This is a genomic window from Streptomyces sp. NPDC019396 (assembly GCF_040632375.1).
GTDB lineage: Bacteria > Actinomycetota > Actinomycetes > Streptomycetales > Streptomycetaceae > Streptomyces.
In genome coordinates, this window is the sequence record NZ_JBEYBS010000005.1 from 225,048 (window position 1) to 281,375 (window position 56,328).

Annotated in this window: 51 protein-coding genes (1 of these 51 cut by a window edge); 22 read left to right on the plus strand and 29 right to left on the minus strand. The window is 71.2% G+C overall.

Going from position 1 to position 56,328, the window contains the following annotated elements; translation table 11 throughout:
• Positions 1-138: 138 nt before the first annotated feature.
• Positions 139-1,002, minus strand: coding sequence for a helix-turn-helix transcriptional regulator (locus tag ABZ532_RS08030; RefSeq protein WP_361280349.1), 864 nt, complete (start codon positions 1,000-1,002; stop codon positions 139-141).
• Positions 1,003-1,131: 129 nt separating this feature from the next.
• Here ABZ532_RS08030 and ABZ532_RS08035 point away from each other — a divergent pair, with 129 nt between their 5' ends.
• Both ABZ532_RS08035 and ABZ532_RS08040 read left to right on the plus strand, forming a co-directional pair.
• Positions 1,132-2,184: an NAD(P)-dependent alcohol dehydrogenase gene (locus tag ABZ532_RS08035; RefSeq protein WP_361280350.1), complete on the plus strand. Its 1,053-nt coding sequence runs from the start codon at positions 1,132-1,134 to the stop codon at positions 2,182-2,184.
• A 147-nt stretch (positions 2,185-2,331) separates the two neighbouring features.
• Positions 2,332-2,706 carry a DUF1330 domain-containing protein gene (locus ABZ532_RS08040; protein ID WP_361280352.1) on the plus strand — a complete coding sequence of 125 codons (375 nt, stop codon included), beginning with the start codon at positions 2,332-2,334 and terminating at the stop codon, positions 2,704-2,706.
• 6 nt (positions 2,707-2,712) lie between these two features.
• Here the strand turns inward: ABZ532_RS08040 and ABZ532_RS08045 are convergent, their stop codons facing one another.
• The 3 genes from ABZ532_RS08045 to ABZ532_RS08055 form a co-directional block, all read right to left on the minus strand.
• Positions 2,713-3,510, minus strand: a complete 798-nt coding sequence (locus ABZ532_RS08045; RefSeq protein WP_361280353.1) for an MBL fold metallo-hydrolase — start codon at positions 3,508-3,510, stop codon at positions 2,713-2,715.
• 231 nt (positions 3,511-3,741) lie between these two features.
• Positions 3,742-4,419, minus strand: a complete 678-nt coding sequence (msrA, locus tag ABZ532_RS08050; protein WP_361280354.1) for a peptide-methionine (S)-S-oxide reductase MsrA — start codon at positions 4,417-4,419, stop codon at positions 3,742-3,744.
• Between the two features lie 100 nt (positions 4,420-4,519).
• Complete coding sequence (locus tag ABZ532_RS08055) at positions 4,520-5,626, minus strand: hypothetical protein (RefSeq protein WP_361280355.1); 1,107 nt, start codon at positions 5,624-5,626, stop codon at positions 4,520-4,522.
• Positions 5,627-5,686: 60 nt separating this feature from the next.
• Here ABZ532_RS08055 and ABZ532_RS08060 point away from each other — a divergent pair, with 60 nt between their 5' ends.
• Positions 5,687-6,862: a cystathionine gamma-synthase gene (locus tag ABZ532_RS08060; protein ID WP_361280357.1), complete on the plus strand. Its 1,176-nt coding sequence runs from the start codon at positions 5,687-5,689 to the stop codon at positions 6,860-6,862.
• Positions 6,863-6,967: 105 nt separating this feature from the next.
• Here ABZ532_RS08060 and ABZ532_RS08065 read toward each other — a convergent pair whose 3' ends face one another.
• From ABZ532_RS08065 to ABZ532_RS08080, 4 genes are all read right to left on the minus strand, one after another.
• The gene (locus ABZ532_RS08065; RefSeq protein ID WP_361280358.1) at positions 6,968-7,159 is read right to left on the minus strand and encodes a DUF1059 domain-containing protein; all 192 of its coding nucleotides are present in this window, start codon (positions 7,157-7,159) and stop codon (positions 6,968-6,970) included.
• Between the two features lie 47 nt (positions 7,160-7,206).
• Positions 7,207-7,515: a hypothetical protein gene (locus ABZ532_RS08070; protein ID WP_361280359.1), complete on the minus strand. Its 309-nt coding sequence runs from the start codon at positions 7,513-7,515 to the stop codon at positions 7,207-7,209.
• Positions 7,512-8,060 (minus strand): sigma factor-like helix-turn-helix DNA-binding protein, encoded by a 549-nt coding sequence (locus tag ABZ532_RS08075; RefSeq protein ID WP_361280360.1) that lies wholly within the window; start codon positions 8,058-8,060, stop codon positions 7,512-7,514. Before ABZ532_RS08075 ends, ABZ532_RS08070 begins: the two co-directional genes overlap by 4 nt.
• A 65-nt stretch (positions 8,061-8,125) precedes the next feature.
• A complete protein-coding gene (locus ABZ532_RS08080; RefSeq protein ID WP_361280361.1) occupies positions 8,126-8,638 on the minus strand; it encodes a MarR family transcriptional regulator in 513 nt (170 codons plus the stop codon).
• Positions 8,639-8,839: 201 nt separating this feature from the next.
• Here ABZ532_RS08080 and ilvA point away from each other — a divergent pair, with 201 nt between their 5' ends.
• From ilvA to ABZ532_RS08095, 3 genes are all read left to right on the plus strand, one after another.
• Positions 8,840-10,069 carry a threonine ammonia-lyase gene (ilvA, locus tag ABZ532_RS08085; RefSeq protein ID WP_361280363.1) on the plus strand — a complete coding sequence of 410 codons (1,230 nt, stop codon included), beginning with the start codon at positions 8,840-8,842 and terminating at the stop codon, positions 10,067-10,069.
• Between the two features lie 138 nt (positions 10,070-10,207).
• Positions 10,208-11,224: an ATP-binding cassette domain-containing protein gene (locus ABZ532_RS08090; RefSeq protein WP_361280365.1), complete on the plus strand. Its 1,017-nt coding sequence runs from the start codon at positions 10,208-10,210 to the stop codon at positions 11,222-11,224.
• Between the two features lie 76 nt (positions 11,225-11,300).
• The gene (locus tag ABZ532_RS08095) at positions 11,301-12,107 is read left to right on the plus strand and encodes an ABC transporter permease (protein WP_361280366.1); all 807 of its coding nucleotides are present in this window, start codon (positions 11,301-11,303) and stop codon (positions 12,105-12,107) included.
• Positions 12,108-12,176: 69 nt separating this feature from the next.
• On the opposite strand, the gene greA is transcribed toward ABZ532_RS08095, so the two are convergent.
• Positions 12,177-12,674, minus strand: a complete 498-nt coding sequence (gene greA, locus ABZ532_RS08100) for a transcription elongation factor GreA (protein WP_361280367.1) — start codon at positions 12,672-12,674, stop codon at positions 12,177-12,179.
• 168 nt (positions 12,675-12,842) lie between these two features.
• On the minus strand, positions 12,843-13,259 hold the full coding sequence (locus ABZ532_RS08105) for a DUF4307 domain-containing protein (protein WP_361280368.1): 417 nt from the start codon (positions 13,257-13,259) through the stop codon (positions 12,843-12,845).
• Positions 13,260-13,456: 197 nt separating this feature from the next.
• On the opposite strand from ABZ532_RS08105, the gene mca reads away from it, so the two are divergent.
• Together mca and ABZ532_RS08115 are read left to right on the plus strand one after the other, a co-directional pair.
• On the plus strand, positions 13,457-14,338 hold the full coding sequence (mca, locus tag ABZ532_RS08110; RefSeq protein ID WP_361280369.1) for a mycothiol conjugate amidase Mca: 882 nt from the start codon (positions 13,457-13,459) through the stop codon (positions 14,336-14,338).
• Positions 14,331-14,582: a hypothetical protein gene (locus ABZ532_RS08115; protein ID WP_361280370.1), complete on the plus strand. Its 252-nt coding sequence runs from the start codon at positions 14,331-14,333 to the stop codon at positions 14,580-14,582. Before mca ends, ABZ532_RS08115 begins: the two co-directional genes overlap by 8 nt.
• A 236-nt stretch (positions 14,583-14,818) precedes the next feature.
• On the opposite strand, the gene ABZ532_RS08120 is transcribed toward ABZ532_RS08115, so the two are convergent.
• Positions 14,819-18,118, minus strand: coding sequence for a tetratricopeptide repeat protein (locus tag ABZ532_RS08120; RefSeq protein WP_361280371.1), 3,300 nt, complete (start codon positions 18,116-18,118; stop codon positions 14,819-14,821).
• Between the two features lie 503 nt (positions 18,119-18,621).
• Between ABZ532_RS08120 and lanKC the strand changes: the two genes are divergently transcribed.
• From lanKC to ABZ532_RS08140, 4 genes are all read left to right on the plus strand, one after another.
• Positions 18,622-21,264 (plus strand): class III lanthionine synthetase LanKC, encoded by a 2,643-nt coding sequence (gene lanKC / locus ABZ532_RS08125; protein ID WP_361280372.1) that lies wholly within the window; start codon positions 18,622-18,624, stop codon positions 21,262-21,264.
• Positions 21,265-21,355: 91 nt separating this feature from the next.
• On the plus strand, positions 21,356-21,493 hold the full coding sequence (locus ABZ532_RS08130) for a SapB/AmfS family lanthipeptide (RefSeq protein ID WP_361280374.1): 138 nt from the start codon (positions 21,356-21,358) through the stop codon (positions 21,491-21,493).
• 164 nt (positions 21,494-21,657) lie between these two features.
• Positions 21,658-23,478, plus strand: coding sequence for an ABC transporter ATP-binding protein (locus tag ABZ532_RS08135; protein WP_361280375.1), 1,821 nt, complete (start codon positions 21,658-21,660; stop codon positions 23,476-23,478).
• Between the two features lie 8 nt (positions 23,479-23,486).
• On the plus strand, positions 23,487-25,355 hold the full coding sequence (locus ABZ532_RS08140) for an ABC transporter ATP-binding protein (RefSeq protein WP_361280376.1): 1,869 nt from the start codon (positions 23,487-23,489) through the stop codon (positions 25,353-25,355).
• Positions 25,356-25,362: 7 nt separating this feature from the next.
• Here the strand turns inward: ABZ532_RS08140 and ABZ532_RS08145 are convergent, their stop codons facing one another.
• The gene (locus ABZ532_RS08145; RefSeq protein ID WP_361280378.1) at positions 25,363-25,968 is read right to left on the minus strand and encodes a response regulator transcription factor; all 606 of its coding nucleotides are present in this window, start codon (positions 25,966-25,968) and stop codon (positions 25,363-25,365) included.
• Positions 25,969-26,273: 305 nt separating this feature from the next.
• On the opposite strand from ABZ532_RS08145, the gene ABZ532_RS08150 reads away from it, so the two are divergent.
• Positions 26,274-26,390, plus strand: coding sequence for a hypothetical protein (locus ABZ532_RS08150; protein WP_361280481.1), 117 nt, complete (start codon positions 26,274-26,276; stop codon positions 26,388-26,390).
• A 90-nt stretch (positions 26,391-26,480) separates the two neighbouring features.
• Here the strand turns inward: ABZ532_RS08150 and ABZ532_RS08155 are convergent, their stop codons facing one another.
• Positions 26,481-27,047, minus strand: a complete 567-nt coding sequence (locus ABZ532_RS08155; RefSeq protein WP_361280379.1) for a Uma2 family endonuclease — start codon at positions 27,045-27,047, stop codon at positions 26,481-26,483.
• Between the two features lie 330 nt (positions 27,048-27,377).
• Between ABZ532_RS08155 and ABZ532_RS08160 the strand changes: the two genes are divergently transcribed.
• A complete protein-coding gene (locus ABZ532_RS08160) occupies positions 27,378-29,411 on the plus strand; it encodes a thioredoxin domain-containing protein (RefSeq protein ID WP_361280381.1) in 2,034 nt (677 codons plus the stop codon).
• A gap of 63 nt (positions 29,412-29,474) precedes the next feature.
• Here ABZ532_RS08160 and ABZ532_RS08165 read toward each other — a convergent pair whose 3' ends face one another.
• Positions 29,475-30,116, minus strand: coding sequence for a TetR family transcriptional regulator (locus ABZ532_RS08165; protein ID WP_361280382.1), 642 nt, complete (start codon positions 30,114-30,116; stop codon positions 29,475-29,477).
• 78 nt (positions 30,117-30,194) lie between these two features.
• Positions 30,195-30,893, minus strand: coding sequence for a hemolysin III family protein (locus ABZ532_RS08170; protein WP_361280383.1), 699 nt, complete (start codon positions 30,891-30,893; stop codon positions 30,195-30,197).
• Positions 30,894-31,111: 218 nt separating this feature from the next.
• On the opposite strand from ABZ532_RS08170, the gene ABZ532_RS08175 reads away from it, so the two are divergent.
• The gene (locus tag ABZ532_RS08175; protein ID WP_361280385.1) at positions 31,112-32,935 is read left to right on the plus strand and encodes a phosphoenolpyruvate carboxykinase (GTP); all 1,824 of its coding nucleotides are present in this window, start codon (positions 31,112-31,114) and stop codon (positions 32,933-32,935) included.
• 82 nt (positions 32,936-33,017) lie between these two features.
• On the opposite strand, the gene ABZ532_RS08180 is transcribed toward ABZ532_RS08175, so the two are convergent.
• The 4 genes from ABZ532_RS08180 to ABZ532_RS08195 form a co-directional block, all read right to left on the minus strand.
• Positions 33,018-33,329 carry a hypothetical protein gene (locus ABZ532_RS08180; protein WP_361280386.1) on the minus strand — a complete coding sequence of 104 codons (312 nt, stop codon included), beginning with the start codon at positions 33,327-33,329 and terminating at the stop codon, positions 33,018-33,020.
• A 212-nt stretch (positions 33,330-33,541) separates the two neighbouring features.
• On the minus strand, positions 33,542-33,937 hold the full coding sequence (locus ABZ532_RS08185; protein ID WP_361280387.1) for a hypothetical protein: 396 nt from the start codon (positions 33,935-33,937) through the stop codon (positions 33,542-33,544).
• Between the two features lie 84 nt (positions 33,938-34,021).
• Entirely contained in the window at positions 34,022-35,233 is a 1,212-nt protein-coding gene (locus ABZ532_RS08190) for a pyridoxal phosphate-dependent aminotransferase (protein ID WP_361280388.1), read from the minus strand.
• A 149-nt stretch (positions 35,234-35,382) separates the two neighbouring features.
• Positions 35,383-35,979 carry a TetR family transcriptional regulator gene (locus ABZ532_RS08195; protein WP_361280389.1) on the minus strand — a complete coding sequence of 199 codons (597 nt, stop codon included), beginning with the start codon at positions 35,977-35,979 and terminating at the stop codon, positions 35,383-35,385.
• A 98-nt stretch (positions 35,980-36,077) separates the two neighbouring features.
• Between ABZ532_RS08195 and ABZ532_RS08200 the strand changes: the two genes are divergently transcribed.
• From ABZ532_RS08200 to ABZ532_RS08210, 3 genes are all read left to right on the plus strand, one after another.
• Positions 36,078-37,061, plus strand: a complete 984-nt coding sequence (locus tag ABZ532_RS08200; protein WP_361280391.1) for an aldo/keto reductase — start codon at positions 36,078-36,080, stop codon at positions 37,059-37,061.
• Positions 37,062-37,167: 106 nt separating this feature from the next.
• Positions 37,168-37,806 carry an alpha-ketoglutarate-dependent dioxygenase AlkB gene (locus ABZ532_RS08205; protein WP_361280393.1) on the plus strand — a complete coding sequence of 213 codons (639 nt, stop codon included), beginning with the start codon at positions 37,168-37,170 and terminating at the stop codon, positions 37,804-37,806.
• Between the two features lie 225 nt (positions 37,807-38,031).
• Positions 38,032-39,111, plus strand: a complete 1,080-nt coding sequence (locus tag ABZ532_RS08210) for a trypsin-like serine protease (RefSeq protein WP_361280394.1) — start codon at positions 38,032-38,034, stop codon at positions 39,109-39,111.
• 15 nt (positions 39,112-39,126) lie between these two features.
• Here ABZ532_RS08210 and ABZ532_RS08215 read toward each other — a convergent pair whose 3' ends face one another.
• Positions 39,127-40,488 (minus strand): HAMP domain-containing sensor histidine kinase, encoded by a 1,362-nt coding sequence (locus ABZ532_RS08215; RefSeq protein WP_361280396.1) that lies wholly within the window; start codon positions 40,486-40,488, stop codon positions 39,127-39,129.
• The gene (locus ABZ532_RS08220) at positions 40,485-41,174 is read right to left on the minus strand and encodes a response regulator transcription factor (protein WP_361280398.1); all 690 of its coding nucleotides are present in this window, start codon (positions 41,172-41,174) and stop codon (positions 40,485-40,487) included. The genes ABZ532_RS08215 and ABZ532_RS08220 overlap by 4 nt, the downstream gene beginning before the upstream one ends.
• 519 nt (positions 41,175-41,693) lie before the next feature.
• On the opposite strand from ABZ532_RS08220, the gene ABZ532_RS08225 reads away from it, so the two are divergent.
• A complete protein-coding gene (locus ABZ532_RS08225; protein ID WP_361280399.1) occupies positions 41,694-43,589 on the plus strand; it encodes a LamG domain-containing protein in 1,896 nt (631 codons plus the stop codon).
• A gap of 43 nt (positions 43,590-43,632) precedes the next feature.
• On the opposite strand, the gene ABZ532_RS08230 is transcribed toward ABZ532_RS08225, so the two are convergent.
• The 5 genes from ABZ532_RS08230 to ABZ532_RS08250 form a co-directional block, all read right to left on the minus strand.
• Positions 43,633-45,006, minus strand: a complete 1,374-nt coding sequence (locus ABZ532_RS08230) for a cytochrome P450 (protein ID WP_361280401.1) — start codon at positions 45,004-45,006, stop codon at positions 43,633-43,635.
• 115 nt (positions 45,007-45,121) lie between these two features.
• A complete protein-coding gene (locus tag ABZ532_RS08235; protein WP_361280402.1) occupies positions 45,122-45,808 on the minus strand; it encodes a response regulator transcription factor in 687 nt (228 codons plus the stop codon).
• Positions 45,805-47,130 (minus strand): sensor histidine kinase, encoded by a 1,326-nt coding sequence (locus tag ABZ532_RS08240; protein ID WP_361280403.1) that lies wholly within the window; start codon positions 47,128-47,130, stop codon positions 45,805-45,807. The genes ABZ532_RS08235 and ABZ532_RS08240 overlap by 4 nt, the downstream gene beginning before the upstream one ends.
• A gap of 10 nt (positions 47,131-47,140) precedes the next feature.
• On the minus strand, positions 47,141-48,313 hold the full coding sequence (locus tag ABZ532_RS08245) for an acyltransferase (RefSeq protein ID WP_361280404.1): 1,173 nt from the start codon (positions 48,311-48,313) through the stop codon (positions 47,141-47,143).
• Entirely contained in the window at positions 48,306-49,313 is a 1,008-nt protein-coding gene (locus ABZ532_RS08250; protein WP_361280405.1) for an alpha/beta hydrolase, read from the minus strand. The genes ABZ532_RS08245 and ABZ532_RS08250 overlap by 8 nt, the downstream gene beginning before the upstream one ends.
• Before the next feature lie 224 nt (positions 49,314-49,537).
• On the opposite strand from ABZ532_RS08250, the gene mptB reads away from it, so the two are divergent.
• The gene (gene mptB, locus ABZ532_RS08255) at positions 49,538-51,082 is read left to right on the plus strand and encodes a polyprenol phosphomannose-dependent alpha 1,6 mannosyltransferase MptB (RefSeq protein ID WP_361280406.1); all 1,545 of its coding nucleotides are present in this window, start codon (positions 49,538-49,540) and stop codon (positions 51,080-51,082) included.
• 129 nt (positions 51,083-51,211) lie between these two features.
• Here the strand turns inward: mptB and ABZ532_RS08260 are convergent, their stop codons facing one another.
• Entirely contained in the window at positions 51,212-51,721 is a 510-nt protein-coding gene (locus ABZ532_RS08260) for a DinB family protein (protein ID WP_361280407.1), read from the minus strand.
• 180 nt (positions 51,722-51,901) lie between these two features.
• Here ABZ532_RS08260 and ABZ532_RS08265 point away from each other — a divergent pair, with 180 nt between their 5' ends.
• On the plus strand, positions 51,902-52,756 hold the full coding sequence (locus tag ABZ532_RS08265) for a serine protease (RefSeq protein ID WP_361280408.1): 855 nt from the start codon (positions 51,902-51,904) through the stop codon (positions 52,754-52,756).
• A 77-nt stretch (positions 52,757-52,833) separates the two neighbouring features.
• The gene (locus ABZ532_RS08270; protein ID WP_361280409.1) at positions 52,834-53,730 is read left to right on the plus strand and encodes an ROK family protein; all 897 of its coding nucleotides are present in this window, start codon (positions 52,834-52,836) and stop codon (positions 53,728-53,730) included.
• Positions 53,731-53,736: 6 nt separating this feature from the next.
• Here ABZ532_RS08270 and ABZ532_RS08275 read toward each other — a convergent pair whose 3' ends face one another.
• Positions 53,737-55,005: an amino acid deaminase gene (locus ABZ532_RS08275; RefSeq protein ID WP_361280410.1), complete on the minus strand. Its 1,269-nt coding sequence runs from the start codon at positions 55,003-55,005 to the stop codon at positions 53,737-53,739.
• Between the two features lie 142 nt (positions 55,006-55,147).
• Positions 55,148-56,328, minus strand: partial view of a M14 family metallopeptidase gene (locus tag ABZ532_RS08280; protein WP_361280411.1) — the 3' portion only. It continues 187 nt past the right edge of the window; only the last 1,181 of its 1,368 coding nucleotides appear in the window; its start codon lies beyond the right edge, outside the window — the gene reads right to left on this strand; it ends in the stop codon at positions 55,148-55,150.

Sequence of the window (56,328 nt, forward strand, 5' to 3'; positions counted from 1 at the left end):
GGGGGGGGGGGGGGGTGGGCGGGGCGGGGGGGCGGCCCCCCCGCCCCCCCGCCCCGCCCCGGCGCCCCCCGGCCCCCCCCCCCCCGCCCCCCCCCCCCCCCGCCCCCGCCCCGCGTCTGTGTCGGCTCCGCGCCTGTGTCAGCGCGCGGCTGACGGGGCCGGGATCTCGTCGACCCCCCACTGCGCCAGCAGCCCCAGCGACGCCGCCGAAGCCGACTCCGGCTCGGCGTGGTACGTCACCAGGTGCAGATCCTCGTCGTCGGGCAGCCTCAAGGTCTCGTACGACAGGGTCAGTTCGCCCACAAGACGGTGGTGCAGCCGTTTGGTGCCATGCCCCTTCTCCTGCACGGTGTGCGCGGCCCACAGCGTGCGGAACTCATCGCTCTTGACCGACAGTTCGCCGATCAGCGCCGAAAGCTGAGGATCGTCCGGATAGCAGCCCGCGCACAGCCTCAGCACGCTCACCACCTCGACCGCCTTGCACTGCCAGTCGAGGTACAGCTCCCGGGCCCCCGGGTCGAGGAACACCTGCCGGGCCATGTTCCGCTCCTGGGGCCGCATCGAGGCGAAGTCGCCGAACAGTGCGCGCGCCATCGCGTTCCAGGCCAGGATGTCCATCCGGCGCCCCAGGAAGAACGCGGGCACCCCCTCCATCGCGTCGATCAGCTGCTGGAGCTGCGGCCGCACCTTCTGCGCCGCCCGTGCCGTGCGCTTCTTGTGCGGCTTCGGCTTGGCGAGATGGGTGAGGTGGTCGCGCTCCGTGTCGGACAGCCGCAGTGCGCGGGCGATCGAGTCCAGCACCTCGCCGGACACGTTCTGTCCGTGCCCCTGCTCAAGACGGGTGTAGTACGCCACGGACACCCCGGCAAGCTGCGCCAGCTCCTCCCGGCGCAGCCCGGGGACGCGACGGTGGCGGCCCAAGGCCGGCAGCCCGACATCGTCCGGCTTCAGCCGGGCCCGCCGCGAGCGCAGGAATTCGCTGAGTTCGGCACGCTGGTCCATACCCTCAAGTAAACCCGTCCGCCGCGTTGCCCCATGTGACTGAACCTGACCCTGCCAGTAGTAGGAACAGCGGGCGTACGCACAACAGAGGGCTGGGTAGCCTGCGGAAATGGGCGCAGTCTCGTAGCCATGAGCACACAAGCATCCACGGTTCCCGCATACGCCGCCCCCGCCGCCAAGGCCCCGCTGGAGCGCACCACCATTCCGCGCCGGGCGGTCGGCGACCACGATGTGCTGATCGACATCAAGTACACCGGCATCTGCCACTCCGACATCCATCAGGTGAACGACGGCTGGGGCGGTGCCATCTTCCCCATGGTCCCCGGCCATGAAATCGCCGGCATCGTCACCGAGGTGGGCCCCGAGGTGACCAAGTTCGCCGTGGGCGACCGCGTCGGCGTGGGCTGCCTCGTCGACTCCTGCCGCGAGTGCGACAACTGCAAGGCCGGTCTCGAGAACTACTGCACCGGCGGCATGGTCCTCACGTACAACGCTCTCGACAAGAACGGCGAGCCGACCTACGGCGGCTACTCCACGCACATCGTCGTGGACGAGGCCTTCACCGTCCGCATCCCCGACGGGCTGGAGCTGGACGTGGCCGCCCCGCTGCTGTGCGCCGGCATCACCACGTACTCCCCGCTGAAGTACTGGAAGGTCGGCCCCGGCAAGAAGGTCGCGGTCGTGGGCCTCGGCGGCCTCGGCCACATGGGAGTCAAGATCGCGAACGCGCTGGGCGCCGAGGTGACGGTGCTTTCCCAGTCCCTGCGCAAGAAGGACGACGGACTGCGCCTGGGAGCCAAGCACTACTACGCGACCAGCGACGAGGCCACCTTCGAGGCCCTGGCGGGCACCTTCGACGTCATCCTCAACACCGTCTCGGCGCCGCTGCCGCTGGAGAAGTTCCTCGGCCTGCTGAAGACCGACGGGACGATCGCGAACGTGGGCGCCCCCGAGGAGCCCGTTTCGCTGAACGTCTTCCCGCTGCTCGGGCAGCGGCGGAACTTCGCCGGGTCCATGATCGGCGGGCTCCCGGAGACCCAGGAGATGCTGGACTTCTGCGCCGAGCACGGGCTGGGCGCGGAGATCGAGGTGATCCGGGCCGACCAGATCAACGAGGCGTACGAGCGGGTGCTGGCGAGCGATGTCCGCTACCGCTTCGTGATCGACACCGCCACGATCTGAGCACGAGCCGGACGGCCCCGGGGCTGAGCACGAGCCGGACGGCCCCGGGCTGAGCGCGATGCGGTAGGGCCCCGGGACCGTACCGCGCGTGCCCGGTTACCTCCGGGGTAATCGACCGGCGCGGGGCGGCCCGGGCACGATCGGGCCATGACCACAGTGAACGCGTACCACGCGTACGCCATCGCCAACCTGCGCCCTCCGGCCCGTCTCGACGACGAGGTATTCACGTACATGGAGCGCATCCAGGCCACCCTCGACCCCTTCGGAGGCCGGTTCCTCGTGCACGGTGCTCCGCGGCGTGAGGTACGCGAGGGAGAGTGGCCCGCCGCGCTGGTCCTCATCGGCTTCCCGTCGATGGACGCCGCCCGCGGCTGGTACGACTCGCAGGCGTACCAGGAGCTCATCCCGCTGCGCACCCGGCACATCGCGGGTGACGCCATGCTGATCGAGGGCGTGCCGCCGGGCTATGACGCGGCGGACACGGCGGCCGTCCTGCGGGCCGCTCAGTCGGACCGGCTATAGCCGGAATCAGTGATCGAACCGGGTGAGCAGGAACTCCATCGCCGCCTGGTCCGGCGCGACCCACGGCGCCGCCCCCGCCACCCCGCACAGCGCATCGACCATATGCCCGGTGACCCCGGGCGCGGGCGGCAGATGCGCGGAGAGGACCAGGTGGGGATTCCGGTCCCGTATCGGCTGAAAGGCGGCGGCGAACTTCACCGGGTCGACGAGCTGCACCCAGGGACTGTCGACGGTGGCCCAGAGCAACTGCGCGGCCTCCAGGTCCTCGGGGTCGACCTCGCTTACATCGCCTGCTTCGGCGAGTTCCTCGGTGGGCAGCGGCCCGGCGAAACAGTGCGAGCTGAAGCAGGCGTCCGAGCGGTCGTCGAAGAAGCCGATGGTGGTCGGGTTGTGGTACAGCGGCGGCCGGAAGCTCGCCAGCGTACGATCACCGACATCCAGGGACTGCCCCGGGTTCAGCAGATACAGTCGGTCGACCGGGATCGGCCGTTCACAACCAAGCAGCCCCGCGGTCCCGAACGTACACACCACCCGCGCCCGCGGCGCCGCCGCCAGCAGCCTGAAGAGCCCCCCGGTGTGGTCACGGTCCGGATTCGTCAGCCAGATCCACCGCACATCCGCCGGATCCATGACGCCCCCCAGGGCTTCTGGGAAGTCCCGGTTCGGCAGCCCGAGCCCGGTGTCCACCACCACCGGCTCCGCAGCGAACAGCACATACGCGTTGACCGGCAGATAGCCGATCCCCGGCACCTCCAGGCTGTCACTCAGCAGGCTGATGTCCGGTCGCACCTTGTGAATGTGCATGCTTCCATCGTCTGCCCCTGCCCATGGGCACGCACCCGCGGCGTGGCCCGCGCTGATTGTCGTCGGGCGCGACACGAACGACGACCAGGGGCTGGGGGACGAGCGGCTCCCCGGGGGTGGTCACGGGTCCTCCCCAGGGGCGTGATGCCGATCCCGCGCGTCAGCGTGTCCGGCCCGCGCGCTTCTCCCTCCCTTGCTCTAACGAGGGAGGGAGAAGCGTGAGCCGCCCGCCTACTCGTTCGCGTTGCCCGCGGCCTTCGCCACGCCGACCGGGCAGGAGACTCCCGTGCCGCCGATCCCGCAGTACCCCGCAGGGTTCTTGTCGAGGTACTGCTGGTGGTAACCCTCAGCCGGGTAGAAGGTGCGCCCATCGGCAGGGAGGAGCTCCGTGCTGATGGTGCCGTAGCCGGAACCGGTCAGGACCTTCTGGTAGGCCTCGCGGGAGGCCTCGGCGGTGGCCGCCTGGGCAGGGGAGTGGGTGTAGATCGCCGAGCGGTACTGGGTGCCCACGTCGTTGCCCTGGCGGAAGCCCTGCGTCGGGTCGTGGGACTCCCAGAAGACCCTCAGCAGCTGCTCGTACGAGACGACGGACGGGTCGAAGACCACGCGGACCGCCTCCGTGTGGCCGGTCATGCCCGAGCAGACCTCCTCGTACGTCGGGTTCTCGGTGTATCCGCCCTGGTAGCCGACCAGCGTCGTGTACACCCCCGGGGTCTGCCAGAACTTGCGCTCCGCGCCCCAGAAGCAGCCCAGACCGAAGTCCGCGGTCTGCAGTCCCTCCGGGTACGGGCCGAGAAGGGGGCTGCCGAGGACCGTGTGGCGGGCCGGGAGGCCGAAGGTGGGGTTTTCGCGTCCGCGGAGGGCCTGCTCAGGAGTGGGCAGCTCGGGGACGCGGCGGGACAGGAACATGCTGGGCTCCTCGGTGTGTGGGGTCCGTAGACGGGAACGCGATCGGCCCGCCGGGCATTCCTGCCGAGCGGGCCGAGAAGGCACCTGGAGCCATCGGAGCTCACTGGAGCAGCGTCGCCGGACTGCCGCCGTTCGCCTCGTACCCGGCCACCGCCAGTGCCCGGTACACCGCGTACACCGCCGCCGGGTCCTCCTCGTGGGTCCACGGCAGCGCCCCGATGTGGCCGTCCACGTGCACCAGCTGGTGCATCGCCTCGGCCCAGCGCTCCATCCGCACCAGGAACAGCACCAGCAGGTGCCTCACCTGCGGGAGCACGGGATCGCCGGCGTCCGCCGACTGCGTCGCGTGCAGCGCGCCCTCGACGGCCTTGGTGACCACGGCGCTCTGGTAGAAGCCGGAGACCAGATTGACCTCCGGAACGTGCTCGTACACCGCGAACAACGGCAGCGCGGCCAGTAGCGAGCCCTGCGGCGCGCGGGCCGCCGCCGTCGTCGCGAAGTGGTCGGCCTCCTCACGGGAGCCGTGCCACTTCTCGCACCAGTAGTGCAGGGCCGCGAGATGCGCGCCCATGTGCGCGGGCGCGCGGTCGATGACCTTCGCCCACAGCTGGTCGAACTGCTCATGGGGGTAGCCGAGTCCACGGGCGACGGCCAGCTCGACGATGTACGGCACAGGATCGCCGGGTGCCAGCAGGGCCGCCTGACCGCAGACCGAACGGGCCTCCTCGAGGATGATCCGGAAGTCGTCGCTGCCGACGCCGCCGGAGGACCGCCATGCCTGCTGCACCAGGAACTCGGCGTGCACGGCCGCACCGCCCGCGTCCTTGGGCGACTCAGAGCGCCAGGCGCGCAACCAGGCGCCTCCGGTGCCCGGCTGCTTCTGGAGCTCCAGCGAGGCCGCGCCCGCGAAGGCCTGCACGCGCTGCCAGCGCAGCTCACCCTCCTTCGCGGTGCCCGCGAGGAGCTGTGCCGCGGCGCGCCAGTCCTGGGTGCGCTGGACGACGTCGAGTACGTCCAGGAGGTCCTCGTCGGGTCCTGGCAGCCGCAGATCGAGCTGCTCCTGCCGCAGGAAGCCGTACGCTTCCGGGTCCGCCGCGTCCGGGGAGCCGGGGGCGACCTGGCGGAAGCCGCCCCGGCGGCGCAGCAGGAACGGACCTATGACCGCGAAGAGCATCAGCATCGCAATCAGGAACCAGAGAATCTCCATACCAGCCATTGTCCCGGACCGCGTGGGGAAGCCGGCGCACCGGGACTACCCTCGGGATTCATGAGTGACGATTTCAGCAGCGAGTCCGAGTCCGGCCACGAGCGCGGTTTCGAGACCCTCGCCATCCACGCGGGCAACACCGCCGACCCGCTGACCGGCGCGGTCGTGCCGCCCATTTACCAGGTGTCCACCTACAAGCAGGACGGGGTCGGCGGACTCCGTGGCGGCTACGAGTACAGCCGCAGCGCCAACCCGACGCGTACCGCGCTCGAGGAGAACCTCGCGGCGCTGGAAGGCGGCCGGCGTGGTCTGGCCTTCGCCTCCGGTCTCGCCGCAGAGGACTGCCTGCTGCGTACGCTGCTGGTGCCCGGTGACCATGTGGTCATCCCCAATGACGCCTACGGCGGCACCTTCCGGCTCTTCGCCAAGGTCGTCCAGCGCTGGGGTGTGGAGTTCTCCGTCGCCGACACCTCCGACCCGGCGGCGGTCCGTGCGGCCCTCACGGACCGGACGAAGCTGATCTGGGTGGAGACCCCGTCGAACCCGTTGCTCGGGATCACCGACATCGCGCACATCGCGGGTATCGCCCGGACGGCGGGCGCGAAGCTGGTCGTCGACAACACCTTCGCCAGCCCCTACCTGCAGCAGCCGCTCGCGCTCGGTGCGGATGTGGTCGTCCACTCGCTGACGAAGTACATGGGCGGGCACTCCGACGTCGTCGGTGGCGCGCTGGTCACCGCCGACGAGGCACTCGGCGAGGAACTGGCGTACCACCAGAACGCGATGGGAGCGGTGGCCGGGCCGTTCGACTCCTGGATCGTGCTGCGCGGAATCAAGACCCTGGCGGTCCGGATGGACCGGCACAGCGAGAACGCGGCGCGCATCGCCGAGATGCTGACCCAGCACGCCAAGGTCACGCGGGTGTACTACCCGGGACTGGCCGAGCACCCCGGCCACGAGATCGCCGCGAAGCAGATGAAGGACTTCGGCGGCATGGTGTCCTTCCAGGTCGCTGGGGGCGAGGAGGCGGCCATCGAGGTCTGCAACCGCGCGAAGCTCTTCACACTCGGTGAGTCCCTCGGCGGCGTGGAGTCGCTGATCGAGCACCCGGGCCGGATGACGCACGCGTCGGTGGCGGGCTCGCTGCTGGAGGTCCCGGCAGATCTGGTGCGGCTTTCGGTGGGCATCGAGGCGGTCGGCGATCTGCTGGCGGATCTGGAACAGGCCCTGCGCTGACGGGCCGGCTGCGCTCTCGCGGCCACTGCGGCACGGTGCGGCGGTGGGGCGTCCTCAGGCACCCCACCGCCGCACCGTACGCGTATGCGTGTGTGCAGGCGAAGGTCAGGCGCTGACCTTCTCGTCCTCCAGCATGCCGCGGATCTGCTCGCGCAGCTCCGGGGTGTTCTCGTGGCCGTGGACCGAGGTCGCGTGCTCGGTGGCGGCCCGGAGGACTTCTTCCTCCTCGCCCGAGATGGTGAGCGTGCAGCTCGTCTCGCTGGGGAATCTGCGGCAGTCGGCGACTTTCCTGGTCATGACGACCTCCTGTGCTCGGGTGGTGCGCCGCTGGTTCCAGCGTAGGACTACCAGCCCTCGATCTCAGGGGTTGTCGCGGCGGGCGGTACGGTCCAGGGCTCGACCGCCGCGGCCCAGACGGCGAAGGCGACCGCCGCGAACAGCAGCAGCGTCCAGCCGGCTCGGCGCAGGGCACGTCGGCGGCGCCGCAAGCGGGTGCCGAGGACGGCGGAGCGGGGCATGAGGTCGGCGGGCACCGGCGCGGGCGGAGTGTCCAGGATCCGCCGGACCTCCTCCTCCTTGCGCCCGTGATCGCCCGTGAACCCGTCGTACCCGACGCCGCCGTACCCGTCGACGTGGTCGTACGAGGCGGTCATGAGGCACCAGCCGCTCGGATCGGCGGACGCGGCCGGGTGCAGCACCACGGACGGGCCCCGCGTCGCCTGGTGCCGGGGTGCCGGAGCACGGACACCGCACGGGTGCAGATCGCGCGTACCCGCTCGACCGGGATCCCGAGCAGCGCCGCGGTCTGCTCCTCGGCGACGCTCTCGTAGAGCCGCAGCACCACGATCAGCCGTTCCTGAGGGGTGAGCGGGGCGAGCGGGCCGACGGTCCGGCCGCCGTGGTGGCGCCACGCCGTGCGGGCGAAGCGGGCGACGAGCCCGGCGCGGGTCCGGTCGTACGGATCCTCGCCGCGCAGCCGGCCCCAGTCCGCGTAGGTGCGGGCGAGAGCGGCGACGAGCAGCCGTTGCGCCTCGGGGTTGCGCGGTGGCTGCTCGCAGGTCAGCAGGGTCGCGACATGCAGCAACCGCCCGGCCGCACCCGCGACGAACGCGTCGAACTCCCGCACGCCGCTGCTGTCATCGGTGCTGCCGATGCCATGAGCGAGGCTGGAATCCGGGTGGTGCCGCCGCTGACGCATGTGCTCATATCAGATCAGCCGGAGCACCCGGTCAAGGGTTTGGACACCTTCAGAGGGCCACCCTTTCAGGAAGTGGGCTGTGCCTCCGCATCGGCGGCCGGCAGCCCCGACTGGCGGGCCGAAAGGGCGGAGTTGAACCGGGTGAGCAGCGTGCAGAACGACTCCCGCTCCTCCGCCGTCCAGCCCTCCGTCACCTGCGCCATCAGCTCACGCCGGGACGAGCGGACCTCTTCCAGCCGGGACCGGCCGCGCGGTGACAGCTGGAGCACGACCGCGCGACCGTCCTCGGGGTGCGAGGTGCGCTTGACCAGACCGGTGTCGACCAGCGGCGCGACCTGGCGGGTCACCGTGGACGAGTCGATGCCCATCCCCGCGGCGAGTGCCTTGACGCCCATCGGGCCTTCCTGGTCCAGCCGGTTGAGCAGCAGATACGCGGCACGGTCCATCGAATTGCGGGCCTGGCCCACACCGCCGAGCCGGGTCTGCTCGGCACGGCGTGCGAAGACGGCCACCTGGTGCTGGAGGGCATCGAGGAGACCGGGGTTCAGATCAGTCGTCATGTCCTGGGATGTGGGCATGGCTGCGGTGGCTCTCTCGTGCGGCGGTCGGTTGGTGGGGGACAGAGTACGCGGACGGGGGCGGGAGCGTACCGGCCGTGCGGAATCCCGTTGAATCGCACTGGAATCCCGGTGGAACCCCGCCAGAACCGCGCGGGAGTCCTGCGGACAGGTGTGTGATCGGGCCGACCGGAAAGCCGCTGAACTGCGAGACTGGCAGTCATGAGCTTCCATGCGGCAGGCCCCCTCCACCCGCTCATCCTCGATGACGTCCGGGGGGCGCAGAAGATGCTCGCCGGTGTGGCCAAACTGACGCCCATGGAGGGCAGCCGGTATCTGTCCGACCTGGTCGGCGCCCCCGTCCACCTCAAGTGCGAGAATCTCCAGCGGACCGGTTCGTTCAAGCTGCGCGGCGCCTATGTGCGGATCTCCGGCCTGCGCCCCGAGGAACGCGCCGCGGGTGTCGTGGCGGCATCGGCCGGGAACCACGCGCAGGGCGTCGCCCTCGCCTCCTCGCTGCTCGGCGTGCGCTCCACCGTCTTCATGCCGGTGGGCGCCCCGCTGCCGAAGGTCGCGGCGACGCGCGAGTACGGCGCCGAGGTGCGGCTCTGCGGACAGGTCGTGGACGAGAGCCTCGCAGCGGCGCAGGAGTACGCGCGGGACACGGGAGCGGTGTTCATCCACCCCTTCGACCATCCCGACATCATCGCCGGGCAGGGCACGGTGGGCCTGGAGATCCTCGAACAGTGCCCCGAGGTACGGACGATCATCGTCGGAATGGGCGGCGGCGGCCTGGCGGCGGGCATCGCGGTGGCGGTGAAGGCGCTGCGCCCCGACGTACGGATCATCGGCGTGCAGGCCGAGGGTGCGGCGGCGTACCCGGTCTCGCTCGAAGCCGGCCGGCCCGTGGCGATCGACGCGCCCGTCACCATGGCGGACGGCATCAAGGTGGGCCGGCCCGGGGACGTGCCGTACGCGATCGTCGAGGAACTGGTCGACGAGGTGCGCACGGTTTCCGAGGACGCGCTCTCCTCGGCGCTGCTGCTCTGCCTTGAGCGGGCGAAACTTGTGGTCGAACCGGCGGGCGCGAGCACCGTGGCGGCGCTGCTGAGCGAGCCGCGCTCCGTGCACGGCCCGGTGGTGGCCGTGCTGTCGGGCGGCAATGTCGACCCTCTGCTGATGCAGCGCATCCTGCGCCACGGCATGGCGGCGGCCGGCCGCTATCTGACGCTGCGGCTGCGGCTCTCCGACCGGCCGGGCGCGCTGGCGAGGCTGCTCGGCGAGCTGTCCTTGCTGGATGCGAACGTCCTGGACGTGGCCCATGTCCGCACCGACGCGCGCCTTGGCCTGACCGAGGTCGAGGTCGAACTCCAGCTGGAGACGAAGGGGCGGGAGCACTGCGCGGAGGTGGAGCGGGCTCTGCGTGACGCGGGCTACCGCGTCATGGGCTGAAAGAAGCGGAGCGGAACGGAAGCTGCGGGGAGCGGAACCCGGTGTTGCCGGGGCCGGAAAATGCCTGCGCGAACCGTCCGGCGGGCCTAGGCTTGCGCAAACCAGCGAGGGCCCCGATCTGCTACTGGGAGAACCCACATGCCAGGTGCCATCTATGCCGAAGGCCTGGTGAAGACCTTCGGTGACGTCAAGGCTCTGGACGGCGTCGATCTCGATGTGCCCGAGGGCACGGTCCTCGGACTGCTCGGGCCGAACGGTGCCGGCAAGACCACCGCGGTGCGGGTGCTGACCACCCTTCTCCAGCCGGACAGCGGCAGAGCGGTCGTCGCCGGTATCGACGTCCTCAAGCACCCCAACGAGGTCCGCCGCTCGATCGGCCTCTCCGGACAGTTCGCCGCGGTCGACGAGTATCTGACCGGCCGCGAGAACCTCCAGATGGTCGGCCGGCTCTACCAGATGAGCGCGGCCACCGCCCGCAAGAGGGCGGTCGAACTGCTCGAACGCTTCAGCCTCGCGGACGCGGCCGACCGCACAGCCAAGACCTACTCGGGCGGGATGCGACGCCGGCTCGACCTCGCCGCCGCCCTGGTCGTGTCGCCGCCCGTGATGTTCATGGACGAGCCGACCACCGGCCTCGACCCGCGCAACCGGCAGGCGCTGTGGGAGGTCATCAAGGAACTGGTCCACGGCGGCACGACGCTGCTGCTCACCACCCAGTACCTGGAGGAGGCCGACCACCTGGCCGACGACATCTGCGTCGTCGACCACGGCCGGGTGATCGCCCGCGGCACATCGGACCAGCTCAAGGCCCGTACCGGCGGCGAACGCGTCGAGGTCGTCGTCCACACCCGCGACGAGATCACCGCCGCCCGCGAGGTGCTGTCCGCCCTCGGCCAGGGCGACGTCACCGTCGAGGACCACACCCGCAAGCTGACCGTACCGGTCACCGGGGGCGCCAAGCTGCTCGCCGAGGTCATCCGCGATCTGGACGCCCGGAACGTCGAGATCGACGACATCGGCCTGCGCCGCCCGACGCTGGACGACGTCTTCCTCTCACTCACCGGCCACCACGCGGAGCACGAGGGCGACGAAGGAAAGGGCGACTCCGCCACCCCCAGGAGGAGCCGGAAGACCACGAAGGAGGCCGTGAAGTGACCACCGCCGAGGGCATCACCGCACCCGGCCTCACCGCCCCGCGCCCGCGGACGCGCGTCGGGAAGGCGGACATCGCATGAGCTCCATGGCCGACTCCCTGGTGATCGCTCGCAGGAACCTGATCCGGATGACCCGGATTCCCGAGATGCTGCTCTTCGGAGTCATCCAGCCGGTGATGTTCGTGGTCCTGTTCACGTACGTCTTCGGCGGTTCGATGCAGATCGGCAACACCACCGACCCGACCGTCTACAAGAACTTCCTGATGGCCGGGATCTTCGCCCAGACCGTCACGTTCGCCACGGCCGGCGCGGGCGCGGGCATCGCCGACGACATGCACAAGGGCCTGATCGACCGGTTCCGCTCTCTCCCGATGGCCCGGGGCGCGGTCCTCACCGGCCGCACCCTCGCCGACCTGGTGCAGACGGCCATCACGTTGCTCGTCCTCGCGATCGTCGCGCTGATCGTGGGCTGGCGCCCCGGCTCCACGGAGCCGACCAACGCGGGGAAGGTCCTGGCCGGCTTCGGCCTGCTCCTTCTGCTCGGCTACGCCTTCACCTGGATCGGCGCGCTGATCGGTCTGTCCGTGCGCACACCGGAGGCGGCCACCTCGGGCGGACTGATCTGGCTGTTCCCCGTCACGTTCATCTCGAACGCGTTCGTGGACACCAGCCAGATGACGCCCTGGCTGCGGACGATCGCCGACTGGAACCCGTTCAGCGCCACCGTCCAGGCGTGCCGTGAGCTGTTCGGCAATCCCGGGGTCTCGACGTCGCACGCCTGGCCCATGCAGCACTCGGTGTGGGCGTCGATCATCTATTCGGTCCTGATCGTGGCGGTGTTCCGGACGCTCGCCGTTCGCAAGTACCGGCGCGCGGCCAGTTGAGAGAACCCTCCACGTGAGCGAAGGCTCCCCGCACCCGAGTGCGGGGAGCCTTCGCGGATGCGCTGTCGGTCAGCTCTGGTACGGCTTGGCCTCGATGATCCTGACCATCGCGGTCCGGCCGTTGGGCAGCTCGTACTCGGCGTCCTCGCCGATCCTCTTGCCGTTGACACCCGCGCCGAGGGGCGACTGCGGGGAGTACGTCGAGATGTCGGTGGACGCGTACTCACGCGAGGCCAGCAGGAAGGTCTCGGTGTCGCTCTCGTCGCCGTCGAAGGCGACCGTCACGACCATGCCGGGGGCCACCGTGCCGTCGTCCGCCGGGGCCTCGCCGACCTTCGCCTTCTCGAGGAGCTGGGTCAGCTGGCGCACACGGAGCTCCTGCTTGCCCTGCTCCTCCTTGGCCGCGTGGTACCCGCCGTTCTCCCGCAGGTCGCCCTCTTCGCGAGCCGCCTCGATCTTCTTGGCGATCTCGACCCGCGCGGGACCAGACAGGTACTCCAGCTCGGCCTTGAGCTGGTTGTACGCCTCCTGGGTGAGCCAGGTGACGTTCTCGCTGGTCTGGGTCACAGGTGCTCCTCGTAGGTACTGGGATACAAAGCATCGCCCTACCCAGAAGCATGTGCCTTCAGGTACGGGCGAAACCACGAGCCTAACAATCAGCGGCGAAAAGAGGGAGGACCAAAAGGCATCAACAAAGCATCAATGCAGGTCAGCGATGAGAGGGGCGGTGGAGCCTCAGCCTTTCGGCCCGTTGTCCGCAGTACAGCCCGTAAGCTCCGCGCTGGTCGCAGGGGCCGTCGTACGCAGGGTGACCACCTGGTCGATCCGCGTACCGGCGGCGTCGAAACGTACGTCCCTGCGGCCGACCTCGCTGCCGTCGCGGGCACGGGAGCGCAGGGTGCAGTAACCCTTGGTGTCCTTGTCCTTGCGGACTTCGAGATGGACCTCGACCCGGTCGTCGGCGGTCACGTCCCACTTGATCATCTCTGCGCTGATCTTCTGGCCGCTGACATAGTCGTAACCGAACCAGCCGACCATCGTGAGCAGGCCCACACCCAGCACGGCTCCCACGATCCTGAGCCTGCGGTCCGCGCGCTCGTCCACGGAGCGGCCGTAACGGCCACCGGGCACCTGTGGGCGCACCGTGGTCATGATTCGTCCTCCGGGATCGGGATTCGGCGGGAGTGGGCGCGGGTCTACGGGAATCTCGCGGAAGCCGGAATTTTTCGGCCCCTCGATTCCGTCACTATAGAAGCCCGTCATCCGCGTGCGACCGCCGCCCTGCGCCGAACGTCGTTGTGGGGGGCACGACAAATTCGAGGCAATACCGAGGATCCGAGGATCGAGTCTTGACTGAGCAGCTGCGACTGATGGCCGTCCACGCGCACCCCGACGACGAGTCGAGCAAGGGCGCGGCGACGATGGCCAAGTATGTGTCCGAGGGGGTGGACGTGCTGGTCGTGACCTGCACGGGGGGCGAGCGCGGCTCCATCCTCAATCCGAAGCTCCAGGGCGACAAGTACATCGAGGAGAACATCCACGAGGTGCGCCGCAAGGAGATGGACGAGGCCCGCGAGATTCTCGGCGTGAAGCAGGAGTGGCTCGGTTTCGTCGATTCCGGCCTCCCGGAGGGCGACCCGCTGCCCCCGCTGCCCGAAGGCTGCTTCGCGCTGGAGGACGTGGACAAGGCGGCCGGTGAGCTGGTGCGGAAGATCCGCGCCTTCCGCCCGCACGTCATCACCACGTACGACGAGAACGGCGGCTACCCGCACCCCGACCACATCATGACCCACAAGATCACGATGGTGGCCTTCGAGGGCGCGGCGGACACCGAGAAGTACCCGGAGTCCGAGTACGGCGAGGGCTGCCAGCCCCTGAAGCTCTACTACAACCAGGGCTTCAACCGCCCGCGCACGGTGGCCCTGCACGAGGCCCTGCTCGCGCGCGGTATCGACTCCCCGTACGGAGAGTGGCTGGAGCGCTGGAAGGAGTTCCAGCACGCCGAGCGGACGCTGACGACGTACATCCCCTGCGCCGACTTCTTCGAGACCCGCGACAGGGCGCTGATCGCACACGCGACGCAGATCGACCCCGAAGGCGGCTGGTTCCGCGTGCCCATGGCGATCCAGACGGAGATCTGGCCCACGGAGGAGTACGAACTCGTGAAGTCCCTGGTGGGTACCTCCCTCCCCGAGAGCGACCTCTTCGCGGGCATCCGCGACAATGCCTGACATGAGCGCAAGCGCAAACCTCGCCCTGACACACCTCGCCCCGCTCGCCGCGCAGGAGCTGGACAAGAACAAGGTGACCCCCGGCGTCCTCGGCTTCGTCGTCTTCGCGGCACTCGCGGTGGGCGTGTGGCTGCTGATGAAGTCGATGAACCGCCACATGGGTCGCGTGAACTTCGAGGAGGCACCGGAACCCGGCACGGCTGCGACGGGCACGGCCGCCTCCGGGCCCAGCTCCAAGAAGTAGCCCCCGCCCGGCCCGGTGCCGCTGTGCGGCGCCTACGGCGGCTGTCCGGACCCGGTCCCGAGGGGCCGGGTAGTGCGTGCTGCGGCCACCCGGGGCCGGGCTGCTGTGCTGTGGCCGTCCGTGGGTTCGTCGCACCTGGGGCCCCGCCCCGGGTGCCGGCCTCCCAGCGGCCGGCGCGACCGGCCACCGGGCCTCGTTCCGCGCACCGCGCTCTCGCGCGGGCGCGGTGCGGGGGCTCAGACCGTCGGTACGCCCATCACCTCCCGCGCGTGCCGGTCCGGCACCATCCCCAGCGACCAGGCCTGCCAGCCGTCCTCCAGGCGGACCCCGCGCTCCAGGACCAGGGCGAAGGTCTCCATGAAGTCCTCCAGTTTCAGGTCGCGGCTCGGGTGAGACGCGCCCATGAGGGCGGACAAGTCCTCCTGGGCGACGACCGTGCCGACCTCGATCCCGCCCGCCGAGGAGTACGGGAGGAGCGTGCAGCGCAGGAAGCGGGCCCAGTCGCCGCCACGGCGGTCGGCGTACGAGGCGAAGAGGGCGATCGCCTCGTCGCAGAGGGCGAGAGCCTGGGCCGGGCGGTCGTTGCCCGCGTCGATGACGGCGAGTTCGAGACAGGTCCAGGCCTCGCCGTGGGCCACGCCCACACGGCGGAAGTCGGCGCGGGCGTCGACGAGGAGCTGGCGGGCGAAGCCGGAGTTGCGGAGGTTGCCGGTGCGCGCGGCGCGCTGGTCGCGGGTGGCGCGGCCGGAGTGGTGGCGGGCGCAGGCCAGTCCGTACACGTCCCTCATCCGCGAGAACATCGTGCGGGCCCGCTCCAGTTCCCGTACCGCCTGGTCGCGTTCGCCCTGCTCCTCCAGTGACTGGCCCAGGTAGTACAGCGTCCAGGCCTCACCGCGCGCGTCCTCGTTGTCGCGGTGCCGGGACAGGGCCTGCCGCAACTGCTCGACGGCGGGCGCCGGATCGCCGTCGACCAGCCGGGCGCGGGCGAGCTGCGTGAGCGCCCACGCCTCGCCGCGTTCGTCCTGCGTGCGGCCGTAGAGCCCGAGGGCCTCGCGCAGTTCCGACTCGGCCCGCGGCACATCGCCCATCCGCAGGCAGACCTGGCCCAGCTGGAAGTGGGTCCATGCCTCGCCGTGCAGGGACTCACCGCCGCGGTGCAGCGTCAGCGCGGTGGACAGCAGGGTCAGCGCCTCCGCGAGATTCGCCCGGTCCCGCTCCACCGCGGCGAGCGCGTGCAGCGTCCAGGCGCGGTCGGCGGCCAGCGCGTCGGACGCCTGGAGTCCGAGAGCCTCGCGCAGCTTCGCCGCGGCCTCGGCGAGGCTGCCCTGGTGGTGCAGGGTGATACCGAGTGAGCACAGGGCCCTGGCGGCGCCCGCGTCATGCTGCGCCTCGCGGTAGAGGTCCACCACCGACGTCAGGGTCGTACGTGCCTTGTCCAGCTCGCCGAGCTGGCGCGCCGCGATACCCGTACGCCACTGGACCGAGCGGATCAGCAGCCCCTGGTCGACGGCCTGGGTCAGTTCGCTGATCTCCCCGAGGCGGTAGAGGTCGCCCCGCAGCAGGCAGTAGTCGCACAGGGCCCCGAGGAGATTCAGTACGGCCTGCTGGTCGATCCCTTCCGCGTGCCGCAGCGCCGCGGTGATGAAGCTGGACTCGTCGTCGAGCCAGCGCAGCGCCGCCTCCAGCGAGGAGAAGCCATGGCCGTTGAAATGGTCGGCGCGGGTCGAGGTCTTGCCGTCGACCAGCCGGATCACCGAGTCGGCCAGCTCCGCGTAGCCGATGATCAGACGCTCCTGCGCGGCGGTGCGCTCCGGCTGTTCCTCCTCGTCCAGCAGACGTGCGTGGGCGAAGGCCCGGACCGCGTCGTGCAGGCGGTAGCGCTCTCCGCGCACATGGTCCAGCAGCCCGGCTCCGGCGAGCGCCGACAGCAGCCGCTGGCCCTCCGTCTCGTCCGTGCCCAGCAGCGCCGCGGCCGCGGCGGCACCGAGCGAGGTGCGTCCCGCGAGCGACAGCCTGCGCAGCAGCCGGCGGGCCTGCTCGCTCTGGTCGGTGTAGCGCAGCCACAGCGCCCGCTCGACGGGGCCCACCGGGCCGTACGCGGACAGTGCGGCGGCCAGCTCCTGCAGGGTGCGCGTCCCGAGGGAGGACCCGGCCGTACGCAGCGCGAGCGGCAGCCCGCCGCACAACTCCCGCACGGAGTCGCCCGACTGGGCGTCGTACGGTCCGTCCTCGCTCCCCTGCGACCTCTCGTGCGTCCCCTCCTGAGGATCCTCCTGCGGCTTCTCGGCGGCCGACGCCAGCAACTCCTCCGCCCCCGCCGCGTCCAGCGGCTCCACCGGCAGCTGGTGCACCCACGCCACGACCTCGTCGCCGAGCTCGGCCGGCTCCAGGGGCCGGCGGGAGGTGACCAGTACGAGCGAGTCCGAACGCTCCGGGATCAGGGTCCGGATCTGGGCGGGGTCGCTCGCGTCGTCCAGGACGACGGTCACCGGCAGGCCCGTCAGATGCTGGTGGTACAGCTCGCTCAGCCGCCGTGCCTGCTGTTCGGGCGGGGACGACCGCTCCCGGAACAGCAGCTGCTCGCGCGGGGCGCCCAGCCGGTTCAGCAGGTGCAGCAGCGCGTCCCGGGTGGGCAGGGGCTGCTCGCCGCCGGCCGGATCACCGCGCAGGTCGACGACGCACGCGCCGCGGAACTGATCCCTCAGTTCGTGCGCGGCACGCACCGCGAGGGTGGTGCGCCCCGAGCCCGGTTCGCCGTGCAGCACCACGACGGTGGGTTTCGTCTCCGTCGAAGCCCGTGCGGCGTGCACCCACTGCGCGATCCGCGCCATCGCCTCGCGGCGGCCCGCGAACGGCCCGTCCGGAGCGGGCAGGTGTCCGAAGGACTGCTCCAGCACACTGCGCCTGCGGGCCGCCTGGCTGCGGTCACCGCCGCGCAGCACCGGGCCGCTCGCCTTCGACGTGCCCGTGGTCCGCTTCTTCCCCGTCTCGGGCCCCCGCCGGGCCGTGGCCGCTGCCGACAGCATGCGCTGCTGGTCGAGGAACGGGCGGATGCCCCGTACCTCCAGTGCCGTCAGCCACTCCAGCCTCAGCTGCTCCGGACCGCCTGGCTGCCCCAGCGCCCCGGCCCTGCGGTGCGCGGCGGGCCAGTGCGAAGCGGTCACCTTGGCCACGGTCGTGGTGGCACCGGCGACGGCCACCACGGCTCCGGCCCCGATGGCCGTGCCCGTGGCTGTGCCCAGTGCCATGTCCGCGCCGATCGCCGCGAGTGCCGCAACGGCCGTGACCAGCGCGGGAGTCGACAGATTCTGGCGCCGGAAACCCGCCGCAAGGGGCTGCCGCTCCGCCTCGGCCTCATCGACGGCACGGGCATACGCGGCGTATTCCTCCTGCGCCGCGGCCGCGATCGTCTCCAGCGCCCCCCGCCCGCGTGCCAGCAGCGCGGCGGCGTCGACGCGTCCGCCGGAACGGCGCGCCTCCTCGTCGACCGCGCGTGTCAACAGCCGCTCGGCTTCCGCTCGATGGCCGTCCCGCATATGGGTCCCCCTCCGAGAGATTCCGCTTGTGACGACAAGTGTCCTGCGTGACGGGCGTTGGCGCGAGGGAGCCCCTACCTCCGATGCATCACCCGATAAGAGGATGTTTGTCCTGATCTGTGATGGGCACTTGATCCATATCGGGGAAACACCGGACGAACGGAGGACCGGAAGACCGAGGACCGGACGGACCGAGCAGGAAGGAGCCCCCTTATAGGCAGACCCTTCAGCCACTGCGGATCACCGGAGACGCCGGACGGAGCGAGCAGGACCGAGGAGGCCGATGACGCACTGACAACGGTGAATCTCGGGGAAGCGAGAGCGGGGAGAGAAGCGATCTCTCCTCGCTCCGCCGTTTCCGGGCCGCATCCGACTCATCCGTCCCTTCCGTGGCCGGCAGAAGCTACTCGTGCGTTCCTCACAGGTGCCTGATGACAGCTGTGACTGTCGACGCTCCTCGCCCCGTGACAGCTTTATGGGTGTCACCGGGCCGAAGGAGCGAGATGAACAAGGGGTACGCGGTCTACTGCGACGCTGACCGGCGCTTCTACGACGCCCCCCACCGGCTCACCGCGATCGCCGCGACCGGCTCGGGCGCCGTGCACAACCCGGCCGGCCAGGGCCTCGGCCAGCCGTACGAGGCGGCGCGGCGCGAGGCGCCCGCGGGCTGGCAGCGGCACCAGTCGGGCGACTGGCTCGCCTTCCGCCCCCTGGACACCCAACTCCCCGCGCAGGGCTGGAAGATCCATGTCTCCGCCTGCCTCGACAACGCCGAGAAGGTGCTCGCCCAGGTCTGGGACTACTGCCTGCCCCGGGACATCGCCTTCAAGTTCATGCCGAGCCGCTATCTCCTGCACACCCGCAACGCCAAGTACGCCGACCGCGCCGGCAGCGGCAAGTTCATCACGGTCTACCCCGCGGACGACGCGCAGTGCCGGACCATCGCCGAGGACCTCGACGGGCTGCTCGCCGGGGAGCCGGGGCCCTACATCCTCAGCGATCTGCGCTGGGGGAGCGGGCCCGTGTACCTGCGGTACGGCAGTTTCACGGAGCGGCACTGCCGTGACGAACAGGGCGAGTTGCGCCCCGCCGTCGAGGACGCCGAAGGACGGCTCGTACCGGATCGCAGGGAACCGGCCTTCCACCTGCCGTCCTGGGTGCCCCTCCCCGACTTCCTCCGGCCGCATCTGGCCGCCCGCTCCGCGACCACCATGGCCGGCATCCCGTACACCATCGAACGCGCTCTGCACTTCTCCAACGGCGGGGGCGTCTACGTCGGCCGTGATGACCGCACCGGCCGAAGAGTCGTCCTCAAGGAAGCACGGCCCCATGCCGGGCTCGCCGCCGACGGGGCCGATGCCGTGACCCGGCTCGAGCGCGAGAGACACGCGCTGGAACAGCTCGCGGGGCTGGGCTGCACACCCGAGGTGCTGGACTGGTTCACCCTGGGCGACCACCGGTTCCTGGTGATGGAGTTCATCGAGGGGAGCCCTCTCAACAGCTTCTTCGCCCGGCGGCATCCGCTCATCGAACAGGATCCGTCCGACGAGGCCCTCGCCGACTACACCGCCTGGGCGCTGCGTATCCACGGGCTGGTGACGGAGGCGGTCGAGGCGGTGCACGCCCGCGGTGTGGCCTTCAACGACCTGCATCTCTTCAACATCATGGTCTCCGACGACGAATCGTCGGTGGTCCTGCTGGACTTCGAGGCGGCGGCCGGCATCGCGGAGGATCGCAGACAGGTCATCGCCAACCCCGGCTTCGTGGCGCCCGCCGACCGCCGTGGCGCCGATGTCGACCTCTACGCTCTCGCCTGTCTGCGGATCGCCCTGTTCCTGCCGCTGACCAGCCTGCTGGCGGTGGACCGCGGCAAGGCGGCGCATCTGGCCGACATCGTGGCGGAGCACTTCCCGGTGGACCGGGCCTTCCTCGACGCGGCGGTCGCGGAGATCACCCGTGGACGCCCGGCCCGGCCACTGACCCCGGCCCTGCTCTCGTCCAGCCCACCGGAGTCGACGGGCTATCTGCCCGCCGAGCCGGGGGACTGGCCCCACAGCCGTGACTCGATGGCCGCCGCCATCCGCGCTTCCGCCACCTTCACACGCGACGACCGCTGCTTCCCGGGGGACATAGCCCAGTTCGCCTCCCCCGTGGGCGGTGCCTGCTTCGCCCACGGGGCGGCGGGGGTGCTCCACGCCCTGGCGGAGACCGGCTGCGGCCGGTGGCCCGAGGCCGAGGAATGGCTGCTGCGGGCGATACGGAAGCCCGCTCCGGGCACCCCGCTCGGCTTCTACGACGGCCTCGCGGGCATAGCCTGGACCCTGGACCGGCTCGGGCACACCGCCGCGGCCCTGGAACTCGTGCACATCATCAGAGCCCAGGACTGGTCGGGTATGGCACCCGACCTGCACAGCGGCCTCGCCGGAATCGGTCTCGCGCTCGACGCACTGGGAGCGTCCACGGGTGACAGCTCCCTGCTCGACGCCGCGCTGCACTGCGGCCGGCTCGTGGCGCAGAACGCGTCCACGGGCAAGCCCGCCCAGCGGGCCGGACTCCTGCACGGAGCGAGCGGCACGGCCCTGCTCCAGCTCAGGCTCTACGAACGCACCGGCGATCCCGCCCTGCTCGCCGTCGCCGCCGACGCGCTGAACCGCGACCTCGACCGCTGTGTGCGGGGTGCGGGCGGGGCGCTGCAAGTGGACGAGGGCTGGCGGACCATGCCGTATCTCGGCGCGGGCAGCGTGGGTATCGGCATGGTGCTGGACGACTGGCTCGCCCACGGCGACGACGAGCGCTTCACCCGGGCACGGGGGGAGATCGTGCAGGCCGCACAGGCGAAGTTCTACGCCCAGCCCGGCCTGTTCCGCGGCGCCGCCGGGATGGTGCTCCATCTGAGCCGTACGGCCGCAACCGACACCGGAGTCGCCCCCGGTACCTCACCCGCCGACCTCGCCCGGCAGATCGGTGTGCTGGCCTGGCACGCCGTCCCCTTCGAGGGCCATCTGGCCTTCCCCGGCGAGCAGATGATGCGGCTGTCCATGGACCTCGCCACCGGCACGGCCGGATGCCTGCTGGCACTCGGCGCGGCGCTGCACGGCGCACCGGTCCAGCTGCCCTTCCTGCCGCCACCCCCCACCGGCCGCTGACGCGGCCCCCGGAGCTGGCTCCTGAGCGCGTGCGCGCAGGGGTCATGGCAACACCAACCGTCCCCGTATGACGAACGAAAGGCAGACAACCATGTCTCTTCTTGACCTTCAGACGATGGAGACCGCCAAGGACGAGCACGCGGAGGAGTTCGGGGTTACCGGCGGCGGCAGCCGCGCGAGCCTGCTGCTCTGCGGTGACAGCAGCCTGAGCGTCACCACCTGCAACTGATCACAGCCGATCGATCTCGGCTCTGGCCTCGACCGGGCCACGGGCATCGTGCGGAGTCGGTTCCGCACGCTGCCGGCCCCGGTCCTGGTCCACTGGTCCCGGGCGGTCTTCCGCCCGGGGCCGGTCCCGTTGACACGACCCGGACCACGAGGGACGAGCAGGCCATGAGCCACCATCAGCCGCACGGCGAGGCCGGGCAGACCCCCGGGGTCGCGCGGCGGCTGCTGTCCGGGGCCGCGCGTGCCTCGGCCCTACGGCTCGTGGCCATCGCCGCCGCAGGCATCGTCTCGGCGGGAACCGCGATCGCCCTGCCCGCCGTGCTGGGCCACACACTCGACCTGCTGCTCGACGGCGCGGCGAACACCGGGGCGGCCGGGGTGTGGCTCGCCCTCTGCGCCGCGCTGATCGTCGCGGACATGCTGAGCGACAGCGCGTCGGCTCTGCTCACCGGTACCGTCACCGCCCGCTCCGCCGCCTGGATACGCGGACGCGCGCTGCGGCACCTGCTGGCGGTGGGGCCCCGGGGAGCCGGCCGCTTCAGCCCCGGCGACCTGGTGACCCGGCTGACGGGCAATGTGACCGAGGCCGCCGTGGCCCCGGCCACCGTCGCCTCAGCCGTGCCCGCCCTCGCCCTTCCGCTGGGCGGCCTGGTGGCCCTGCTGCTGATCGACGTGTGGACGGCGGTCGCCTTCCTGGCGGGAGCACCGGTGCTGGTGCTGCTGCTGCGCGCCTTCACCCGCGACACGTCCGACGCGGTGACGCGGTACCAGCGGGTCCAGGGCGATATCGCCGCCCGGCTCGTGGAGGCGCTCGGCGGGGCGCGTACGGTCGCGGCGGCCGGTACGCAGGAGTGGGAGCGCGCCCGGGTCCTGGCCCCACTGCCCGAACTCGGCCTGCGCGGACGCCAGGTGTGGCGGGTGTACGGCACGGCCGTCGCCCGCGGCGCGGTCCTCGTACCCCTGCTGGAGACCGGGGTGCTCGCGGTCGGGGGACTGCGGCTCGCGGCCGGAGAGCTGACGGTGGGCGAGCTGCTGGCCGTCTTCCGCTACGCCTCGCTGGCCGCCGGGATCGGCGCGGTCGTGGGACAGCTCGCCGCGCTGATACGCAGCCGCGCGGCGGCCCGCCGCACCGCGGCGCTGCTGGCCGTACCCGCCATGACGTACGGGACGCGGCAGCTCCCCGAACACGGTCCCGGGCGGCTGGAGTTCCGTGAGGTCACGGTGGTACGCGAGGGGCGGTCGGTGCTGAGGGACGTGGATCTGGTCGTGCCCGGCGGCGCCACCCTCGCCGTGGTCGGACGCTCGGGCGCGGGCAAGACGGTCCTGGCCGAGCTTGCCGGACGCCTCGCCGACCCCGACGGCGGGACCGTGCTGCTGGACGGCATCCCCCTGTCCGAGCTCGAACGGGGAGCGCTGCGCCGGGAGGTGGGCTATGCCTTCGAACGCCCGGCGCTGTTCGGCGCGACGGTGCACGAGGCGCTGGCCTTCGGCCCGTACGAGCCGGGCGAGCCCGCCGTGACCGCCGCGGCCCGTGCGGCGGGAGCCGACCCGTTCGTCCGCCGCCTCCCCGCCGGCTACGCCACCCCGCTCAGCGACGCCCCCCTCTCCGGCGGCGAGGCCCAACGACTCGGCCTGGCCAGGGCCTTCGCCCACGCGGGCCGCCTGCTGGTGCTCGACGACGCCACATCGAGCCTCGACAGCGTGACCGAGCGCCAGGTCGTCCGCGCCCTGCTGCACGACGTCCGCGCCGGAACCCGAGTGGTGATCGCCCACCGGGCGTCGTCGGCCGCCCGTGCCGACCTCGTGGCCTGGCTGGACGACGGCAGGATCAGGGGCGTCGGGCCGCATGCCGCGCTGTGGAGGCTGCCGGAGTACCGCGCGGTGTTCGCGGCGGAGACCGGTGTCGGTGATGGTGGTGGCGGCGGTGAGTGCGGGGACCCTGGCCGCAGCCGCGACGGCGGGGCCCCTCAGGGCGCAGCACGATGACCGGCCGGGTGAGTGCCGCAGCGGCCACGGCCGAAACGCCGGGCCAGGAGTCCGCCCGCCCGGAAGCCGCCGGGGCGGCGCACGGTACACGGCGGCCCGGAGCCGGCCGCGGGCGGGGCGCGTCGCGGCGGGTGCTGGGGCGGGCGGTGCCGTTTCTGGTGACGCGCAGACGGGTGCTCCTGGGGCTGGCCGGCTGGTCACTGCTGGAGTCGGGGCAGACCTTCCTCGGCGGATACGGCGTGGCCATGGCGCTGGACCGGGGGTTTCTCGACGGCCGGCCGGGGGTGGGTCTGGCCTGGCTGGCGGTGGCCGGCGTGGCGGTCGTCGCGGGCGGGGTGGCCGCGGACCGGATGTTCCGGAGGCTCGCGGACCTCGTCGAGCCGCTACGGGACGGACTGGTGCGCCGGGTCGTGACCGGTGCGGTACGGGGCTCCGTCTCCGGCGCGGCGGACCGTACGGCCGTGTCCCGGCTGACGCACCAGACGGAGGCGGCCAGAGACGGGTTCGCCGGACTGGTGCTGGTGCTGCGGTCCTTCGTGTTCACCTGCGCGGGAGCCCTGCTGGGGCTGATGGCCCTGGCTCCCGCGCTGCTGCTGGTGGTGCTGCCTCCGCTGGCCGTCGGGCTGGCCCTGTTCGCCGCGGCGCTCGGCCCGATGGCCGCGCGGCAGCGGGAGTTCCTCCACGCGGACGAGCAACTCGCGCAGCGGTTCGGCGAGATCGTGCCGGGGCTGCGGGACGTGGTGGCATGCGGTGCGCAGGAGCGTACGGCCCTCGCGGCAGCGGAACTGATCGAGGCCCAGACGCGGGCCGCCCGTTCACTCGCCCGGTGGGCCGCCGTGCGCACGCTGGCGCTGGCGCTGTCCGCGCAGCTCCCGATCGTGCTGCTCCTCGCGGCGGCGCCCTGGCTGCTCCGGCAGGGCGTCACCGCGGGCGCGCTGCTCGGGGCGCTCACCTATCTGACGCAGGCCCTGCTGCCCGCCCTGCACACGCTGATGACGGGACTGGGGGCGGCCGGGGCCCGGCTGCTGGTGATCCTGGACCATCTCACGGGCGGCAGCGGCTCCGGGAGCCGTCCCGGGGAACGGGCCGCCGAGGAGGAGGAGGACGCGGAGCGGGTGCCGGTGCGCGCTCCGCGCATGGAGCTTCGGGCGGTGACATTCGCGTACGGCCCGGGCGCCCGGCCCGTCGTGGACGGGCTCGATCTCGTCGTGGAGCCCGGTGAGCACCTCGCCGTGGTGGGGCCCAGCGGTATCGGCAAGTCCACGCTGTTCGCACTGATGGCCGGGCTGCTGGTGCCGGACAGCGGGGACATACGGCTCGACGGGGTGCCGGTGCGGCAGCGCCCCGGCCGGTACGCGTCCGCGTACACGCGTGCCCTGATACCGCAGGAGGCCTATGTGTTCACGGGCAGCCTGCGCGAGAACCTGCTGTATCTGTGCCCCGGAGGGGCGCCGACCACCGAGGTGGAGTCCGCGGCGGCGGCGATCGGCCTCGAACCCCTGGTGCAGCGGCTCGGCGGTCTCGACCTACCCGTCGACCCGGCCGCCCTGTCCCAGGGAGAGCGGCAGCTTGTCGCGCTGACCCGCGCGTATCTCTCGCCCGCCCGGCTGGTGCTGCTGGACGAGGCGACCTGCCACCTGGACCCGGCCGCCGAGGCCCGCGCCGAACAGGCCTTCGCCACCCGCCCCGGCACCCTGATAGTGATCGCCCACCGGCTCACATCGGCCCGCCGGGCATCCCGTGTACTGGTCCTGGACGGCGTACACGCCACCTCCGGTTCGCACGAAGACCTGCTGGCGCGTTCGGAGCTGTACCGGGACCTGGTGGGCCACTGGGAGGCCGGGACCGAGGCCGAGACCGGGGCCGCGAGCAGGTGAGTGTCCGTCAGACCCAGCCCGCGTGCTGCGAGATGCGTATCGCGTCGACCCGGTTGCGGGCACCCGTCTTGCGGGTGATCGCGGACATGTAGTTGCGGACGGTGCCCCGGGACAGATGCAGGTTCCGCGCTATCTCGGCGACCGTGGAACCCTCGGCGGCCAGCCGCAGCACGCTCAGCTCGCGGGGCGTCAGCGGCATCTCCGCTGCCTGGAGGAAACCAAAGGCGAGGGATTCGTCGACGAAACGTTCCCCCGCCGCGACGCGCCGAATCCCCTCGAGTAATCGCTGAGGGCCACCGTCCTTGCTGACGTACCCCAGTGCGCCGGCGTCGAAGGCGCGCCGGAGCAGACCGGGCCGGGTACCCGTCGCGAGCACCAGCAGCGCGGTGCCCATTCCGGCGATGCGCCGGGCGAGTCCGGCCACCGCGCCGAGCATGGTCGAACCCGGGCAGTCGACGTCCACGACGCAAACATCGGGCCGCAGTGACTGTGCCTGTACCGCTGCGGAGTGCCAGGAGGAGGAGATGACCTCGAAGTCGACCTCCTTTCCCAGCAGGGCGGTCAGTGCCGACCGCATCAGGCTGGTGTCGTGCACGAGCAGCACCCGTATCAACCCGTTGCCTCCTGTCGCGTGTGTGCGGTGCCCCTTTGCGCCGCACACATCCAGTCAGTCAGTCGTACAACCGGTGCCCCGTGATGCGGCGGCTAGTCGGTCCTCGGGAGGCACGGGAGCGCACGGTCCCCAACCTGTGCGCCGGGGCGTGCGCAGGCGCGCTCTTCGGCGCGCGAGAGGGTGTGCGCGCTCCCCTCGTGCCAAGGGTCCCGTTTTGCACCCGGGCCCCCCGTTCGTCGGCTGCCCCTGTGGCGTACGAGCAGGGCTGAAGAGGGTGCGCAAGGACAGGGGGATCGCTCAACCGAATCGCACAGGCCACGTGCCCGTACCTCCGCCAGCGCGCGGGCAAACCCGCTGACTGGTGGCCCTGGGAACCGGGCGCGGACGGGAAAGCCCGGCGGCGCGCCGTGCCGTCTTCCTGAGCGTGGGCCACAGCGGCCGCCACTGGTGCCAGCGCGCGCCCCATGCGCTCAGTCAGCTCAGTCAACCAAGGAAACGAACTTCCAGCGCCGTCAGACGGCGCCTAGATCGGCGGTGACGGGGAAAGGCGCGGCAGCCTTGATCACGCCGGTGAACATCTCGCCGTCCCTGTAGGCCTTGGTGGCGGGGTCGAGAACGTAGGTGTAGACGATCGGGACACCGGTGGCGGCCCGTTCGACGCGCCAGTAGAAGGGGATGCCGGCCTTGGCGTACTGGTCCACCTTCACGATCCGGTCCGTGGTCTCCGAGCCGGGCGATACGACCTCGACGACCAGGAGCACGTGTTCGGGGCGGGTGGGCGTGACGTCGATGGTCTCCGCCCGGTAGACGATGACGTCCGGACGGCGGTTGGTGAGCGGAACGTCCTGCAGGCGGACGTCGAAGTCCGTGTCGGCGTTCCAGTCCGGGCCTGCGGCGGCGTCCAGGACATTGGCCAGGAGCCGGGCCAGCCGGTTGTGCCGCTTGGAGGCGCTCGGGCTCACGACGACCATCCCGTCCACGATCTCAATGCCGGCACACTGTTCTTCGGACCAGGATTCGTACTGCTCCGCGCTGATCTGGGTGTGCATCCACGCGGGCGCCACCATCTCGGCGGGCATGGTGTGCCTCCTTCGAGGAGCCTCAACAGTTCCAGCGCTGCGGGCTCAGCCTACTGTCCTGCGGCGCCAGGACGCCCGTTTCGGAACAGCGCGATCGCCTCCCCTCTCTGCCTTCTCCTTGGGTTTTTCGGAGTACCGGCGCCCCTGGGATCGACGGGGCCCTTGCCGGGCTCGTCGAGCCCGGCTGGCGGGATGTCCCCGTCGAATGCCTGCGACGAGCGGGGAGGCCGTCGTCCACCACGTCATGGCGCCTCAGCACAACTCGGCCGTGCGAGGCAGGGCCGTGCGGGCCTCGCCGACGGGGTCGGGCGTTGTGAGAGGCTGGGCCGTATGAACCGGCTGGCTGGTGTGACCTCGCCTTATCTGCTTCAGCACGCTGACAATCCGGTCGACTGGTGGCCCTGGGAACCGGGCGCGTTCGAGGAAGCCCGGCGGCGCGACGTGCCGGTCTTCCTGAGCGTGGGCTACAGCGCCTGCCACTGGTGCCACGTCATGGCACACGAGTCCTTCGAGGACGACGACACCGCTGCGTACCTGAACGAGCACTTCATGCCCGTCAAGGTGGACCGTGAAGAGCGCCCCGACGTGGACGCCGTGTACATGGAGGCGGTGCAGGCGGCCACCGGGCAGGGCGGCTGGCCCATGTCCGTGTTCATGACGCCGGACGGTGAGCCCTTCTACTTCGGTACGTACTTCCCGCCCGAGGCCCGCCACGGGATGCCGTCCTTCCGGGAGGTGCTCCAAGGCGTGCATGACGCGTGGACGGGGCGGCGCGACGAGGTCGGGGAGGTCGCGGGGAAGATCACCCGTGATCTGGCGGCACGGCGGCTGGACCTTGGGCCGGGCAGTGGGGCGCCGGGGGATGAGGAGGCCGCCGCCGCGTTGCTGAGCCTGACCAGGGACTATGACGCGGTGCACGGCGGATTCGGCGGAGCGCCGAAGTTTCCGCCGTCGATGGTGGTCGAGTTCCTGCTGCGGCACTACGCGCGCACCAGGGCCGAGGGGGCGCTGGAGATGGCCGCAGACACCTGCGAGGCGATGGCCAGGGGCGGGATCTACGACCAGCTCGGCGGCGGATTCGCACGGTACTCGGTGGACCAGCGCTGGGTGGTGCCGCACTTCGAGAAGATGCTGTACGACAATGCGCTGCTGTGCCGGGTCTACGCCCATCTGTGGCGGCTGACCGGGAGCGACCTGGCCCGCAGGGTCGCCCTGGAGACCGCGGACTTCATGGTGCGGGAGCTGCGCACCGCCGAGGGCGGCTTCGCCTCGGCGCTCGATGCCGACAGCGCCGTCGAGGCGGGAAGCGAACGGCACGTGGAAGGGGCGTACTACGTCTGGACGCCCGCCCAGCTCGTCGCCGTGCTGGGTGCGCAGGACGCGGAGTTCGCCGGGCGCTGCTTCGGGGTGACCGAGGAGGGGACCTTCGAGGAGGGCGCCTCCGTGCTCCAGCTGCCGCTGGACGGGCAGCCTGAGGATGCCGCGCGGGTCGCCTCCGTGCGGGAGCGGCTGCTCGCGGCGCGGGAGCTGCGGCCGCGGCCGGGGCGTGATGACAAGATCGTCGCTGCCTGGAACGGCCTCGCGATCGCCGCGCTCGCCGAGGTGGGGGGCTACTTCGACCGGCCCGATCTGGTCGAGCGGGCGACGGAGGCCGCCGATCTGCTGGTACGGCTGCACCTGGACACCGGCGCGCGTCTTGTCCGCACGTCCAAGGACGGCCGGGCCGGTGCCAACGCCGGTGTGCTGGAGGACTACGCCGATGTCGCCGAGGGCTTCCTCGCGCTGACGTCCGTCACCGGTGAGGGGGTCTGGCTGGAGTTCGCCGGGCTGCTGCTCGACGGGGTGCTGGACCGGTTCACCGGACCCGACGGGGAGCTGTACGACACCGCCCATGATGCCGAGCAGCTCATCCGACGTCCCCAGGACCCCACCGACAACGCCGCGCCCTCCGGCTGGACCGCCGCCGCGGGAGCCCTGCTCTCCTATGCGGCTCACACCGGGTCCGAGGCTCATCGCGACGCCGCCGAGCGGGCGTTGGGCGTGGTCGGGGCGCTGGGTCCGCGGGTGCCCCGCTTCGCCGGCTGGGGGCTCGCCGTCGCCGAGGCGCTGCTGGACGGGCCGCGTGAGGTCGCGGTGGTCGGTCCCGAGGACGACCCCGCGACGCGTGCCCTGCACCGGGTTGCGCTGCTCGGCACCGCCCCGGGGGCCGTGGTCGCGGCCGGGGAGCCGGACAGCGGGGAGTTCCCGCTGCTCGCGGACCGGCCGCTGGTGGGCGGGGGGCCCGCCGCGTATGTGTGCCGGCACTTCGTCTGCGCCGCGCCGGTGACCGACGGTGCGGCGCTGGAACGGGAGCTGACCCCGTAGGACCCAGGAGGGCCGGACCGGAGTGCAGGGCCGGAGTGCCGGACGGCTGGACCGGCCGGGTGGTCAGAGGGGCAGCCCCTCCTTGAGCGTGTCCAGTGCGCGGTCCAGGAGCGCGACCAGATCGTCTCGCTGGTCGTGCTCCGCCCAGTAGAGCGCGACCTCGCGCAGGGTGCCCAGCACCGCCGCGGTGCAGACCCGCAGCTCCAGGTCGTCGGGCTGCCGCCCGGTTCGCTCGGCCAGCACGCGTGACACAGCCAGGGCGGTCGCCGTCATGCTCTCGGTCAGCCTGGCCCGTACGGCCGGGACCTGCACCAGTAGCCGGGTGCGCAGGCGCAGTTCGCCGGGTTCGTTCTCCAGGGCTGCCCGGGCGGTGTGTGTGACGGCGGAGCGAAGTGACTCCAGCGGGGGTTCGTCGGCGGGCCGCGCCCGCAGTGCCGACTCGATCGCCGAAAGCACCGAGGTCCCGGGGGCGTCGTCAGCGGCGAGGACGATGTCCTCCTTGGTCGGGAAGTAGCGGAACAGCGTGGACAGGGAGACCTCGGCCGCCGCCGCGATCTGCTCGGTGGTGGTCGACTCGTAGCCCTGCTCGGCGATCAGCCGGTACGCGGCCCCGCGGATCGCGGCGCGGGTCTTGAGCTTCTTGCGCTCGCGCAGGCCCATCACGGGCCGGTGGTCGTCGAGCGGGGTGCGTGCGGTGGCCGCCATGGCTTCATTGTCCTTGTGTCGGAGGCTGCCCGGGGCCCGCGACCGGGCCCCGCCCCCGAGTCCAGCACCGGCACTGGCTCACGCGTGCTGGTACGCCACCAGAGAGATGCCCACGTAGTGGACGACGAAGGCGGCCAGCGTGAACGAGTGGAAGACCTCGTGGAAGCCGAACCACCGCGGCGACGGGTTCGGTCGCTTGATCCCGTAGATCACCCCGCCCGCGCTGTAGAGCAGACCGCCGATGATCACGAGCACCAGCACCGCGACGCCGCCCTTGCGCATGAAGTCGGGCAGGAAGAAGACCGCTGCCCAGCCCATCGCTATGTAACAGGGTGTGTACAGCCAGCGCGGGGCGCCCACCCAGAACACCCGGAAGGCGATTCCCGCCACCGCTGCCGCCCAGACCGCCCACAGGAGCACCCGCCCGGTGGAGTCCGGCAGGAGGAGCAGCGTCAGCGGGGTATACGTACCCGCGATGATCAGGAAGATGTTCGCGTGGTCCAGCCGGCGCAGTACGGCGGCGGCCCGTGGGCCCCAGTCGCCTCGGTGGTAGAGCGCGCTCACACCGAAGAGCAGACAGGCGGTGAGCGTGTAGATACCGCAAGCGACCCGGCCGCGGGTCGAGTCCGCGAGGGCGGTCAGCACGATGCCCGCAATGACCACGGCGGGAAACATCCCGGCGTGCAGCCATCCCCGCAGTCGTGGCTTCAGCGCCGGTAGGTGGTCGATCTCGGTCGCATCAGTCGTTTCGGACGCTGCGGCGGCGGCTGCTGTCATGGCGGCATGCTACCTACGTCTCCGTAACCTGACGGAGGGGAGTGCGTCATCCGCGTGGGCAGGAGTGGCCATGCTCACGTGAGACGTCCTCTGGACATATGCGCACACGGCACGGATGATCAGATGAGTGCGGTCGGCACCGGATGAGCGGCTACGAAGCATCCGGGTCGCAGCCCCCACGGGGCAACAAACTTCAGACCCCTCACTTAGGAGCAATCGTGGCGCGCGACATCGCGGCTCCCGGCACCGTCCCCACCAACCACCAGGAACTCATCGCATGGGTCGATGAGATAGCAGCCATCACGCAGCCGGACAGGGTGGTCTGGTGCGACGGGTCCGAGGCCGAGTACGACCGCCTGAGCGAGGAGCTCGTCGCCAAGGGCACCTTCCGCAAGCTGGACCCGATCAAGCGCCCGAACTCCTACTACGCCGCTTCCGACCCCTCCGACGTGGCCCGTGTAGAGGACCGCACCTTCATCTGCTCCGAGAAGGAGGAGGACGCGGGCCCCACGAACCACTGGAAGGCCCCCGCCGAGATGCGGGAGATCTTCACCGGTGACAAGGGCGTCTTCCGCGGCTCGATGAAGGGCCGGACCATGTACGTGGTCCCCTTCTGCATGGGCCCGCTCGGCTCGCCGCTGTCCGCGCTCGGCGTCGAGATCACCGACTCCGCCTATGTCGCGGTCTCCATGCGCACCATGACCCGGATGGGGCAGGACGTCCTCGACCAGCTCGGCGAGGACGGCTTCTTCGTGAAGGCGGTCCACACCCTCGGCGCCCCGCTCGCCGAGGGCGAGGCCGACGTGCCGTGGCCGTGCAACAGCACCAAGTACATCTCGCACTTCCCGGAGTCCCGGGAGATCTGGTCGTACGGGTCCGGCTACGGCGGCAACGCGCTGCTCGGGAAGAAGTGCTACGCCCTGCGCATCGCCTCCGTCATGGCCCGTGACGAGGGCTGGCTCGCCGAGCACATGCTCGTCCTCAAGCTGACCCCGCCGCAGGGTGAGCCCAAGTACGTCGCCGCCGCCTTCCCGTCCGCCTGCGGCAAGACCAACCTCGCCATGCTGGAGCCCACCATCTCCGGCTGGACCGTGGAGACCATCGGCGACGACATCGCCTGGATGCGCTTCGGCGAGGACGGCCGGCTCTACGCGATCAACCCCGAGGCGGGCTTCTTCGGCGTCGCGCCCGGCACCGGCGAGCACACCAACGCCAACGCCATGAAGACCCTGTGGGGCAACGCGGTCTTCACCAACGTCGCGCTCACCGACGACAACGACATCTGGTGGGAGGGCATGACGGAGGAGACTCCGGCCCACCTCACCGACTGGAAGGGCAACGACTGGACGCCCGCGTCGGGCACCCCGGCCGCGCATCCGAACGCCCGCTTCACCGTCCCGGCCTCGCAGTGCCCGATCATCGCGCCCGAGTGGGAGGATCCGAAGGGCGTGCCGATCTCGGCGATCCTCTTCGGCGGCCGCCGCGCCTCCGCCGTCCCGCTGGTGACCGAGTCCTTCGACTGGCAGCACGGTGTGTTCCTCGGCGCCAACGTCGCCTCCGAGAAGACCGCCGCCGCCGAGGGCAAGGTCGGCGAGCTGCGCCGCGACCCGTTCGCGATGCTGCCCTTCTGCGGCTACAACATGGGCGACTACATGGCCCACTGGATCAAGGTCGGTCAGTCCGCCGACCAGGCCAAGCTGCCGAAGATCTACTACGTGAACTGGTTCCGCAAGAACGACGCGGGCAAGTTCGTCTGGCCCGGCTTCGGCGAGAACAGCCGGGTGCTGAAGTGGATCGTGGAGCGCCTGGAGGGCAAGGCCGAGGGCGTCGAGACCCCGATCGGCATCCTCCCGACGAAGGAGTCGCTGGACACCCAGGGCCTCGAAATGCCCGAGGAGGACCTGGACTTCCTGCTCAAGGTCGACGCCGACGTCTGGCGCGAGGAAGCCGCGCTGGTGCCCGAGCACCTCAACACCTTCGGTGACCACACCCCGAAGGAGCTGTGGGACGAGTACCGCGCACTGGTCACCCGGCTGGGCTGAACACCCACTCGGAGCTGAGGCCCGGGCCCGCACCGTACAACGGCGTACGGGGCGGGCCCCGGCCTTTCTCCGCGACATTGCCTCACGAGGAACCCGACCGGTCGCGGCCCTCCGGATAGCGGGTGTACGTCTGCTGCCGCCGTGCCTCCTGCTCCCGGAGACCCGTGGTGAGGCGCTCCGCCCCCGCGTGCAGCAGTCCGAGCTGCCGCTCAAGATGCCGCTCGGGCGGTTCGCTGCCCGGGCCGAGACGCGATCGGCGGCGCGCACATGGGCCGGAGGCCAGTGGGTCGGTGCTGCTGACGAACAGGGTGCTGCTCAACTCGGCGTGCACGGCGGAGCCCCTGTGCTGCTGCCGGGTCCGGTCGGCCTTCGTGGCCTCCACGTACGGTCCCATGCGCAGGGTCCCCGGAGATCCTGCCGCGCCGTGCGGCGAGCCCGCGGAGTGCGCGCGGAACTCCACATTCCAGGGGGAGTCGGGTGTACGGGGGGAATCCGCCTTCCCGGTATGCAACCGGAACCAGACCTTCCTGACGGCTGGTTCACTCGCTGCTCCCGCACTGGGTGGCACCCGGTCCGCGCACCTCTGCGGCCCGCGGACCGGGGCCGTCAGGGGGCGCCGACGAGCTGCGCGTCGCGCAGGGCGGCGGTATGGGCGTCCATACACTCGGCGGACAGGATCGCGACCACGGTGTCCGCGCGTGACGCGGCGACGACCAGGGCGCGACCGGCGAGTGTGAGGGCGCGCTCGTGCAGGGTCGCGGGCTCGGCGCCGGTCAGTCCCGCGTGCCGCACGGGCGGGGCGCCGCGCAGCCGGGCGACCTCGGTGGCAATGCGGTCCGCCTCGGTCGTGAGGCCGAGTTCGTCGGTGACGGCGAGCAGCGCGGCGAGGTGGCCCGCGAGCTGGATGTCCAGCTCCTCCTCGCGGCTGCGGTGCGGGAAGTCGCAGGTGCCGGAGGCGTCGGCCACCGAATGGACGGACTTCGAGCGGATCGGTTCGTACATGGGGGACGGCCTCCCTCGCGCTATCAGGAGGCCATCCTACCTTGGATCTAGTCTAAAGTTGTGCCCGATCGGGAAAACGGCCCCTTATGGCTGGCTGTAGCCGTCCAGGAAGGTCCCGATCCGGGTCACCGCGTCCGCCAGGTCCGTGGCGTTCGGCAGGGTCACGATCCGGAAGTGGTCGGGCTCGTGCCAGTTGAAGCCGGTCCCGTGCACGACCATGATCTTCTCGGCTCGCAGCAGGTCCAGGACCATCTGCCGGTCGTCCTTGACCTTGTAGACGCTCGGGTCGAGCCGCGGGAACAGATACAGCGCCCCCTTCGGCTTCACGCAGCTCACCCCGGGGATCTGGGTCAGCAGGTCGTACGCCACGTCCCGCTGCTCGAGCAGCCGGCCGCCGGGGAGCACCAGTTCCTCGATCGACTGCCGCCCCTGGAGCGCGGCGGCCACCGCGTGCTGCGCCGGCATGTTGGCGCACAGCCGCATGTTCGCGAGGATCGTCAGGCCCTCGATGTACGACGACGCGTGCGCCTTCGGGCCGCAGACCGCGAGCCAGCCGCTGCGGTAGCCCGCCACCCGGTAGTTCTTGGACATCCCGTTGAAGGTCAGCACCATCAGATCGGGTGCGATCGCGGCGGTCGGGGTGTGCGTGGCGCCGTCGTAGAGGATCTTGTCGTAGATCTCGTCGGAGCAGACCACGAGCTGGTGGCGCCGGGCGATCTCGGTGAGGCCGCGCAGCACCTCGTCGTCGTACACGGCGCCGGTGGGATTGTTCGGGTTGATGATCACGATCGCCTTGGTGCGATCGGTGATCTTCCGTTCGATGTCCGCGAGGTCCGGCATCCAGTCCGACTGCTCGTCGCAGCGGTAGTGCACGGCCGTGCCGCCGGCGAGTGAGACGGACGCGGTCCACAGCGGATAGTCCGGAGCCGGTACGAGCACCTCGTCGCCGTCGTCGAGCAGGGCCTGCATCGACATCTGGATCAGCTCGGACACGCCGTTGCCGAGGTAGATGTCCTCGACGGAGAGTGGGATGCCCTTGGTCTCGTAGTGGCTCATGATCGCGCGCCGCGCGCTGAGCAGGCCCTTGGCGTCACCGTAACCGTGGGCGCTGCCCACGTTCCGCAGGATGTCCTCGAGGATCGCCGGGGGGCACTCGAACCCGAACGCTGCCGGGTTGCCCGTGTTCAGCTTGAGGATGCGGTGGCCGGCTGCCTCCAGCCGCATCGCCTCCTCGAGCACCGGGCCCCGGATCTCGTAACAGACGTTGGCGAGCTTGGTCGACTGGATCACCTGCATGACGCGAGCTTACGGGGGCCGTCCGCGGGGCGCTTCGTGTTTTGGGACACGTCGGGCGGTTGCCGGGAGTCCGGCGCAGCTCGCAGGGGGTGGTGGGGGGTGCGCGGTGCCGCCCGTTCGGGTGGCGCCGGGAGGGGGAGGCGGCTGCCTCAGACACGGCCCCCGCCGGGCCCGGCCGGTGCCACGATACGGGCCACCGCCGCCACGACGGCGGCGCGGTAGCGCTCCCGGCGCCCGCCGTGCCATGCGGTGCCGTCCGCGTCGGTGGCGGGGCCACCGGGGGCGGCGAACCAGGACTGGGCCAGGGAGAGCACGAGGGTGAGCATGTCGGCCGGATCGGTGCCCGCGTCGACGCGCCCCGCCTCCTGCTCGGCGGTCACGGCCGCGGTCTTGCCGCGGTAGGCCTCGGCGCCGGCGGCCGAGGTCCCGGGGCGCTCCAACTGCTTCCAGGCCATGAGCCGCATCAGCTCCGGCCGGTCGGCGAGGTGGTCGAAGATCGCCCCGGCGTACCCGGGCAGGTCCGATGCGTCGAACGGCACCGACTCGGCGCCCTGCTCCATGGCCTGCTGGAGCACCAGGTCGAAGAGCTGCTCCTTGTTGCCGAAGTAGACGTAGATCAGGCGCTTGTTCGCCCCGGCCGTCTCGGCGATGCGGTCGACCCGGGCGCCCGCGATGCCGTACTCGGCGAACTCGGTGAGGGCCGCGTCGAGGAGGCGTGCCTTGGTTGCGCTGGAGTCCCGTGCCACGGAGGCAGCCTACCCGGTAACTATCCAGTTATTGACATAGCGGCGACCCGGCTGCATAGTGGAACTAACGAGTTAGTTACTTACGTAGGAGAGTCGTGATGGAGCAGCGTGCACTGGGGTCCCAGGGTCTGGTCGTCGGAGCCGAAGGGCTCGGCTGCATGGGGATGAGCGCCTTCTACGGCGCGACCGACGACGCCGAGTCGCTGGCGACGATCGACCGCGCCCTGGAGCTCGGGATCACCATGCTGGACACCGCCGAGGGCTACGGCCCGTACCTCAACGAGGCACTGGTCGGCAGGGCGGTCGCCGGCCGCCGTGAGCGCGTCGTGATCGCCACCAAGACCGGGGTCGAGTTCACCGACGACGGCGCCCTGGTCGGGCTCAACGGCCGGCCCGAGTACATCCACCGGGCCGTGGACGGTTCCCTGAGCCGGCTCGGCACGGACCATATCGACCTCTACTATCTGCACCGCGTCGACCCGACCGTGCCCATCGAGGAGAGCGTCGGGGCCATGGCGGAGCTTGTCGCTGCCGGCAAGGTCCGCTATCTGGGTATCAGCGAGGCGGCGGCCGCGACGATCCGGAGGGCCCATGCCGTGCACCCGCTGACCGCCGTGCAGACCGAGTACTCGCTGTTCGAGCGGGGCATCGAGGGCGACGGCGTCAAGTCCGCGCTCGAGGAGCTCGGTATCGGCCTCGTCGCGTACTCGCCTCTCGGCCGGGGCTTCCTGTCCGGGGCCATCAGCTCGCCCGCCGACTTCGCCGCCGACGACTTCCGGCGTACCGACCCGCGCTTCCAGGGGGAGAACTTCGCCCGCAACCTCGCCGTCGTCGACGAGGTCCGGCGGCTCGCCGCCGAGAAGTCCGCCACCCCGTCCCAGCTCGCGCTGGCCTGGGTGCTCGGCCAGGGCGCGGTCCCGATCCCCGGTACCAAGCGCCGCCGCTACCTGGAGGAGAACGCCGCGGCCGTGGCCGTGGAGCTCGGCGCCGACGACCTCGCGGCCATCGAGGCCGTGGCGCCGCGGGGCGTCGCCTCCGGTGACCGCTACGCGCCCGAGCTCATGCAGACCCTCAACGGCTGAGCTGCGGGGGCGGGCGCTCCGCAGGTGAGTCGGGCGGGCGGGGGCGGCGGTTGGCTGGCTGAATGCTGAATAGCTCATGTGTTCGGTTTTTCGCTATCCTGGAACCATGGCCGCAGTCCCTCTGCAAGGCTCGCTCTTCGACCAGACCGACGAGATCCGCCTCGGTCCGCTGAGGCGTGCGGACATCCGCCGCACCGTGCTCGGCGACGGAGCCTGGCTCGACACCCGTCCCGGCTGGCTCTCCGGAGCGGACGCGCTGTTCGAGGCGCTGGCCGGGGGTGTCGCCTGGCGCGCCGAACGCTGGCGGATGTACGACCGCGAGGTCGACGTGCCCCGCCTCCTCGCGCACTACCCCGCGGGCGAGCCGCTTCCGCATCCCGTCATCGCCGAGGCGAGGGACGCCCTGTCCGCGTACTACGCCGGTGAACTCGGCGAACCCTTCGTGTCGGCGGGGCTCTGCCACTACCGCGACGGCCGCGACAGCGTCGCCTGGCACGGCGACACGAACGGACGCGGCTCGCGCCAGGACACCATGGTCGCCATCCTCTCCGTCGGCTTCCCGCGCGAGCTCGCGCTGCGGTCCCGCAGTGGTCGCCACGCCCCGGTCCGCAGGGCGCTGGGGCATGGCGACCTGGTCGTCATGGGTGGTTCCTGCCAGCGGACCTGGGAGCACGCCGTGCCGAAGACCGCGCGTGCGGTCGGGCCCCGGATCAGCATCCAGTTCCGGCCGCACGGGGTGAGCTGAGCCCGGCGGCCGGTGCGTCCACGCGCCCGACGGGCCCGACTTTTAAGGGACTTTGAAGAACCGCTTAGGGCTCTTTTCTCCACGGTGTCACCGGGACTTCCGCTGCATATGGTCCCGGAGGAACGTCCGTCGAGGAGCAGCAGGAGCAGCGGTCATATGGGCACCGATCACGCGAAGCACGGTCGTCATTCGGCACCGGCGAGGAAACCACGGCTGAGGATATCGGTGGCTGCGGGAGTCGCCATCGCGGTACTCGGCGGCGGCTCCGCACTCGCCTGTATCGACACGGGCCAGGGATCAGGCAGACCCGTGGCGCGGTCGGGGCAGTCCGGACAGCCGAAGAACTCGCCTACGCCGAATACGGAATCCGCCTCCGCCGCGCGTCCCGGCGGGAACGCGGACGCCAAGGGGAACGGGCAGGGAAGTCCTGCGAGCGCGAGCCGGCCCGGCCCGGCGAACACGTCGAAGGGTTTTACGCCCAGGAGTTCCGAACAAGGGACTGCCTCAGGCGCGAGCCGTACCTCGCCCGGCCGTGCGAAGGCGGCAAGCCTCGTCACCGGCGGCGGCAACCGCGCCGTCCCCGACGTCACGGAGCAGGCGATCGGATATCTCGCCGTCGACTTCGACTACGCGGGCACCGACTTCCTTCCCCGCTACACCCAGTGCAGTGCCGCCGTGGTCTCGCGGAACGTCATCGCGACGGCCGCGCACTGCGTCGTCAAGCCGAACGAACGCGCCGGGAACCGGGAAGCGTTCTTCGCCCCCGCCCTGAATTCCAGCAAACAGCCCAAGTTCAAGGACTACTACCGCTCCTCGCGTATTTTCGTCCACCCCGAGTACGACGCGGGCAGGAGCTCCTGGGAGCGCACCGCCTACGACGTCGCCTTCGTGGTGCTGGAGCCGAAGAACGGACGCAGCATCGGCGATGCGGTCGGCTGGGTCCCGAGCCGTTCGGAGAACTCCCTCACCGGCCGTCAGTTGAAGATCGCGGGCTATCCCTCGGAGGCCGTCGGCCGTTACCGCCTGGACCTGTGCCAGAAGCAGACCCGTGCGCTGCCCGCCAACCGCGGCAAGGATCCCGACAGCTCGGTGATCTGGGGTGTGAACACCTGCTCCAATCTGGGTGACGGCGCATCGGGCGGCCCCTGGTTCGCCGACCAGGGCGGCGGCAACTGGGTCATGGTCGGGGTGAACCACGGCACGTTCAAGCACAACGGGCAGAACGCGGCGGCCGCGGCGACGCTGGGCGACGACGCCTGGCGGACCTTCCAGACGGCCAAGCGCTTCGCCGGCGACAACGGCTGAGCGAGTCCACCGGGCTCAACGGGCGAGCAGCCCGCGTGCGCGGCGGCGGACTGCTCGCCCCTGGGCGTCGCCCTTCGGTGTGACCAGCGGCAGCGACACCTGCACGCGGGCACCGCCCATCGGTGAGCGGGCGATGCCCAGCCGCCCCCCGGCGTCCCGGACGGCCCGGTCCGCGATGTTGAGCCCGAGCCCGGTGGACCCTCCTTCGCTGACGCCGCGCGCCAGCGCGCTGTGCGGATCCACGATGCCGGGCCCGGCATCGTCCACGGTGAACAGCACCGCCTGCGCGGAGCGCTCGACGCGGACGCAGAGCGCGGTGCCCTGAGCGGTGTGCCGGAAGACGTTGCCGAGGAGGGTGTCCACGACCGTGGCCAGGTCCTCCTGCGACATGCGCACGGACGTGGCTTCGGAGGTCACTTCGCGTGTGCAGGAGCGGTGCTGCTGCTCGGCCAGTACACCCCAGAAGTCCAGTCGCCGCCCGACCAGTTCGGTCACCGAGCAGAACCCGGGTTCGTGGTCCTCGTCGGGCAGGGCCGACGAGGCGAGGGGCGTACGGGCGGCGGAGATCATCGTGTCGACCTCCGACTCCAGCTCGGACACGGCCGCGGTGAGACGGCGTACGTCGGTCGTCCCGCCCAGACGTTCCGCTTCGAGGCGCAGGGCCGTGAGTGGTGTACGCAGCCGGTGCGACAGATCCGCGATCAGCTCACGCTCCACGGCGAGGAGTTGCGTGACCCGGTCGGCCATCCCGTTGAACGCGGCCCCGGCCTCCCGCAGTTCCGCGGGCCCGTGCGGTTCGACCCGGGCCATCAGATCACCGGCGCCCAGCGCGTGCGCGGCCCGGGACAGACCCCGGGCCGACCGGATGACACCGCCCCCGAGCCGGTCGGCGACCAGGACCGACCCGACGACAAGTCCGAGTGCCAGCGCCGACATCACGGCCCAGGAGGTGGCCACCCCTTCGGTGAGCTCGTCCTCGTCCGCGTACGCCTCGATCACGGCGACGCCGCCCCCTGGCAGGACGACGGGGTGCAGGTAGACCCATCCGCCGCCGACGTCGAGGGACGAGGTCTTCCTGAGCCGCACCGCCCTCAGCAGCTCGGCACGGGGAGCATGCGGCGTACCGGCGAACTGCCCGTCGGGCAGCCGCACGGAAAGCCGCCGCCCCTGCGGATCGGTCTCCGCCAGCACCTGCCTGACCTCGCCGGGCTGTCTGGTGAAGGCGAGCAGCGGAGCGAGCGCCGTGGCCTGCTGCTCGGCGGTGGCGGTCACCCGCTCCCTGGCCTGGGAGCGGACGAGCAGACCCAGCGGTACGAGGAAGGAGAGCGTGATGACGAGCGTCACGCCGAACGAGATCCCCGCGAGCGCGCGCCTCACCGCGGGGTCACCAGCTTGATGCCGATGCCCCGCACGGTGTGCAGGTAACGCGGGGCGGCCGGGCTCTCGCCCAGCTTGCGGCGCAGCGCCGAGAGATGGACGTCCACGGTCTGCTCGTCCACGTACGGCCGCCGCCACACATCGGTCAGGATGCGGCGCCGCGACACCACCTGGTCGGCCCTGCCGACCAGATACGCGAGCAGATCGAACTCCCTCCTGGTGAGCACGAGCTCGTGCCCGGCGTGAAACGCCGTGCGCGCGAGGGGATCGATGAGGAGTTCCCCGATCCGCAGGGCCGCCGAGGCCGCCGGCGCGTGCTCCGCCGGCGCCGACCTGCGCAGCACGGCAGCGAGCCGCGCCGCGAGTTGGCCGCCGGAGAACGGTTTGACGACGTAGTCGTCCGCCCCCGCGTTGAGCACCCTGATGATCTCCGCGTCGTCATCGCGCGCCGTGGCCACGAGTACCGGCACCCGCGAGATGCCGCGCAGCATCCGCAGCACGTCCATTCCGTCCAGATCGGGTAGCCCGAGGTCGAGCACGACGGCATCCGGCGGATCCTGCGCCGCCTCCCGCAACGCGTCGAATCCGGCCGCGGCGGTGCGCACGGCATGTCCGTGCGCGGACAGCGCCTCGATGAGCGCGGTCCGTATGACGGGGTCGTCTTCGACGAGCAGGACGGAGGCCATGGGCGTGCACGTTAGCTCCTCGCTTTCAGGATCGCTGCGGCAGCCCGCTCATTTCGCAAACCGGCCGAACGTGAATTGATCTTCAACGCGGTCGGCCGCGGTATTGAAGAAAGTCCGCTGCCGGTGAAGTGCGCCTTCCGGGTTGTCCTGTCCGGCTGGAAAGCGCTGGGAGTTCGCACGTGCCCGGCGCGCACGGCGAGGTGGGCGCGCGGTTCCCGCTCGTTTTACGGGGTGTCCCGGCAATTCAGCCGCGGGCCGTGAACTCCACCGAAAAGCGGAGGGCACTCATCCGGATTTCGCGTTGCCGGTGACTGCTGGACGTCGTCCGCGCATGCGGCTACATTCAGCCACTTAGTGGCTGGTTGACGTCATGCCACGGCCGACACGTGACAGCGATGGTCCGGCGAGTGGTGCCGTCGGGGGCCCTGCGTGCAGGCGCGGGGGACGGCACCCAGGGGGAGTCGACGGCTCGGCGTGCCCCTTGATCGCCGGGCTGACGAGTGAACCAGGAGCGACCAGGTGGTTCAGCCCGGACAGCACGCCCGGCCCGCATCAGCGGCAGGGGCAGGGGAAGTGCGGACCGCCGGCTCCGCGAGCGAGGATGCCGGCAACCACGACGACTACGCCGTCAGTCCCGACGGCGTCGAGCACGTGCACCGCGTCGGCGACACCGCCCTCGTGCGGATCGTCCGCTGCCGCCCCGTTTCGGCCTCCGCGGCCGGTTCCGTAGACCGGGCCGCGGCCGAACTGCACGATCGTCACGGGGCCGCGCTGCTCCGGTTCGCGGCGCTGTGTGCCGCCACCCCGCACGCCGCCGACGAACTCGCCGCCGAGGCGGGCCGCAAGGCGGTACGCGACGCCTCGGCGCTGTCCGAGCCCGCCTGGCGGCCCCATCTGCTCACCACCGTGCTGTCCGTCGCCGGCACTTGGCTGCGCTCGGGCCGTGGCACCGACCTCGGACCCGATCTGCGGACCGCGCTGGAGGCCCCCGGAGAGGGGCAGGGCAGTGGGCCGTCGCTGATCCTTGAGGCCTTCACGAGCCTTCCGTCGCAGACCCAGACGCTGCTGTGGCACGACACCGTGGAGGGCGAGGAGCTCCCGGAGATCCTGCGCTACATCGGCGCCACCGAGGCCGACCTTCCCCCGGGCAGTCCGGGCAACGCCCGCGACGCCTTCCGCGCCGCCTATGTGCGGGTCTACGAGGAGCAGGCGGCAGGCGACTGCCGTCACTTCAAGCGCATCGTCGTGGCGTCCGCACGGCTCGCCGACCACCCGGTGGACGGCCATCTGAAGTCCCATCTCGCACAGTGCCCGGGAGCGTGCAGCCGCGCCTACGACGACCTGCGGCGGATGCTGGGGCGCCACGACATCCTGCTCGCCGAGGGCATCCTGGCCTGGGGCGGTGCCCGCTACATCGCGGAACGCCCGGCCGGTGACCGCCGGGTCGGCGCGAGCGGCCTCGCGAACCCCGGCCCTGACCGCAAGCAGCGCACACGCCGGCTGGCGGCCGTGGGCGCGCTCGTCTGCCTCGCCGTCGCCGTACCGGCCACCATCGTCGCGTTCACCGCGGGCGGCCCCGCACACCCGACCGCCGTCAGCGGGACCCTCGTACCGGGAGCCGCCGGGACGTCGCTGCTGCCGTCGGCACCGGGCTCGGCACCGGCCTCACCGTCGGCGTCGGCGTCCCCGTCCGCGTCGCCGACGGCCGCGCCCAAGCCTCCGGCACGCCCCAGCGCCTCCCCGAGCCGCAAGCCCGCGACTCCCGTGCCGCCGGTGGTTCCCGGCGCCGCCGTCTCCTGGAGCTGGCGCGGGAAGACCGGCTCCACGACCGCCGACGCCTCCGGCAACGGCAACACCGGCGTGCTGGTCAACGGCCCGACCCCCGACGGCAGCGGGGCGCTGCGCTTCGACGGGCGGAGCCAGTACGTCGAGTCGGTACGCCCCGCGGTGGACACCAACCAGAGCTTCACCGTCGCCGCCTGGGTGAACCTCGCCTCCAAGGGCGACTTCCACACGGCGCTCAGCCAGGACGGCGACCGGATCAGCGGATTCTTCCTCCAGTACGACCCGCGCGTCGACCGCTGGACCATGGCCGTCCGCGACGACGACTCCACCCGCGCCGACAGGGATCAGGCCGAGTCCGTGACGCGGCCTGCGGTCGGCACCTGGGCGCATCTCACCGGCGTCTACGACGACGGAAAAGACGAGATCCGCCTGTACGTCAACGGCGTACTGGAGGACACCGCGAAGCACTCCGGTGACTGGGGCGCCGACGGCAACTTCGTCGTCGGACGCGCCAAGTGGGACGGCGGGGACGCTGACCGGTTCTCCGGGCTCATCGGCGACGTACGCGCCTTCCCGCGCGCCCTCGGGGACTCGGAAGCCGCCACGCTGGCGACGACCCCACCGAAGTGACGTCGAGGTGAGGCGTCAGCCGTCAGCCGTCAGCCGTCAGCCGTCAGCCGTCAGCGTCCAGCGGGCGCAGGCGGCAGCGGGCCGGTCCGGTCGCGCGCAGCGTGATCTCCGCCGTGACCGGGACCTCCGTGTCCAACGCCTCCAGCTCGTACTCCCGCAGGATCATCGACAGCGCGAGCACCGATTCCAGCATCGAGAAGTGCTGACCGATACAGGCCCGCGGTCCGCCCCCGAACGGGAACCAGGCGTACCGCGGCCTGTCCTTCTCCCGCCCCGGCGCGAAGCGGTCGGGGTCGAAACGGTCCGGCTCCTCCCAGTACCGGGGATGCCGGTGCGTCACCCACGGCGCCACGATCACATCCGCCCCGGCCGGGATCTCGTATCCGCCGACCTCGATCGCGGCCACCGCCTGCCGCCCGATCACCGGCGCCGCCGGGTAGAGCCGCATGGCCTCCTTCAGCACCTGCGTCAGATAGGGGAGCGCGTCGACGTCGTACGCCTCGGGCGTCCGCCCCGCCAGTACGCCCACGGCCTCCGCCCGCGCCCTGGCCTGGAGTTCGGGGTGCCTGGCCAGCAGGTGCAGGGCGAACGCCAGTGAGGTGGCGGTCGTCTCGTGCCCCGCGAGCAGGAAGATCAGTACCTGGTCCCGGATCTCCGACGAGTCCAGGCTGCCGTCCTCGGCGCTCTGCGCCTGCGCGAGAAGAGTCAGCAGGTCGTCCCCCTTCGCCTCGTCCCCTTCGGCACGCCGCTGCCCGATGATCCGGTCGCACACCCCGTACAGCTCCCGCGTCGCCGTGGCGGCCTCGCGGTTGGAGGGAGTCGGCCAGGAGCGGGGCGGGTTGAGGGGCGAATAGCCGCGGCGCAGGGTGTAGTTGCCGATCACCGGGAAGCAGCGCTCGATGACGTGCACCGCCTCCTCGACATCGGTGCCGAACAGGATGCGGGCCACCGCGCGCAGCGCGAGCCCGGTCATCTCGTCGACCACGTCGACGGTGCCGTCCGGGGCGTCCTTCCAGCGCGCGAGCAGCGCGGCGGTCTCGTCCGTGACGGCCCCGGCGTAGCCGTCCACCCGGCGACGTGTGAACAGCGGCTGGACGAGACGGCGTTGCCGCATGTAGTCGTCGTCCTGGCTGGTCAGCAGGCCGTTGCCGAAGGACTCCCGGACCTCCTGGTAGAAGGCGTTGTCCTTGCGGAAGCCGGTCGCGTCGGTGGCCAGCACCTGCTGGGCGCCCTCGGCCGAGAACACCCCGTACAGCTCCATCCGCAGCCCGGGCGGACCGGCGGTGAACCTGACGACGTCGCCGTGCTCGCGACAGGCGTTCAGGTAGGTGCCGAGGGAGTCCTTCTTGAGGTCGAGCAGCGAGCCCAGCAGGGGCGCCCCGGCAGGGCCGGGGATCCTCCCGTCCGCCGCCGTCATGCCGTGCTGCCGTCCAGGAGGGCGGTCCGGTCAGCCGACCTGGACCACATGAGACGCTGGCTCATGGTTTCTCCGCCACTTCTCCGATGGTGCTCCGATGACGTCCGTCGGCGGATCATGCCATGCGTCCGGAAGGGCGCACGAGACCTGTCTCATAGGCGAAGACCGCGGCCTGCGTCCGGTCGCGCAGCCCCAACTTGTAGAGAATCCGGCCCACATGGGTCTTCACGGTCTGTTCGGCGAGGACCAGCTGCCCGGAGATCTCCGCGTTGGACAGGCCCTGGGCTATCAGGGACAGGACCTCGGTCTCGCGTTCCGTCAGGGCCCCCACACGGTCTTTGTGCGGGACGCGCAGTGCCGTCCGGGTGACCCGGGAGTACTCGCCGATGAGCCGCTTGGTGAGGTTGGGGGAGAGCAGGGCTTCGCCGGCCGCCACCACCCGCACGGCGTGGGCCAGTTCGTCCGCCGACGCGTCCTTGAGCAGGAACCCGGACGCACCTGCGCGCAGCGCCTCGTACACGTACTCGTCCAGATCGAAGGTGGTCAGGACGAGGACCCTGACGGTGGAGTCGGCGGGGGCGGTGATCCGCCGGGTCGCCTCGATACCGCCGAGTCCGGGCATACGGATATCCATCAGGACGACATCCGGCGTGAGTCCGGTGACCTGGGCGATGGCGTCGTGACCGTCGACGGCCTGGCCGACGACCTCGATGTCCGGTTCGGAGTTCAGGAGCACCGTGAAGCCCTGGCGGACCATCATCTGGTCGTCGGCGATCAGCACGCGGATGGGGGGCGTCGTCATACGGGGTCCTCGGCGGAGTCCTTGGCGTGAACGCGGGTGGGGGCGGGGGAGGTTGAAGCGGTGGGCAGGATCGCGGTCACTTCCCAGCCGCCTGCGGGCGTACGCCCCGCGGCGAGCTCGCCGCCCAGCATGGCGGCCCGCTCGCGCATCCCCAGGAGTCCGTGACCGGCGCCGGCCGGGTGCGTGGGCGGCGTGCGGGGCGGGGTGTTGGTGATCCGCAGGGTCAGAGCGTCCGATCGGTAGCCGAGCTCCACCCGGACCGCCGCGCCGGTGGCATGCCGCATCGCGTTGCTCAGCGCCTCCTGGACGATACGGAACGCCGACAGCTCGACACCGGGCGACAGGGGACGCCGCACGCCGGTGGTCTCCTTGGTGACCGTGAGCCCGGCGCCGCGCACATTGGCGACCAGCTCGTCCAGCCGGGCGAGGGTGGGCTGCGGGGCGTGCCGTACGCCGTCCGCCGCCGCGTCCCCGGCGCGCAGCACCCCCAGGACGCGGCGGAGTTCGGTGAGCGCCTCGACCGCGTTCTCGCGGATGCCGGCGAGATTCTCCTTGAGCGCTTCCGGAGGGTCCTCGATCAGACGCGGGGCGACCTGTGCCTGGATGGAGATGACCGACATGTGGTGGGCGACCACGTCGTGCAGCTCGCGGGCGATGCGGTTGCGCTCCTCCAGCAGGGTGCGCCGGGCGCGTTCCCCGGCGGTGAGGACCTGCTGCTCGACGAGCCGTTCCCGGGCGACCCTCCGTGTGCGCAGCGAGCTGCCGACGGCGACGGCGCCCGAGAAGCAGATCAGTCCCCATTCGGTGAGGACCCCGTTGTACTCGGGGGGTGGCGCGACGACAGAGTGGTACTGCCCCAGCAGCAGCGTGACCCCCAGGGCCGTCACGGCGGCGAAGGGGCGGACCCGCAGCGAGAGAAGCAGCAGCACGAAGGAGTGCAGCGCGATCCCGCCCGCGGTCCACGGCCAGTGGGTGTCGGGCCCGGTGTTCCACCGGAGGTGCGCGACCAGGAAGAGCGCGAGCGCGGACAGCCACCAGGCGGGTGCCGGCCGGAACAGCGCCACCACGGGCGCCGCGGTCTGGGCTGCGGCGAGCAGGCTCACCATGGGCATCGGGCCCGAGCCGGCCAGGTCGTTCATGTTGAGCATCAGCAGCAGCACGGCCAGCAGCACCATGTGGACATGCGGCAGCCAGCCCAGCCACCCCGTGCGCGGCAGCGGGTCGCGGGCCACCGTCCACAGGTCCTCGCGCACGGCGCGCACCGGCGCGCGCAGCGCCGTCAGCCACCGTCTGTCCACGCTCGTCGCGTCCCCCTCGCTCACAAGTCGCATCCTAAGGACGGTCCTTGACGGTCGTGCGGACGGTCCGCTGTTCGCGTACGACCCGGGGCACGCCGCGGCTCGCCCGCTGCCGCTGCTCGTACGTGCGGAACGCCGCCCAGCACGCGAGCAGGGCCAGCACGAAAACGGGCAGCCAGGCGAGACGGGCGAACACCCAGCCCGCCCCGTCGGGGACGGTGTGCAGCCCCGGCAGCGGGTCGCCGGCGAGCAGACCGCTCGCGGTGACCGCCATCATCGCGGTCTGGTGCCACAGGAACACGGTCATCGCGGAGAGGTTCACCAGCGCCACGGCGGTCCAGACGGCGGGGCGGCGCAGCACCCTGCGCAGCGGTTCGAGCAGCAGCAGGGCGGCGCCGCACTGGGCGAGGCCGAAGGCGACGGCAGCGAGGGTGGGCGGGTTGAGGTTGGAGACCTCCGCGCCCGGGACACCGACCATGGAGGCCGGATAGCCCGCCACCGCGACCAGCACGGCGGTGACGGCGGCCCCGCCGAGCAGCAGCGTCCAGCGGATCGCGGGGCGCGGAAGGCCGTCGCGGGCCCATAGCGCGCCGAAGCAGTAGGGGACGGCCCAGCCCGCCGCCACGTTGACCCAGCCGGTCCCGTCGTCCGGCTCCAGCACACCGAACCGGAGCAGGTCCACATGCAGTACGACGGCGATCGGCCACAGCGGGTTGAGCCGCACCAGCAGGGGTGTGGCCGCCGTCAGTGCCGCGAAGACCAGCAGGAACCAGAGGGGGGACAGCACCAGTTTCAGGAGCGCGCGTACCGTCTCCACGCCGACTCCGGACACCAGCAGCGCGCCCGCCACCACGGCCCACACCACCAGCACGGCCGCGACCGGCCGGAACAGCCGGGCCATCCGGGCGCCGAGCCACTTCCCGTAGCTCTCGCCGCGGGCCTGCGCCGACGCGTAGCCCGCCGCGCCCACCTTCCCGCCCACCAGGAAGAACACCGAGAGGGTCTGGAGCAGCCAGGAGACCGGGGTGAGCTGCGGCATGTGCGACAGCGGACTCGTGGCGCGCAGCGTGCCGCTGTCGGCGACCAGTGCGGTCACCAGCCAGTGGCCGAGCACCACGCCGAGGATGGCGAAGGCGCGCAGGGCGTCGACGGCACGGTCGCGGTTCGGGGGAGTGGCGGCTTCGATCCGCCGGATCAGCTCATGCACGACCGGTCTCCTGGGCGCTGGAAGAGGTGTCGGAAGGGGTGCGGCCCGAGACGATCCGGGCGATGTTCGTCAACGCGACGGAACCGGGCTCCAGATAGTCGCTGTGGCCGGCGGCCCCCGCCGCGAACACCCGGGCGCCGAACTCCTCGGACACCGGGTCGTTGCTTCCCAGCCCGAGGTCCGCGAACGGCAGCGGCACACTGACGTGCGGGACGGACGCGATCCAGTCGCCGGACCCGCGACCCGCCCAGACCGTGGCCTTGGTGTGCAGGGACACGGCGGCGTCGACGCCCGCCCCGGGGCTGCCGTAGAGCACGATGTCGGACACGGATGCCATGGCCGCGGCACCCGTCCCGGAAGCGGCGACACCGCAGACCACCGAGCCGTAGGAATGGCAGAGCAGCGAGAGGCGGGCCGTCGGCCTGAGGGCTCCGAGCCCCGCGACGAAGGAGCTGAGCTGAGGGGCGGCGTCCTCGGCACGGCCGGGAGTCAGCACCTCCGGGCCCACCGTGCTCGGCGTCCGGTACCCGAGCCAGGCGACCACGGCCGCCCGCTCGCCCAGTTCCGCGCGCAAGGCCGCCGCGCCGGCCCGGAAGCGTTCGTACGTGTCGAGGCTGGTGTCCGAGCCGGGTACGAGCACGGCGATCCGCTCGGCGCTCGCGAGGTCTCCGAAGACCTCGGCCGTACGACCGCCGTCGCGTCCGTCGAAGGTGAGGAACCCCCGCTCCGGGGTCGCCAGGGCGCGCAGCGCGGCGGCCCGGCGCCGGTCGCCGTGCTCGGCGGCCGTCCGTTCGGCAGCCCGGATGGCTTCGCGGTTCACGGCGTAACGCGTGGCGAGGGCTTCGGGGGTGGCCGACCCGATCGGGGCGAGTGCGGGCGGTACGGGCGCGGGGACGGCGGAGGGCCGGGCCGCTCCCGACAGCGGCAGCGCCACCGAGGCCATCACCAGCGCGGCGAGAAGGGTGCGGCCGAATCGGCGCCTGCGCGGGCGAGTTGCCATGGTCGATTTGCTCCTCTTGTGCCGGATGTGTGGCTGGGTCCGGGAGAGAAGCTATGGATCGAACGGGTTGGTCCGCGTCACACCAGGGAGCCCACCTGGGGCGTAGCTCCCAGGTATGACAGGTGTGACGGCCTGGGGCGGGGGCGGTAGCCTCGTGGCTTCGTGCCGACCGGCGGGCCGGGTGGGAAGACCGGGCGGGAAGAGTGGGGAAGAGCTGACTGCCCATGTGGATGCGGACTGCGGCCGGTGCGCGCCGGCTGGGGATGGCCGGGTCGCTCGCGATGGCCGTGGGCGGACTGGGCGCCGGCAGTCTGCCCGCGTCCGACCCCTGGGGGCTGTGGCAGCAGCGGGGTTCCCTGACGCCCGTGGCTCTCGCCTCGGCCGTGCTCGCGTACGTCGGCCTCACGCTGCTGGTCGTGGCGTGGTGGGCGTACCGGGAGCGGGCGTCCGGGGAGCTGCCGTCCGGTGTGTACCGGGTGCGCGAGACCCTCGTGACCCTCGTCTGGTGGATCGCGCCACTGCTGCTCGCGCCCCCGCTCTACAGCGCCGATGTGTACAGCTATGTCGCCCAGGGCGCGATGGTGTTGGAAGGCCACGATGTGTACGCGCACGGGCCTTCGGTGCTGGGCCCCGACTCGCGCGGCGCCGACGCGGCGGCGAGCGTGGGCGGGAACTGGACCGATACGCCCGCGCCGTACGGACCGGTCTTCCTGCTGCTCGCGAAGGGCGTGGTCTGGATCACCGGTGGGGCCGTGGTGCCCGCCGTGTTCGGGATGCGATTGCTGGCCGTCGCCGCGCTGGCCCTGATCGTGTGGTCGGTGCGGCGGTTGGCCGTGGAGTGCGGTGCGGATCAGGCCCGGGCGCTGTGGCTGGCGGCGCTCAATCCGCTGCTGCTGATGCACGTGGTCGGTGGCATGCACAACGACGGGCTGATGATCGGCCTGATGCTCGCCGGTGTCGTCTGCGCGCTGCGCGGGCGTTGGCTGCTGGGCAGCGCGGTCGTCGGCCTCGCGATGATGGTCAAGTCACCGGCAGCCGTCGCGCTGCTCTTCATCGCTGTGATCGTCGTCAGAGGGGGGCGGGGGACGGTTGCCGTCCGGGTGGCGAAGGCCGTCATCGGCCCGGTGGCGGTCGCCGGTTCGGTCGCCGCGGGCACGACCCTGCTCGGCGGCACCGGCTTCGGCTGGCTGCACACCCAGAGCGTCGCCGCGTCGGTGCACACGCCGCTCTCGCTGACCAGTGACATCGGCCTGGTGGCCGGACATCTGGCGCGACTGGCGGTCGGCGCGGACCCGCTGACGGTCAAGAGCGCGGCCCAGACCCTCGGCCTCGTCGTCGCCCTCGCCGTGATCGCCTGGCTGGCGGTCCGCTGCCTGCGCGGCCCGCTGCACCCCGTCCACGGCCTGGGTCTGTCCCTGCTGGTCCTGGTCGCGCTCTCCCCGATGGTGCAGCCCTGGTATCTGCTGTGGGGATCGGTGACGGTGGCCGCCGGCGCGAAGGCGTGGGGCGGTCGGCTCATCCGCGTACTGCTGGTGCTCTCCACGGCCCTGGTGTACGAGACCCAGCCTTCCGGCCACACCCCCGCCTTCGGCTTCGTGCTGGGTGCCCTCGCGGCCGTGCTCGCGGTGGCCGTCCTGCGGGGCGGAACGGCAACGCGGGCCCAGGGAGCCGCCGGGAAGCCCGTACTGCCCAGGCCCCGTGCCGAGCAGGACCGGCCCACGGACTCCCAAGTCGTGGCTTGGAGATCGCCAAGCCAATTCAAGGATTGACTGGGGTGTCCGGCCTGCCCGAAGATCAACGCAGGGCCCAAGGGCGGCAACCCGTCCCCCCGTCCCGCCGAGGTCCGGACCGGAGCGGGACAGGGGGACGGGTGCCGACCCGCCCGCCCGGCGGACGCCTCAGGCGCCGACGGTCCCGTCGATCCCTTCCCGAAGGAAGTCCGCGTGGCCGTTGTGCCGTGCGTACTCGTGGATCAGGTGCAGCATCACGAGCCGCAGGGACACCTCCTCGTCCCACCTGACCTGGTACCCGGTGACATCGAGCGACTCCGCCTCGCGCTCGATGCGGCGTGCGTGCCCGACCTCCGCCTCCCATGCGGCGAACGCCTCCGAGCGTGTCGCGGTCGTCGCGTCGTAGGCCACCTGGTAGTCGCCCTCCTCGGACCAGACGAGCGGGATCTCCTCGGCCGCGATCACCCGGCGGAACCAGGAGCGTTCCACCTCCGCCATGTGCCGGACGAGTCCGAGCAGCGACAGGGTCGACGGCGGCATGGACTGCCTTCTCAGCTCCTCGTCGGAGAGCCCTTCGCACTTCATGGCGAGTGTCGCCCGGTGGAAGTCGAGGAACGCCCGCAGCATTTCGCGCTCGCTGCCGCGTACGGGTGGGCCGATGCGTGTGTCTTGCGTCATGGGAGCACCGTAGGCCGGTAGTGCGTGCCCTCCTCAACCGGTTTCCGCCGGGCCGCAGTCGGCTGCCGGCGCTTCACGTGGCTGAAAACCCTCCCTTGTTGGAGCGATCAACCCCCTCGACAATGCGCATGACAAGTTCGGAGCAGCTCCGGACTGCATGTCGTCAGAGGGGACCCCCACATGAACAAGCCTCTCGTCGGCGCGCTCCTCGCCCTCACGCTCACCGGAGCAGGGGCCGCGCCCGCGATCGCGTCAACTCCCGCCGAGAACACCACCGCCACCCCATCCGCCAAGGCGGTGGCCGCGGTCAACTTCGCCGGGACCGTGTCGCTCAGCAACTGCTCCGGCTCGGTCGTCCGTATGCCCGGCTCGGCATCGACCGACCCCGCCCTCGTGCTCTCCAACGGCCACTGCCTCGAAACCGGCTTCCCCGAGCCCGGCGAGGTCATCGTCAACCAGGCATCCAGCCGCTCCTTCGGCCTCCTCAACTCCTCCGGGACGCGAGTCGGCACCCTGCGCGCGAGCAAGGTCGCGTACGCGACGATGACCGACACCGACATCTCGCTGTACCAGCTCACCAGCACCTACGCGCAGATCGAGAGCCGCTACGGCATCAAGGCCCTGGAACTGAACGCCGCACACCCGACGGCGGGCACGGCCATCAAGGTGGTCTCCGGCTACTGGAAGCGGATCTACAGCTGCAGCATCGACGGCTTCGCGTACAACCTCAAGGAAGGCGACTGGACCTGGAAGGACTCCGTTCGCTACACCTCGTCGTGCAACACCATCGGCGGTACGTCCGGCTCGCCCGTCATCGACAACACCACCGGCAAGGTCGTCGCCGTCAACAACACCGGCAACGAGGACGGCGGACGCTGCACGGACAACAACCCGTGCGAAGTGGACGAGAACGGCAACGTGACGGTCCGCGAGGGCATCAACTACGCCCAGCAGACCTACATCGTCGTGCCGTGCGTCGGCACCGGTAACAAGATCGACCTCACCCGGGCGGGCTGCACACTGCCCAAGCCCTGAGCCGGTCCGCGTCGCTGGTTGGTACGGTCCGGCGCATGGGGGACACGTACCGACCAGCGAGCGGGAACGGGGCGTAAATGCGGCGAGCGGCAGCGGTGGGCATCGATGTCGGCGGCACCAAACTGCTGATGCTTGCCGATGACGGCGACGGACAGGGGCCCGGTGGATCCGCTGGTGTCGAAGTCGTCCAGCGGGTGGAGACCGGCCCTTTGACGACTCCCGCCGAAGTCGAGGCGGCCATCGCGGCGTTCCTCACGCAATTCGGCATCGAACCGACGGCACTGGGAATCGCCGTGCCGGGGCTGGTCGAGAACGGCCGGGTTGTGGTCTCCGACGTGCTTCCACAGCTCGCGGGCTGGGGTGGCCCCGAGGGCTACCGCGTGTCTCCGCTACTCGTCAACGACATTCGGGGAGCGCTCGCCCAGGAGACTGCCTCGCTGCCCCGGTCCGCCACCGCCGCGGTGGTCGTCTGTGGGACGGCAGTCGGTTCTGCGTACCTGGCCGAAGGCCGGGTCATCCGCGGCGCCCGTGGCTGGGCCGGTGAGATCGGCAGCCTGCCCATGGCCACGCCCGGGGGAGTAAGCAGGCTTGACGAACTGGCCGGCGGCGCCGCCATCGTGCGCGCGGCGGGGATGTCACCGGAGTCGGTTCATGCCGCGCTCGCTGATGGCGATCGGCAGGTGCGGACCGTGGTGCGTGCGGCAGGAGAGGCCTTCGGTCTTGCGCTCGCCTCGCTGATCAACGTCCTGAACCCGGACACCGTCCGGGTCGCGGGCGGCACCCTGGGCTATCACGGCTACTGGGACGCCGCACTGACTACCGCGCAGGTGCACGCGCTCCCCGAGCTGTGGAGCGCGTGCACGGTCGCCCGGATCGAGGGCCGGGAGCGTGACAGACTCGTGGCACGCGGCGCCGCACGGCTGGCCATGGCGATGGGCGACGGGCGGCAGGAATGGGCCCGCCAGTATCTGTGAGTGAATTCAGAAGAACGTACGGATGTAGTCCACGACCGTTCCGTCCGCCTCCACCAGCGGAATCAGCTGCCACTTGTCGAACGACGTACACGGGTGGGACAACCCCACGCCCACCCAGTCGCCGACCTCCAGATCCGCCCCCTCCTCCGTGCGCAGCCAGGTGTGCTGGTCGGACAGACCGGTGACGGTGATGCCGTCGGCGGGGCGCACCTCGCCGGTGCGGGCGTCGCGGACGACCTGGGCGTCGGGGAGGCCCAGGTCGTAGGCCGCGTCGCGCTTGCCCGCGTTGGTGAACGCCTGCTCCGGAGCCGGGCGCGAGACGACCTGGGACCAGAGGCGGAACGCGGGCTCCAGGGCACCCTCGTCCGGGACCCGGTTGAACGGGGTGATGCGCTCGTAGTGTCCCGAGTCGTGTGAGACGTACGCACCGGAGCGCAGCAGCTTCAGCACCGGGCGGGACAGCTCCGGGAGCTGAGCGAAGACCTCGGCGACCGTGTCGAACCAGGCGCTGCCGCCGGCGCTGACGATGATCTCCTCCGTGCCGCCGAAGCGGCCCTCCTTGTCGAGCCCGGCGGCGAGCGCGACCAGGCGGTCCAGCCAGTCGCGTACGCGCTCGGGGGTGGCGTCCGGGACCTCGCCCTCGTAGCCCGCGACGCCCACCAGACGCAGGGTGCGCGTGGCCGTGACGGCCTCGGCGACGGCCGCGCAGTCGGCTTCCGAGCGGGCACCCGTACGGGCGCCGTCACCGGCGGCCAGCTCGATCACGACGTCCAGGGGGCGACGGCAGTCGCCGAGGGCCTGGTCCATCAGCTCGACTCCGCGCACCGAGTCCACGTAGCAGACGAGCTGGAAGCCGGGGTCGCGGTCGAGTTCGGCCGCGAACCAGCGCAGGGCGACCTCGTCGACCAGCTCGTTGGCGAGGAAGATCCGCTGGATGCCGTAAGCGCGGTAGACCCGGGCCTGGTGCGGGACCGCGGCCGTGATGCCCCACGCTCCGCGCTCCAGCTGGCTCTCGAAGAGCTGTGGCGCCATGGAGGTCTTGCCGTGCGGGGCGAAGGCGAGTCCGTGGCGCTCGGCGTAGGTCTCCAGGAGGGCCAGGTTGTGTTCCAGGGACTCCGCGGACAGCGCGAGTACGGGGGTGGTGAAGCCCCCGGTGAACAGATTGCGGCGCTGGGCGGCCAGCTCCCCGACGGTCAGTCCTTCGGCATCCGGGGGGAGCGCCTTGAACCGGTGGTCGACACGCTCGTCCGCGAGCCGGGCGACGGGGTTGCTCATGAGGTGGCCTCCTGGTGGTGCGGTTGCCGCCAGTATCCGCATCCACCCGGGGGTACGGGCAAACGAGGTGCCCGGGCAGCCGTCGCCCTGCCGACGGCTGCCCGGACGCCCGGCCCGCTCGATCACAGGGGCCGCACCGGCGTCAGCCCGTGCAGTACTGCTGCTCCTTGCCGATGGACCGGTACATGCAGTCCGCGTTCTCCAGGAGCTGCAGCACCGCGTCGCGGTTGCGGCTGGTCTCGCGCTCGATCACCTCGTCGGCCGGGTAGAAGCCCCCGCCGAAGAAGCTGGTCGGGTACATCTCGAAGGTGTACGAGAAGATCTTCTGGTTGCCCCACAGCCAGTCGTCGATCGAACCGTCCGTGATGTACAGGTCGCTCGCCTGCTCGGGCGTGTAGCCGTTGCTCGCGGCCATCTTCTGGCCGACGGTGGCGAAGGCGTCGCGGTCGTCCTGGGTCATGCCCGCGGCGGTGTTGGCCGTGGTGTAGCCGTAGGGCCAGAGCACCAGCTCGCTGTAGGTGTGGAAGTCGATGCCCGCCTTGATCTGCTGCTTCCCGCCGACGATACGGGAGCGGGTGAAGTCGGCGACGACCTTCACCTCGGGGGCGGACTCGGCGGACTTGCCGCGGTAGGTCTCCGAGCCAGTGGAGCCGGATGAACCGCCACAGCAGCCCCACTTGTAGTTCCAGTTGCGGTTCAGGTCCGTACCGACGGAGGACGAACCCGAGTTCGGCTGCCGGTTCTTGCGCCAGCTCCGGTAGCGGCCGGTGGCGATGTCGTACTCGCCGCCGTCCGGGTTGAGGTCCGGCACGATCCAGATCTCGCGGCCGTTGACCGCGTTGGTGATCCTGGAGTCGGTTCCGTAGTCGTCGCCGAGCTCGCGCAGCAGATAGAGCGCCATCTCGACGGTCAGGTGCTCGCGGGCGTGCTGGTGGTGGGTGAAGAGGACTTCGGGTTCGTTCTCGTCCGTGGCGACGTTGTCGCTGACCTTGATCGCGATGATGTCGCGGCCTTCGTAGGACTTACCGATCACCCGCTTGCTCATGATGGACGGGTGTGCGGCGATGCGCTGGTCGATCTCCGCGTTCATCTCGGCGTAGTTGTGGTACTTCGCGTCGGCGGACGGGAAGTCGAAGGCCTTGGCCGTCGCGCCCGCGGCGGTGCGCGCGGGCGGGGCGGGCAGGAGTGCGAGCTTGTGACCGACGGCGCGCAGGCGCTTCGCCTGGGCCGCGGTGGCGCTGACGACGAGGGAGTGCTCGTCGGCCTCGTCGATCGACACGCCGGTCGCGGCGATCGCGGTGCGTTCGGCGACGGTGGACGGGC

Coding starts and splice junctions, on each gene's coding strand:
- ABZ532_RS08035 (WP_361280350.1), top strand. CDS start 1,132: ATGAGCACACAAGCATCCACGGTTCCCGCATACGCCGCCCCCGCCGCC.
- ABZ532_RS08030 (WP_361280349.1), bottom strand. CDS start 1,002: ATGGACCAGCGTGCCGAACTCAGCGAATTCCTGCGCTCGCGGCGGGCC.
- ABZ532_RS08235 (WP_361280402.1), bottom strand. CDS start 45,808: ATGACGACGCCCCCCATCCGCGTGCTGATCGCCGACGACCAGATGATG.
- ABZ532_RS08135 (WP_361280375.1), top strand. CDS start 21,658: ATGAGCCACCATCAGCCGCACGGCGAGGCCGGGCAGACCCCCGGGGTC.
- ABZ532_RS08155 (WP_361280379.1), bottom strand. CDS start 27,047: ATGCCCGCCGAGATGGTGGCGCCCGCGTGGATGCACACCCAGATCAGC.
- ABZ532_RS08275 (WP_361280410.1), bottom strand. CDS start 55,005: ATGAGCAACCCCGTCGCCCGGCTCGCGGACGAGCGTGTCGACCACCGG.
- ABZ532_RS08120 (WP_361280371.1), bottom strand. CDS start 18,118: ATGCGGGACGGCCATCGAGCGGAAGCCGAGCGGCTGTTGACACGCGCG.
- ABZ532_RS08055 (WP_361280355.1), bottom strand. CDS start 5,626: ATGGAGATTCTCTGGTTCCTGATTGCGATGCTGATGCTCTTCGCGGTC.
- ABZ532_RS08065 (WP_361280358.1), bottom strand. CDS start 7,159: ATGACCAGGAAAGTCGCCGACTGCCGCAGATTCCCCAGCGAGACGAGC.
- ABZ532_RS08265 (WP_361280408.1), top strand. CDS start 51,902: ATGAACAAGCCTCTCGTCGGCGCGCTCCTCGCCCTCACGCTCACCGGA.
- lanKC (WP_361280372.1), top strand. CDS start 18,622: ATGAACAAGGGGTACGCGGTCTACTGCGACGCTGACCGGCGCTTCTAC.
- ABZ532_RS08165 (WP_361280382.1), bottom strand. CDS start 30,116: ATGGCGGCCACCGCACGCACCCCGCTCGACGACCACCGGCCCGTGATG.
- msrA (WP_361280354.1), bottom strand. CDS start 4,419: ATGTTCCTGTCCCGCCGCGTCCCCGAGCTGCCCACTCCTGAGCAGGCC.
- ABZ532_RS08040 (WP_361280352.1), top strand. CDS start 2,332: ATGACCACAGTGAACGCGTACCACGCGTACGCCATCGCCAACCTGCGC.
- ABZ532_RS08075 (WP_361280360.1), bottom strand. CDS start 8,060: ATGCGTCAGCGGCGGCACCACCCGGATTCCAGCCTCGCTCATGGCATC.
- ABZ532_RS08105 (WP_361280368.1), bottom strand. CDS start 13,259: ATGACCACGGTGCGCCCACAGGTGCCCGGTGGCCGTTACGGCCGCTCC.
- ABZ532_RS08230 (WP_361280401.1), bottom strand. CDS start 45,006: ATGACGGCGGCGGACGGGAGGATCCCCGGCCCTGCCGGGGCGCCCCTG.
- ABZ532_RS08070 (WP_361280359.1), bottom strand. CDS start 7,515: ATGACCGCCTCGTACGACCACGTCGACGGGTACGGCGGCGTCGGGTAC.
- ABZ532_RS08160 (WP_361280381.1), top strand. CDS start 27,378: ATGAACCGGCTGGCTGGTGTGACCTCGCCTTATCTGCTTCAGCACGCT.
- ABZ532_RS08185 (WP_361280387.1), bottom strand. CDS start 33,937: ATGTACGAACCGATCCGCTCGAAGTCCGTCCATTCGGTGGCCGACGCC.
- mptB (WP_361280406.1), top strand. CDS start 49,538: ATGTGGATGCGGACTGCGGCCGGTGCGCGCCGGCTGGGGATGGCCGGG.
- ABZ532_RS08200 (WP_361280391.1), top strand. CDS start 36,078: ATGGAGCAGCGTGCACTGGGGTCCCAGGGTCTGGTCGTCGGAGCCGAA.
- ABZ532_RS08220 (WP_361280398.1), bottom strand. CDS start 41,174: ATGGCCTCCGTCCTGCTCGTCGAAGACGACCCCGTCATACGGACCGCG.
- ABZ532_RS08045 (WP_361280353.1), bottom strand. CDS start 3,510: ATGCACATTCACAAGGTGCGACCGGACATCAGCCTGCTGAGTGACAGC.
- ABZ532_RS08270 (WP_361280409.1), top strand. CDS start 52,834: ATGCGGCGAGCGGCAGCGGTGGGCATCGATGTCGGCGGCACCAAACTG.
- ABZ532_RS08180 (WP_361280386.1), bottom strand. CDS start 33,329: ATGGGACCGTACGTGGAGGCCACGAAGGCCGACCGGACCCGGCAGCAG.
- ABZ532_RS08130 (WP_361280374.1), top strand. CDS start 21,356: ATGTCTCTTCTTGACCTTCAGACGATGGAGACCGCCAAGGACGAGCAC.
- ABZ532_RS08115 (WP_361280370.1), top strand. CDS start 14,331: ATGCCTGACATGAGCGCAAGCGCAAACCTCGCCCTGACACACCTCGCC.
- ABZ532_RS08170 (WP_361280383.1), bottom strand. CDS start 30,893: ATGACAGCAGCCGCCGCCGCAGCGTCCGAAACGACTGATGCGACCGAG.
- ilvA (WP_361280363.1), top strand. CDS start 8,840: ATGAGCTTCCATGCGGCAGGCCCCCTCCACCCGCTCATCCTCGATGAC.
- ABZ532_RS08190 (WP_361280388.1), bottom strand. CDS start 35,233: ATGCAGGTGATCCAGTCGACCAAGCTCGCCAACGTCTGTTACGAGATC.
- ABZ532_RS08060 (WP_361280357.1), top strand. CDS start 5,687: ATGAGTGACGATTTCAGCAGCGAGTCCGAGTCCGGCCACGAGCGCGGT.
- ABZ532_RS08205 (WP_361280393.1), top strand. CDS start 37,168: ATGGCCGCAGTCCCTCTGCAAGGCTCGCTCTTCGACCAGACCGACGAG.
- ABZ532_RS08090 (WP_361280365.1), top strand. CDS start 10,208: ATGCCAGGTGCCATCTATGCCGAAGGCCTGGTGAAGACCTTCGGTGAC.
- ABZ532_RS08250 (WP_361280405.1), bottom strand. CDS start 49,313: ATGGCAACTCGCCCGCGCAGGCGCCGATTCGGCCGCACCCTTCTCGCC.
- ABZ532_RS08080 (WP_361280361.1), bottom strand. CDS start 8,638: ATGCCCACATCCCAGGACATGACGACTGATCTGAACCCCGGTCTCCTC.
- ABZ532_RS08095 (WP_361280366.1), top strand. CDS start 11,301: ATGAGCTCCATGGCCGACTCCCTGGTGATCGCTCGCAGGAACCTGATC.
- ABZ532_RS08260 (WP_361280407.1), bottom strand. CDS start 51,721: ATGACGCAAGACACACGCATCGGCCCACCCGTACGCGGCAGCGAGCGC.